This window comes from Anaerostipes butyraticus, assembly GCF_016586355.1.
GTDB classification, from domain to species: Bacteria; Bacillota; Clostridia; order Lachnospirales; family Lachnospiraceae; genus Anaerostipes; species Anaerostipes butyraticus.
The window spans coordinates 1-57,671 of the sequence record NZ_BLYI01000013.1; the positions used below are offsets into that span (position 1 = coordinate 1).

The following is a 57,671-nucleotide window of genomic DNA, read 5'->3' on the forward strand; positions in this document are numbered from 1 at the left end:
AGAAAGACGGAGGAATCCTGAACAAACATGGAGTCGTAGAATATGTAAACGGAATCGCTCCGGGAGTCTTCGTAACAGTTTCCACACCGAATGAAGAGATCGCGTACCAGATGAGCTATCACAGCATGGGACCTGGACCGCTCTGGACTCTGTATCGTCCATTCCATCTGTGCAATCTTGAGACTCCGTTGTCTGTCGCAAAAGCTGTTATTGATGGAGAAGTCACATGTGTACCGATCGATGGACTGGTATCTGAGTGTATCACAAGAGCGAAGATCAACCTGAAAGCAGGACAGACGATCGATGGAATCGGAGGATACACAACATATGGATCCATTGCAGAAGCAAAAGAATCCGATGAAAAAGGATATGTTCCATATGGCCTGGTAACAAACAAAGCGGTTATGAAGAGAGACGTGAAGAAAGGCCAGCTCCTTACATATGATGATATCGAACTGGACAAGAGCACACTGGTTTATAAACTGAGAAAAGAACAGGATGCAATGTACGGAAAGAACGTATTATAAAAAATACAGGAGGAAGAAGGAATGTTAGTTACACTGAAAGAACTGCTGGATCAGGCGAAAGAAGAAAAGAAGGCAGTCGGAGCTTTTAATGGAACCACATTGGAAGCGATCCGCGGCATTATCCAGGCGGCAGAAGAACTGGATACGCCGGTCATCTTACAGCATGCTCAAAGTCACGATGATATGATTGACCTGGAAGAGATCGGCCCGGTGATGCTCTATTACGCAAAACGAGCAAAAGTTCCGGTAGCGCTTCACCTGGATCATGGAAGCACGCTGGAGAGATGTGTACAGGCTCTTCGTCTTGGATTTACATCTGTGATGTATGATGCTTCTGCAAAAAGTTTTGAAGAAAATGTAGAAGAGACAAAGGAGATCGTAAAAATCGCTCATGCTGTGGGAGCCAGTGTAGAGGCGGAACTGGGACACATTTTTACATCTGAAGTCGTGCATGGAGAAGGGGGCGATTCTGATAGCAAAGATGATTATGAGAATCTGGATGATATTTATACGGACCCTCAGGTAGCAAAAGAATTTGTAGAAAAAACTGGTGTTGACTGTCTTGCAGTAGCTTTTGGTACAACCCATGGAGTATATCTGACAGAGCCAAAACTGGATCTGCCGAGGGTTGCCAGAATTCGAGATGCGGCCAATGTTCCGCTGGTTATGCATGGGGGATCCGGAGTATCTGACGAAGACTACAAAGTCGCGATTGAAAATGGAATATGCAAAGTAAATTATTACACATATATGAATACGGCAGGAGGCAGAGCTTCCAAAGAATACTGGGAAGATGAGGAAAAACCGTTGTTCTATGATTCTATGTCTCTGGCAGCCACCGAGGCAATCAAAGAAGATGTAAAAAAAGCGATTAAAGTATTCCAGAAAAAATAATCAAGTGCGGAGGAAAAGAAATGGCAGTATATAAAGAACAAATCAGTGTAAAATCTCACGGAAAAACACCGACTTATGTGGACATCACGCCACAGGTAAAAGAAGCGATTGAAAAGAGCGGAATCCAGAATGGCATCTGTACAGTAATATCTCCACATACAACCTGCTCTGTATTTTTTGAAGAGTTTGTCCATGATTATAATGAAGATGGAGACGAATTCCTGCAGGAAGATTTAAATCATGTATTGGAAAAAATCATTCCGGATCAGACCAGTGCGGATATCTATGTTTATCCGGGCGAAAAGCATTATGAAGCAGTTGAATCATGGCCGAATGCAGAAGAATATCTTCCAGGCGGAGACAGAACGGCGCTGTGGAACTGTGATGCCCATCTAAAGGCTACATTGATCGGCTCCAGCCAGGTGTTTGAAGTGGATAATGGAAAACTTGGTGTGGGAACAACGGGATATGTTTATTTTGCGGATTTTGACCGCACCCGTCCGCGTACAAGAAAATGCAAGATAATCGTTATGGGAGAGTAGGAGGAAGTCGTATGGCAAAAGCAGAATCACCATTCTTAATTGTAAATCCTAAGTCTTATCTTTACGGAAAAGAAAGTCTGGAGCTTGCAAAAGCTTCTGACCAGGTGGCAGCGGATACAGGCCTTCAGATTTATTTTACCTGTCCATATGCAGATATCCGTATGATAAAAGAAAATACCAGCCATTTGATCATATGTGCTCAGTCCATGGACCCGCTGGCGCCGGGAAGAGGAATGGGACATGTTCTTCCGGAATCCTTAAAAGAGGCAGGTGCAGAAGCTGTATTTCTGAATCATGCAGAAAACCAGAAAACGGTAAGCGAATTATATCATACCATTCAGAGGGCAAAAGAATTAGGAATGATCACGGTAGTATGCGCTGATTCCACGGTAGAAGCAAAAGCTGTGGCGTGTATGGATCCGGACATTGTTCTGGCAGAGCCGACTGACCTGATTGGAACCGGACAGGTGGCGGACGATTCTTACACAACGGAAACCGTAAAAGCTTTAAATGAAGTGAATCCAAATGTATTAGTTATGATCGCTTCAGGCGTCAGCACTGCGGAAGACTGTTACAATGTTGTAAAACTCGGCGCAGACGGAACAGGAGCTACTTCAGGAATTTTAAATGCTCCTTCTCCGGCAGAACGAGTGAGAGAAATGGCAGAAGCAATCGTGAAAGCAAAAAGCGAGAAGCAGTAAGCTGCCTGAATTGAAACAGCTGATATAACATACTATTTGTCATCAGGGAACCGTACAATCTGTATGGCTCCCTGATATTTTTTATTTCTGTATTAACATAGGTAAATGACAAAATTTTCTGATTTAGATATAATAAAAAAATATCCAGTGATTTTCCACAAAGTCTTTGACTGTTTGATCAGGAAATGTTTTATGACAGTTTGAACAGCCGGAAGAGGAGATGCAGCAAAAGGGGATCTATAAGGGACGAATCAGATCAATCGAAAATAATCAATATAAAACTGGCTGTTGCTGCTGTTGTTTTGACAGACCGTTCAGAATGTCAGGAAAGCGTTACCGAAATGGGGGATGTGTATAAAAGCATATGATTTTTACAGGGATGTCTGCGGTTTGAAAGATGAAGGACTGATACAGAGAATTTCATCTGCAACAGAACACAGATATCTGAAAAAAGGCGAGTTTGTGGTTCGGATCGGAGAGACTCTGAGTGATGTTTATTTTCTGGAAACCGGGATCGCAAGAGGATATTTACTGGATGCAGGCGGGAAAGATGTAACAGACTGTTTCAGCTTCCAGTGCGGAAACGCAGTCATGCCCTTTTGCCAGATGGAGACGGATATTCCATCTTCTATGGCGATTGAAATGCTGGAAGACGGCAGCTTTTTTTGCGTTCCCATATCAGAAGTGATGGAACTGCAGAAGAGTTATCATGAAGTGACTCTGTTTTACAATCGGCTTCTGATAAAAGCCTTGAATGAACATTGGAGACTGAAGCAGATCTTAAATCAGTACACTGCGATCCAAAGATATCAGTGGTTTTTACAGGAATATCCTGATTTGATCAACCGGGTCAGTAATAAACATATCGCATCGTTTATTGGCATGACTCCCGTTACTTTAAGCCGGCTTCGGAGAACTTTAAGAGAAGACCGGAAAAAGTAAAATGTTTTGCGCTTTTTCTTTTGTAGATTTCATATCACAGGTTTGATATAATGATAACAAAGAAAAAACAAAACACGATGGAGGTGCGATTATGGCAATGATAATAGGAAGTCCGACTCGTTATATTCAGGGAAAGGGAGAGATGAAGAATCTCTGCTCCTATGCGGGAAATTTTGGTAAAAAACTCTACGTCCTGACCAGCGCATCCGGAAGAGGACGGGTAGAGCCGTCCATCAAGGAAGGCCAGGGAGACTGCAGCATTACATATGAAGTATTCCAGGGGGAATGCTGCATGACAGAGATCAATCGTATCAAGGAAGCAGCCGGCAGTATCGGCAGTGATGTGATCGTAGGAATCGGTGGTGGAAAGATACTGGATACGGCCAAAGCCGTGGCGTATTATATGAATAAACCGGTGATGATCGTACCGACCATCGCATCTACAGATGCCCCTTGCAGCGCTCTTTCTGTTATTTATACAGATGAAGGAGTGTTTGAGAAATATCTGTTCCTTCCGACCAGCCCGAACATGGTGATTGTTGATACAGAGATTGTAAGCAAGGCTCCGGCCAGACTGCTGATCTCCGGCATGGGAGATGCGCTGGCAACCTACTTTGAGGCGAGAGCCTGCAAACGTTCTGATGCGGTAAACTGTGTAGGAGGAAAATGCACTCTGGCGGCTATGAGTCTTGCACAGCTGTGCTATGATACTCTGATTGGCAGCGGAATCAAGGCAATGACAGCAGTGAAAGAAGGAATCTGCACTAAGGCAGTGGAAGATATCATTGAGGCAAATACATATCTGTCAGGAATCGGATTTGAGAGTGCGGGCCTGGCCGGCGCTCATGCGATCCACAATGGGCTGACTGCCATAGAAGAGACGCATCAGTTTTACCATGGAGAGAAAGTAGCTTTTGGAACACTGGTTCAGCTGGTGCTTGAGGATGCCGATGAAGATGAGCTTATGGAAGTGCTGGATTTCTGCATTGAAGTGGGACTGCCGGTTACCTTGAAGGAACTGGGAATTACAGAAACCAGTCCAGAGCGTATCATGGAAGCTGCGAAGCTTGCCTGCGCGCCGGAAGACACCATGGGCAATATGCCGTTTGAAGTGACGCCGGATGATGTATATGCGGCAATCATGGGAGCAGATGCTCTTGGAAGATACTACAGCGAATCATAAACAGCCAGAAGAAGAGAGAAGCATGAAACGTGTTTTCTCTCTTCTTTTTCTGACGCAAATAGGTGAAAGAAGGAGTTCGTCTATTGATGATGTGGAAGGGCGGACACACTTTTTAAAACTGTTTTAAAAAGTATTGACAGAATAAAAAAAGAAGAGTACTCTGAAAATGACATCGAAAACAGAAAAAAGATATGGAGGATAATATGGGAATTGAACATGTAGCAATGTATGTAAACGATCTGGAAGGAGCCAGGAAATTTTTTGAGACATATTTTAATGCGGAATCGAATGACCTGTATCATAATAAAACAACGGATTTCAAATCTTACTTTTTGACCTTTGACCAGGGATCCAGACTGGAAATCATGACGAAACCAGGAATGCAGGATGAGGAAAAGACACTGGCCAGAACCGGTCTGATACATATTGCATTCCAGACAGGAAGCAAAGAAAAAGTAGATGAGCTGACAAACCGGCTGAAAGAAGATGGGTATGAAGTGGTCAGCGGACCGAGGACAACAGGAGACGGGTATTATGAAAGCTGCGTTGTTGCTCTGGAAGGAAATCAGATTGAAATTACGGTATAGGAAGAGCGGAGGAATAGGATGTCCTGTACATTTGAAGTAAAAAAACTAAACCGGCAGCTGATCCGGGATGTGATGCGCGGCGGGCACAGTTACACCAAAGCAGATATCGGACGAGAGACCGGACTTTCTCTGGCGACCTGCGGGACAATTTTGAATGAGATGCTGCAGACGAAAGAAGTGCTGGAAGCTGCACGGCAGAAGTCCAGCGGCGGGAGACCGGCAGTCTGCTATCAGTATAATAAGGATTATTACCGTATGATCGGACTCTACGCTGACAATGGCAGCGCGTGCGGTCACCTTGGATATGTGGTATACAACGCCCTGGAAGAAGTAATCGAAGAGGGAAGAGAGAATGTCAGGGAAGTGAATGTAGAGAGCATAATCCAAAAGCTTGATCTTTTGATGGATTCTTATGAGAATGTCAGGGGGATTTCCATAGGAATTCCGGGAATTGTGTCTCAGGGACAGATTAAAAGCTGCGATATTGAAAGCCTGGAACTGGCCGGGCTGGAAGAAATGCTGAGGAAAAGATATCAGATATATGTCAGTGTAGGGAATGATATGAACTATATTACTTATGGGGCATATGACCGCCAGGAAAGTAAAGAAGATCTGAGCGTTTTATATTTTCCGCAGAATCATTATGCAGGATGCGGAAGCATTGTAAATGGGGAGCTGCTTTATGGATCCGGACAGATGGCAGGAGAGATTTCTTATCTGTACCGGGCAGAAGGAATTCCCAGACCGGATTCCGGGAAAGCCGTCGAACCGGCATGGTTTCTGGCAAAACTGCTGATTGATCTGACAGCGTTCTTAAATCCGGCGAAAATCCTTCTGATCAGTCATGATCCGGGAAAGATCCCGTGGGAGGAAGCCGTCAGCATCTGCAGGAAGACTTTAACGGAAGAAGAGATGCCGGTGATCGAAATATCATCGGAGTTTTACCAAAATTATATTCATGGTCTTGCGGCATTGACGCTGCATGAACAGAGATATCGGATATAAGGAGGAACATAATGAATACAATTGATTTGCATATGCACAGCATTTTCAGCATTGACGGTACATATCAGCCGGAGGAACTCTATGCTATGTGCAAAAAGCAGGGAATCCGGTATATGGCCATTGCGGATCATAACAGTGTCAGGGGCAGCAGGAAATTACTGGATGTGAAAAAAGAAGATGATCCTGCTGTGGTGCCGGCCATTGAGCTGGACTGCACTTGTGAAGGAAAGGATTTTCATCTGCTGGGCTATGGTATTGATGTAAAGGATCCGGTTTATGAAAAGATAGAAAATGATTTTTTGTCTCAGGAAATTCAGAATGGGGAAGCAAGGCTTGCATATACAAGAGAAAAAATAGGGTTTCAGTTTGAAGATGCCGTGATAGACCGTTTGAAAATACTGGGAGTGATTACACCGGAAGCGATTATGGAAGCATGTATGATGGACGAGAGAAACCGCAAACATGAAAGAATGCAGCCGTATCTGGAAGGAGGGAGCAGGAGTGATAATCCTATGGTAAACTTCTACTGGGATTATTTTTCTCAGGGGAAAGAGGGCTATGTGCCGACAGTGTTCCCGAAACTCAGAGATATGGTGGATATGATTCATAGTCAGGGCGGCCTGGCGGTTCTGGCTCATCCGGGAAATAATGTAAAAGAAGAGGAAGCCCTTCTGAAAGCTGTTATTTCCTGTGGGATTGACGGAATGGAAGTGTACTCTTCTTACCACAGCGCTGAACAGATTCAATATTACAAGAAGAAGGCGCAGGAAGCCGGCCTGCTGGAAACCTGCGGCAGTGATTTTCACGGCAAAACAAAACCGTCCATTCATCCTGGACAATGCGACTGTCCGGATAAGGAACGGGAGATATTAGAAAAAGCCTTGAAAAAGATTTTATGAAATAAAAAAGGTGCTGGTCTTTTTTTGGACCAACACCTTTTTGGCGTCAATTTATTCAACGGTTACGGATTTTGCAAGGTTTCTTGGCTGATCCACGTCGTATCCGCGGAAGACGGTAACATGATATGCCAGAAGCTGAAGAGCAACAGTCACACCAAAAGTACCGAAACGATCGTCTACATTAGGAACCTGAATCAGGTCATCGTAGATTCCTTCATAGCTGCTCATGTCTTTGTCTGTTACCATGATCACATGAGCGCCGCGGGCTTTTACTTCTTCTACATTTGCCATCAGTTTCGGCAGGACATTTTCCTGTGTTGCGATGGCGATGATCGGAACGCCTTCCGTAACCAGGGAAATCGTACCGTGTTTTAATTCTCCTGCGCTGTAAGCTTCAGAGTTTACATAAGAAATCTCTTTTAATTTTAAAGATCCTTCACAGGCAATCGCATAATCAAGGCTTCTTCCAAGATAGAAAGCGGAGAAAGTATCTTTGATCTTTTCAGCGATGCCTTTAATCTGTTCATCCATTTCAAGAACCGGCGCTACAGTGTCGATGGCTGCCTGGAAAGCATCACAGTATGCGGCCATTTCTTCGGCTGTCATCATGTTGTTGATTTCTGCCAGTTTCAGAGCGATCAGGTACATGCCTGCGCACTGTACAGAGAACGCTTTTGTGCTGGCAACGGCAATTTCAGGACCTGCATGTGTATAGAGTACATAATCGCTTTCACGGGCGATGCTGGATCCTTTTACATTAACAATGGAAATTGTTTTTGCGCCTCTTTCGTTAGCGAGCCGGAGAGCAGCCAGAGAGTCAGCTGTTTCGCCGGACTGAGTCACAACGATTACCAGAGTATGATCGTCCAGGATCGGATTCATGTAACGGAACTCTGAAGACAGTTCAACGGTTACCGGGATTCGAAGCATGGATTCAATCAGATGACGTCCCACTAATCCAGCGTGCATTGCTGTACCGCAGGCTGTCACAACCACACGGTTAATGTCTTTGAAGATATCATCAGAAATGTTATCTGCGCTAAAGTCTGCGCGTCCGTTGTGAAGACGCGGCATAACAGTATTTTTCAAAGCTTCCGGCTGTTCAAAAATTTCTTTCTGCATAAAGAAGTCATATCCGCCTTTCTGAGCGGCTGTAGTGTCCCAGTCAACATGGAGCATCTTCGGAGCAACTTCTTCCTGATCCATGGTATAAAGCTTAATTCCGTCTGGGGTCATGACAACGATGTGTTCTTCCGGAACTACAAAATAATCTTTAGAGTACGGAAGCAGAGCAACCATATCAGAAGCGATGAAAGCTCCGTCATCGGTGGAAACTGCTACCAGAGGACTGGCATTGCGCATGCAGTAAATCTCTCCCGGACGGTCTTCGAACATAATACAGAATCCATAAGCGCCGGCCAGCTGCTGATCAGCTTCTTTCAGAGCTTTAAAAGGATCTCCGTCATATAAGGAATCAATCAGCATTGCCGCAACTTCTGTATCTGTTTCAGAAACAGCAGTGTATCCTTTATCTTTCAAAGCTGCAGAAAGTTCCTTGTAGTTTTCGATGATACCGTTATGGATTAAAGTTACTTTTCCGGCAACATGAGGATGCGCGTTGATGTCTGTAACACCGCCATGAGTTGCCCATCTTGTATGTCCGATTCCGCAGGTTCCTTCGATGTCATCTGTTTCAGACGCTTTTTTGCGGAGTTCTGCAACTTTTCCTGTAGTTTTGATGATCTTGGTTGCATCATTCTGGCGGACCGCGATTCCTGCACTGTCATATCCGCGGTATTCCAAACGCTCAAGACCTCCAATCAAAATATCAGCTACCTGTAATCTGCCGGTAAATCCAATAATTCCACACATAATAAAAATCTCCTTATTCAATTTTCGCAAAGAAAGAAGAGAAAGCTTCTCCTGCTTTCTTTTTAATTTCTGTTCTCATTTTGTCTATATCATATGCGGTTTTGCCCGGATTATACTGCCTTTGTTTCATGGTCACCCATGGGTTTGTACAGTATATCACATAGACCGGGGCTACGGGAAAGCATCCGCCGAATCTTTCGATCACTTTCCACCTCGTTAACCTTCCAAATGGCATAAAGCCGTGTCCGTATCAGGAAGGTGCATGGCGCTTAAATTTATATAAACTCCTTTCTTTCTGAATTCTGCCGGAGGTTCAAAACCCAAAACTCCCGACGCATGAATGTTATCACAGATATTATAAGAAGTCAAACCAGGACAGGAATTTAATATATTTTTAAGAAATTCAAAAAATCAGGATGATATCGCTGTGAAATATGAAAAATAAGAAAAGAACAGGTTATAAAAGAATACAGGTTCGAGGCGGCAGGTAAAGATTTAATAAAGTTTTAAGAAGTTAAAACTGGATACTTTTTACGGGGGATGGTATAATATTACGATGGTTAAGGTCAATTAAGAGGAAAAGGCCAATGCTGCTTTGAAAAATTACGATAGAAGGAGAAAACTATGAAAACCTTTTTGAAAAATATAGGGAGAGCAGGAAAGAAAATAGGTTCAGCGGGGAAAAAAGCAGGACTGATCATAGTGGATAAACTGCGCAGACATCCGATCATGTGCAATGTGGTCCTGTCCATACTGATGACGATCATCCTGGAAACATTAGGAAGACAAAGATCTGACTTCGCAAGTATTTTCCAATTTGCAGACGAGAGAACAAAGATGTTTTTATATAGTATACTCATCATGTTCTTATCATATTCCATTGTGCTGGTCGTAAAAAGACGTTTGTTTACTTATATCGTAGTAACGCTTTTATGGTCAGTGGTGGGAATCGTCAACTGGATGATGCTGAACACGAGAAATACACCATTTACTTATGTGGACATTACGCTTTTGAAGTCCGTGCTTCCGGTCATGTCAAATTATTTCAGTCCGACCGAGATCGTTTCCATGGGAGCGCTGCTGCTGATTGCGCTGGTTCTCCTGGTTGTGGCGTTTATGTATCTGCCGATGGAGAAAAAATTAAAGAGAAAGAAAGGATTTCTGCAGCTGGCAGTGATCTGTGTGATCTTTTCCGGGGTTACGGCCATGGGATTTAAGACCGGAGATCTGACAGATCATATCCATAATATTTTGCTGGCGTTTGATGATTATGGAACATCCTATTGTTTTGCGATCACGGCATTGAAGAATGGAATTGACAAACCATCCAATTATTCTGAGAAGACAATTGACAGAATTGAGGACAGGACAGATAAAGCGGTAGCCAAGATGGAAGAGGATGAAAAGAAAAAGAATGAGACGGTGGAAAAGCCAAACATTATTTTCGTACAGCTTGAGTCACATTTTGATATTACTCAGGTGAAAGGAGTTACATTTAACAAAGATCCTCTGCCGAATTTCCATAAATATATGAAAGAATACTCTTCAGGGCAGCTTTCCATGCCTTCCTACGGAGCAGGAACTGCCAACTCAGAGTTTGAGGTGATCACAGGCATGAATCTGGATCATTTTGGCGCAGCAGAGTATCCGTATAAGACAGTGCTCCAGGATACGACCACAGAGAGCATGGCAACCGTTCTGAAAGAACAGGGATATACGGCTCATGCAATTCATGACAACAGTGCGGCGTTCTACGACAGAGATCTGGTGTTCTCACAGCTGGGATTTGATACTTTTACAACAAAAGAAACCATGAACATCAAGAAGTGGACAGAAAACGGATGGGCGAAGGACAGCGTACTGACAGGATGTATCAATGACAGCCTGAATTCAACGGACGGCGAAGATTATGTTTATTGCATTTCTGTTCAGGGACATGGAGACTATCCGACTACAGAAATTATCGAGAACCCGGAAATCAAAGTAACCGGAGGCATTGATGATGAAGCCATGAAGAATAAATATACCTATTATGCAAATCAGGTATATCAGATGGATCAGTTTGTAGGAGATCTGGTAAAATCTCTGGAGAAACGCAACGAGAAAACAATTCTTGTTATGTATGGAGATCATCTTCCGAGTCTGAACATTGAAAATGAGGATCTGACCTATGGCAACAAATACGAGACCAGTTATTTTATCTGGGACAATATGGGACTCCAGAAAACAGATGGAGAGATCGAAGCCTATGACCTGGGATCTGAAATCCTTAAGAAGTGCCATATTCACAATGGAGTGATGAACAGCTTCCATCAGACAAGAAAGGGCACAGAAAATTACCAGGAAGATATGAAAAATCTTCAGTATGACATGCTGTATGGAAAACAGTATGTATGGAATCAGGAGAATCCGTTTAAGGCAACAGATCTGACATTTGGAATCAGGGATCTGGAAGTGACGAAGGCTTACGAAACGGATGACAGCGTCTTCATTGTCGGCAACAACTTCACAAACTATGCAGAGGTTTATGTGGACGATGTACAGATCAATACGACGTATCATAATGAACATCTTCTGGAAGTGCCAAAAGATTCTCTGGAAGACGGAGATACATTTACAGTCAGCATTGTCAGCAAGGCGCCTAGAGTGCTTCGGACATCAAAACCGTATGTATATAAAGAAAAATAACGGAAATTAAATAAAGAAGCTTGTGCAGTTTGTATGGCGTATGCTATAATAATTGAATGTTTGTGGAATTTACAAAATGATAATAATATTTTAGGAGGATTCATAAAGATGAGTTTGCAAGTGGAAAACTTAGAGCATAATATGGTAAAGGTAACGATTGAGGTTGACGCGGCAAAATTAGATGCGGCGATTACAAAAGCTTATAATAAGAAGAAAAACCAGTTCAACATTCCAGGATTCCGTAAAGGAAAGGTGCCTCAGAAGCTGATCGAAAAAGAATACGGCGTTGAGATCTTCTACGAAGATGCAGCTAATATTCTGATTCCGGATGCTTATGCAGAAGAGATGAAGGACTGCGATTTGGAAATCGTTTCCAGACCGGAAATTGATGTCGTACAGCTTGAAAAAGGAAAACCATTCATCTTTACAGCGGAACTTGCGGTAAAACCAGAAGTAACTTTGGGAGATTACAAAGGATTAGATGTTCCTAAGACAAGAGTTACAGTAAAGAAAGAAGAAGTAGAGGAAGAACTCAAGAGAACTCAGGAGCAGAACGCAAGAGAGATCACAATCGAAGATCGTCCGGTGAAAGACGGAGATATCTTAACAATTGATTACTCCGGTTCTGTGGATGGAGAAAAATTCGAAGGAGGAACTGCACAGGATCAGACTCTGATCATTGGTTCCGGCGCGTTTATTCCGGGATTTGAAGAACAGCTGATCGGAAAAGAACTCAATGAAGAGACAGAGATCAACGTAACATTCCCAGAAGAATATCATGCGGCTGATCTTGCAGGAAAAGAAGCTGTCTTTGAAGTGAAGATCAAAGCAATCAAAGAAAAAGAACTTCCGGAGTTAGATGATGAGTTCGCATCTGAAGTTTCTGAATTCGAGACATTAGATGAGTACAAAGCAGATATCAAAGAAAAGATCCGTGAACGTAAGAAAGAAGAAGCAAAGACAGAGAGAGAAAACAAACTTGTAGATCTCGCAGTTGAAAACGCTCAGATGGATATTCCGGATGCCATGGTAGAAGAACAGGTACAGCAGATGACAGAAGAATTTGCTCAGAGATTAAGCTACCAGGGATTAAGCATGGAGCAGTATCTGCAGTTCTCCGGAATGGACGCTCAGAAATTTGCGGATGATATGAAACCTCAGGCAGTGAAGAGAATTGAAACACGCCTGGTATTAGAAGCAATCGTAAAAGCAGAAAACATTGAAGTGAGCGAGGAAGAGTATAAGGCAGAAGTAGAGAAGATGGCTGCAATGTACCAGATGGAGACAGAACAGCTTGAGAAGCTCATCCAGGATGCTCAGAAAGAGCAGATGATGGATGATATCGCAGTGCAGAAAGCCGTTGATTTCCTCGTCGCTGAAGCAAAATAAGACAGATTTTAGGAGGATGCGGTATGAGTTTAGTACCTTATGTCATTGAACAGACGAGCAGAGGAGAAAGATCTTACGATATTTATTCCCGTCTGTTAAAAGAGAGAATCATCTTTTTAGGAGAAGAAGTAAATGATACAACAGCCAGCCTGATCGTTTCCCAGCTGCTGTTTCTGGAATCCGAAGATCCTGAGAAGGATATCAGTTTGTACATCAACAGTCCGGGAGGATCTGTGACAGCAGGAATGGCAATCTATGACACTATGCAGTATGTAAAATGCGATGTGTCAACCATGTGCATGGGAATGGCGGCAAGTATGGGAGCTTTTCTTCTGGCAGGAGGAGCAAAAGGCAAGAGATTTGCTTTGCCGAATGCAGAAATCATGATTCATCAGCCATCCGGAGGAGCACAGGGACAGGCAACAGAGATTGAGATTGCCGCAGAACATATTCTGAAGACGAAAAAACGTTTGAATACGATTTTAAGTGAAAATACCGGACAGCCGTATGAGACCATTGCCAAAGACACGGATCGTGATAACTGGCTTTCTGCTCAGGAAGCAGTGGATTATGGTCTGATTGACAAAGTTGTCGAAAAGAGACAATAAGGAAAGAGAATTGAGGTGTTCTGGTGCCAAATTATAACGATGAAAAGAAAGTACTAAGATGTTCTTTCTGTAATAAGACTCAGGATCAGGTACGCAAGCTGATTGCAGGTCCGAAAGCAAAAGGCGTTTATATCTGTGATGAGTGTATCGATATCTGTTCCGAGATTATTGCGGAAGAATTTGAACAATATGTGGAAGATGCCGAGATCCATTTAAAGAAGCCAAAAGAGATCAAGGAATTCCTGGATGAGTATGTGATCGGTCAGGATGAGGCAAAGAAAGTCCTGTCTGTAGCCGTATACAACCATTATAAGAGAATCCTGATGGGCGGAGATTCTGATGTTGATCTTCAGAAGAGCAATATTTTAATGCTGGGCCCGACAGGATCAGGAAAGACTCTTCTGGCTCAGACTCTGGCGAAGATGCTGAATGTGCCGTTTGCCATTGCAGATGCCACGGCTCTTACAGAAGCAGGATATGTTGGAGAGGATGTGGAGAACATCCTTTTGAAGATCATCCAGGCGGCGGATTATGACATTGAGCGTGCACAGTGCGGCATCATCTATATTGATGAGATTGATAAGATCACAAGGAAGTCTGAAAATACGTCAATTACCAGGGATGTATCAGGTGAGGGTGTTCAGCAGGCGCTCCTGAAGATTATAGAAGGAACGGTTGCGTCTGTTCCGCCTCAGGGTGGAAGAAAGCATCCGCATCAGGAATTCATTCAGATTGATACGACCAATATTCTGTTTATCTGCGGAGGAGCATTTGATGGTCTGGAGAAGATCATTGAATCCAGAATCGGGAAAAAATCCATTGGATTTGGCGCAGATGTGGTCGGCCAGACAGAAAAAGACCTGGGGGCACTGCTTCACCAGGTGCTGCCGGAGGATTTTGTAAAATACGGACTGATTCCGGAATTTATCGGACGTGTACCGGTTAATGTGTCATTAAATCCTCTGGATCAGAACGCGCTGGTTCGTATTTTGAAGGAGCCAAAAAGCGCGCTTGTGAAACAGTATAAGAAATTATTTGAGATGGACGGCGTTGCGCTTGAGTTTGAAGACGAAGCACTGGAAGCGATTGCCCGCAAAGCTCTGGACCGTAAGACAGGTGCAAGAGGACTTCGCGCAATCGTAGAAGAGGTTATCATGGAACTGATGTATCAGATTCCTTCAGAGCCAAATGTATCCAGGTGCATCATCACAAAAGATGTGGTGGAGAATGGCGCAGAACCGAAGATTGAATATTCCGACCGGAAGGTGAAATCTTCAGCGTCCAAGAAGAGAATGATGAAGAGCAATCCTGAGATTGCGTAAACAAGATGGAATCAGGCGGAAGCCTGAAGCAAAAACTGCTTTCGTACAAGAAATTCTTGTGTCAAAAGCAGTTTTTCTTTTAAGAAGGAGTGTCAAATGAAAAAAACATTACCAATGCTTGCCCTGCGAGGAAAATATGTCTTCCCCAACACGGTGATTCATTTTGATGTATCCAGAAGCAAGTCAATCCGGGCCATTGAGGAGGCGATGGAGCAGGATCAGCTGATCTTCCTGAATAATCAGATGGATCCCACAGTGGAGGATCCGGGAATCATTGATCTGTATCAGGTGGGTACATTGGCAAAGATCAAACAGATGGTAAAACTTCCGCAGAATATTGTAAGAATTTTTGCGGAAGGACTATTCCGGGCGGAAATGACGGGCGTTGTAGATGAAGAACCGCTGTTTCGTGTAGAAGTCGCTTACAATCATGTGGAGCAGGAACCTTTCGCGCCATATGAAAGGGAGGCTATGATCCGTTCGATCAAAGAAAGTTTTGAACACTATGCAGAAACATGGGGCAAGATGGATCAGAATCTTGTCAGCTATATCCTGATGCAGCAGGATCTGGAACTGCTGGTTGATCAGCTGGCGACTCATATACCATTTTCCCTGGAAGACAAGCAGAGAATCCTGGAAGAAATGGATTTAAAAGCCAGATGTGAAGCAATGCTGGCTCTTCTGGGGGAAGAGCTGGAAGTCATGCAGATCCGCGGTGAAATCCAGAAAAAAGTCAGGGCAAATGTAGATAAAAATCAAAAAGAATATATGCTTCGGGAAGAGATGAAGGTGATTCGGGAAGAACTGGGGGAAACCAGTGTCGAAGATGAGGCACAGGAGTTTCTGGACCAGCTGAGGAAACTGAAGGCTTCAAAAGAAGTAAAAGATAAAATAAAAAAGGAGATTGGCAGATTTCAGGCTATCGGAATGAGCACGCCGGAAAGCTCCGTTTTAAGGACTTATATTGAGACGATGCTGGATGTGCCGTGGGAACGCCGCTCCAGGGATTCCCAGGATCTGGACCGGGCGGAAAAGATCTTAAATGAAGACCATTACGGTCTGGAAAAAGTAAAAGAAAGAATTCTGGAATATCTGGCAGCCCGCGCCATGAGCGGGAAAAAGGATGCGGCGATCTTATGTCTGTTTGGCCCTCCGGGCACAGGGAAAACATCCATTGCCAAATCCATTGCCAAGGCAACGGAGAAAGAATATATCCGTCTGTCTCTGGGCGGTGTGAGAGATGAGTCCGAAATCCGCGGGCACAGGAAAACTTATGTGGGTGCCATGCCGGGACGAATCGTGGAAGCGCTGCGCAGAGTCAAAGTCCGAAATCCGCTGATGCTTTTGGATGAGATAGATAAAGCCGGAAAGGATCAGCGAGGAGATACAGCTTCTGCCCTGCTGGAAGTGCTGGATCCGGAACAGAATGAACATTTTCAGGATCATTATCTGGAGGTTCCGCTGAATTTGAGCGATGTACTTTTCATTGCAACGGCAAACGACCTGTCCCTGATCCCAAGACCTCTGCTGGATCGTATGGAGATCATCGAGGTGTCCAGCTATTCAGAAAATGAAAAATATCATATTGCGGAAAAATATCTGGTGAAAAAGCAAAGAGAAGCCAATGGATTGAATGAACAGCAGATCCAGTGGAAAGACGATGCCATAAAATTCCTGATTTCCTCTTATACGAGAGAGGCAGGCGTCCGAGACCTGGAAAGAAAGATCGGGCAGGTATCCAGAAAAGTAACAAAAGATATTTTCCAGAAGAAGCATAGAAAAGTTACGATTACGAAGAAGAAAGTACAGGATTATCTTGGAAATCCGCCGTATGAGTGGGAAAAAGAGTCTCTGCGGGATCAGATCGGAATCGTTCATGGACTGGCATGGACGCCGGTCGGAGGAGCAACGCTGAAAATAGAAGTCAATGTAATGCCGGGAAAAGGCCGAATCCAGGTGACCGGATCTCTGGGAGATGTAATGAAAGAATCTTCTCAGGCGGCCATCAGTTATATCCGCAGCCAGAGCAGAAAATATAAGATCAAGTCAGACTTTTTCGAAAAACACGACATTCATATCCACGTTCCGGAAGGAGCGGTTCCAAAAGACGGGCCGTCTGCGGGTATTACCATGACAACAGCGGTGCTTTCAGCCATTACGAAGAAAAAGGTGCATGGAGATCTGGCGATGACCGGAGAAGTAACGATCCGGGGTGAAGTTCTGCCAATCGGCGGTTTGAAAGAAAAACTTCTGGCAGCGAAACGGCTGGGAATTCGAAAAGTTCTGGTGCCAAAATCCAACAGAAAAGATATCGGAGAATTCCATGAAGAAATCACAGAAGGACTTGAGATTGTGTATGTAAAAGACATGAATCAGGTAATCAAAGAGGCTCTGGCTGCAGAACCTGAGAAAAGATAGAGGAGAACCGGATATGACTTATGACGAAGCGATGAATTTCATACAAAACACCAATAAGTTTGGAACTGTACTTGGACTGGACAGTATCCGGGAACTGCTTAGACGGCTGGGAAATCCTCAGGAGCAGCTGAGGATCGTACACATTGCGGGAACCAACGGCAAGGGATCGATCCTTGCTTTTCTGGCTTCCGTATTTCGGGAAAGCGGATACCGGGCAGGACGATATGTTTCCCCGGCTTCTTTTTCCTATGAGGAACGGTTTCGGATCAATGAAGAAAATATATCCAAAGAAGATCTGTGCTATTATGTGGAACAGGTAAAAAAGGAAGCAGACGGTATGGTAAAGGACGGGATGGATCATCCGACCATGTTTGAGATTGAGACAGCCTTGAGTTTTTTGTATTTCCGTGACAAAAAAGTGGACGCAGTGCTGCTGGAAACAGGAATGGGCGGAAGACTGGATGCTACTAATATTGTTTCACGGCCGGTCTGTACGGTGATTGCTTCGATCGGATATGATCATATGCAGTATCTTGGGAATACGATCACTGAAATTGCGGGAGAAAAGGCGGGAATCATAAAAGAAGGATGTCCTGTCGTCTCTTATGATAATGATCAGGAAGCCAATGAAGTGATCAAGGCCGCGGCAGAAGCAAAACACTGCCGCCTTGACTTTGTGAATACTGCCGGAATCCGTATTTTATCCCAGTCGCTGAAAGGACAAAGTTTTTCTTACCGAAGCAGTCATGGACGGTGGTATGAAAAAATTGAGATCCCGCTTCTGGGGACCCATCAGATATACAATGCAGCGACTGCTTTGGAAGTGCTGGAGATCATTAAAAATTATTACTGCATCAGTGAGTTTCAGACAGAAGAAGGATTCAGGAATACTGTATGGAGAGGACGCCTGGAACTGCTGTCAGAAGATCCGGAGATTTTCTGTGACGGCGCCCATAATCCGGACGGAGCCAGATGTCTGGCAGAATTTCTTCGAAATAATTTTACAAACAAGAGAATAATTTATATAATGGGTGTACTGGCAGATAAGGAATATGAGCAGATGCTGGAGGAGACGGCGGGAATCGCTGACTGTATTTACACAGTGGCGCCGGATAATCCGCGGGCGCTTTCCAGCAGGAAGCTTGGAGAGGCAGCGGAAAAATACTGTGAAACAGTATATATAAGAAAACGGCTGGCTTCCTGTCTGGAAGAAGTAAAGGAGAAAGCCGGGAAAGACGATGTGATCGTAATTTTCGGAACTTTGTCTTTTCAGAAGGAATTACAGGGGAAAGAAATGTGGAACGATACCAGAAAATAATCCAAAACAAAATATTTCAAAGAGAATATCAGAGATTGAAAAAAAAGGAGCGGGACAGACGTTTCTGCTGTCATGATATGGAGCATTTTCTAGCTGTGGCAAGAATCTGTTACATTATCGTTCTGGAAAAGAAACTGGAGATTTCCAAAGATATTATCTATGGAACTGCTTTCCTTCATGATCTCGGAAGGATGGAAGAATATGAGAAAGGAAAATCTCATGAAGAAGCCGGCGCGGATCTTGCAGAAGAGATCCTGCCGGAATGCGGATATGAGCCGTGGGAGATTTCTCTGATCACAGATACGATCAGGGGACATCGAAGAGAAGGACAAAGTGATCCGGAGAGTTTTTCCGATATTTTTTATGACGCGGATAAACTGTCGAGGGACTGCATCCACTGCAGTGCAAAGAAGGAATGCTATTGGCCGGAAGACAAAAAAAACAACAGATACAGATATTAGGAGACCATATATGAGAATAGGGAACAGAGATTTTCAGACAGAACAGCATGGATATATTATGGGGATTCTCAACGTAACGCCGGATTCATTTTCTGACGGAGGAAAATACAACAATCTGGATGCGGCGCTGCGTCATGCCCGGGAGATGATCGAACAGGGAGCGGATATCATTGATGTAGGCGGAGAATCCACAAGACCGGGATATACTTTGATTTCAGATCAGGAAGAAATCGAGAGAACAGCTCCGGTCATTGAGGCAGTAAAGAAGGAATTCGATGTTCCGGTTTCACTGGATACTTACAAATCAGGGGTGGCCAAAGCAGGAATTGCTGCGGGAGCCGATCTGATCAATGATATCTGGGGACTGAAATGGGATGGAACCATGGCAGAAGTGCTGGCTGACGCGGATATTGCAGCGTGTCTGATGCATAACCGAAAAGATACGGAGTACAAGGACTATCTGAAAGATGTGGCGGATGATCTGCAGGAGACAATGGATCTGGCTTTGCAGGCAGGAATGAAAAAAGAGAAGATCATGCTGGATCCGGGCATTGGATTTGCAAAGAGTCTGGAGCAGAATCTGATGCTGATGAATCATCTGGAAATCATGGGACAATGGGGAGTGCCGGTTCTGCTGGGAACTTCCAGAAAATCCATGATCGGTCTGACATTAGACCTTCCGTCAGACCAGAGAGTCGAGGGAACTGTTGCCACAACAGTATGCGGATATATGAAAGGATGCCGTTTTTTCAGAGTCCACGATATAAAAGAAAATAAAAGGGCGCTGGATATGATAGAAGCAATCTGTGCGATGTAAAAGGAGAGTGGTCATATGGCAGATCAGATTATCATTCGAAACTTGGAAATCTACAGCAACCACGGAGTCTACAAAGAAGAGAAGGTGCTGGGACAGAAATTTCTCGTATCCGCGGTTCTTGATACGGACACCAAACGGGCAGGCATCAGTGACTGCATTGATTTTTCAGTGGATTACGGAAAAGTGTGTCACAGAATTGCGGAAATCATGGAAAACAATACGTTCGATTTAATTGAGAGAGTCGCAGAGACACTGGCAAAAACTCTTCTTCTGGAATTCCCTCTTGTGAAAAAACTCGAGATTCAGGTAAAAAAACCGTGGGCGCCGATCGGGATTCCGCTGGATAGCGTGGCAGTCAAAATTTCCAGAGGATGGCACAGGGCATATATTGGTGTTGGCTCCAATATGGGAGACAGGATGGAATATATCAGCAGAGCCATTGACAGGATTGAAGCTCAGGAAGATACCAGGGTGGTTCATGTTTCCAGTCTGATCGAGACAAAACCTTACGGCGGAGTGGAGCAGGAAGATTTTCTGAATGGCTGCATTGCCATTGACACACTGAAAGAACCAATGGAACTTCTGGATTTCCTGATGGATCTGGAGAAACAGGCAGGACGGAAGAGAACCATTCACTGGGGGCCGAGAACCCTGGATCTGGACATCCTTATGTATGATGACCGGATTGTAAATGAGAGAGAACTTACAATTCCGCATAAAGAGATGCACAAGAGGATGTTTGTCCTGGAACCGCTGGAAGAGATTGCGCCTTATCTGATGCATCCACTGCTTCAAAAAACAGTGACCCAGTTAAAAGAGACATTGGAAAAGGAATTGAGGAACAAATGAGAGAGTTAACACAAATACGACAGGAAATTGATGAAATTGATGATAAACTGGTAAAGCTGTTTTCGCAGAGAATGAAATGCTCGGCGGAAGTGGCAGAAAATAAACGAGGAACGGGAAAGGCAATTTACGATCCTGAAAGAGAAAAACAAAAGATCGAAGTGCTGACAAAAGGAGAAGAAAATCCTTTTATGAAAAAAGCTACAGAAGAGATTTTTCTGCAGCTGATGTCTATCAGCAGAAGATACCAGTACAGTATCCTGTCCAGAGAGGATCACTATATTCAGAAAAATTTTGTGGAGGTAGATCATCTGGACATCAACGAAGATACAAAGGTGGTATATCAGGGAATTCCGGGAGCTTATCAGGAAGAGGCTATGGTAAAATATTTCGGAGAAGATGTAAAGAATTTTTCTGTGCCTGAATTTAAAGATGTAGTCAAAACACTGGATGCCGGAGAAGCCGATTATGGAGTCCTTCCAATTGAGAATACATCCGCCGGAACGGTCAGCGGGATCTATGATATGATCCTGGATTATGATATCTGCATTGTAGGAGAGGAAACAGTTGAGTGCCATCATGTTCTTGCAGGGCTTCCGGATTCCAGCTTAGACCAGATCAAAAAGGTTTATTCCCATCATCAGGGACTTCTGCAGTGCAAAAAATTCCTGGATCAGTGGGACTGGGACCAGGTAAAAGTTGCCAATACAGCCATCAGCGCTAAAAAAGTGGCAGATGACAAAGACCCGTCAAAAGCGGCAATCTGCAGCAAAAGAGCCGCGAAGCTTTATGGTCTTAAGATCCTGCAGAGAGAAGTAAACTATGAAGGAAATAATACGACGCGTTTTGTGATCATGTCAAAGAAAAAGCAGTACAGAACAGACGCCCGAAAAGTCAGCATCAGTTTCAGCGCGCCGCATGAAGTCGGATCTTTGTACAATATCCTGATGCATTTTATGTTTAATGACGTCAATATGTGCAACATTGAATCCAGACCTCTTCCGGGACGTCAGTGGGAATATGGATTTTACATTGATGTGATTGGAAACCTGAATGATCCGGCTATTCGAAATGCTCTGGCAGGCATTCGGGAAGAGACAAAAGATTTCAAAATATTAGGCAACTTTTAGGAAAAATAAGGGGCATTTTGGCACACTGCCTTGACAGAGTGCATAAAACAATATAGAATGAAAATGCTGTCATTCTGTCAGAAGGGACAGCATGCAAGCCACAGGAAATTGAATTTAGGAGGATACACATATGGTAAAAGCAATTGTTGGAGCCAATTGGGGAGACGAAGGTAAAGGAAAGATTACAGATATGCTGGGTGAAACATCTGATATCATCGTTCGTTTCCAGGGAGGGGCAAACGCAGGACATACCATCATCAATGATTATGGTAAATTCGCTCTGCATACCCTGCCATCTGGAGTATTCTATAACCATACGACCAGCGTCATTGGAAATGGAGTAGCGTTAAATATTCCCGTATTATTTGAAGAAATTGAAAGCATTGTATCACAGGGAGTTCCGAGACCAAAGATCCTTGTGTCAGACAGAGCGCAGATGGTAATGCCGTATCATGTACTGTTTGATCAGTATGAAGAAGAGCGGCTTGGAAAAGAATCTTTCGGATCCACAAAATCCGGAATCGCGCCGTTTTATTCTGACAAATATGCAAAGATCGGATTTCAGGTCAGTGAATTGTTTGATGAAGAGTCATTAAAACATAAGATCCATAAAGTGTGTGAGACAAAGAATGTGCTTTTGGAACATTTATATCACAAACCGCTTCTGGATGAAGAAGAACTCTTCCAGACGCTGATGGAATACAGAAAAATGGTAGAGCCATATGTGTGTGATGTTTCATTGTTCCTGAATCAGGCTCTGAAAGAAGGAAAAGAGATTCTTCTGGAAGGTCAGCTTGGTTCTCTGAAGGATCCGGATCACGGAATTTATCCGATGGTAACATCCTCATCTACTTTAGCAGGATACGGCGCAATCGGAGCGGGAATCCCTCCATATGAGATCAAAAAGATCGTAACGGTTGTAAAAGCATATTCCAGCGCAGTAGGAGCAGGAGCGTTTGTAAGTGAGATTTTCGGAGATGAAGCAGATGAGCTCAGGAAACGAGGCGGAGACGGCGGAGAATTCGGAGCGACAACAGGACGTCCAAGAAGAATGGGATGGTTTGACGTTGTGGCAACGAAGTATGGATGCCGCCTGCAGGGAACAACTGATGTTGCGTTTACAGTATTGGATGTACTGGGATATCTGGATGAGATTCCGGTATGTGTAGGATATGAAATTGACGGTGAAGTCACAACAGATTTCCCGACAACGAATAAGTTAGAGAAGGCAAAACCGGTCTTGGAAGTTCTGCCAGGATGGAAATGTGATATCCGCGGTATTACAAAATATGAAGATCTTCCGGAGAACTGCCGCAAATATGTTGAGTTTATCGAGGAAAAGATAGGTTATCCGATTACTTTGATTTCCAACGGACCGGGAAGACATGAGATTATTTACCGCGGTTTTGAGGACTAGGAATCATGAGCAAAAAGGCAAAGAAAGAAAGATCCTGGAAGAGAGAGGTATTCAGCTGGATTCTTTGCATTATCATTACCATTGGACTGACGGAAGTGATTACAAACTTTGTGATCATTAACGCAAATATTCCAAGTGGGTCCATGGAGAATACGATTATGACAGGCGATAAACTGATTGCTCTTAGAACCGCTTACTGGTTTAACGATCCGGAACGGGGAGATATTATCATCTTTGAATATCCGGACAACGAAGAGGAATGGTTTATCAAAAGAGTCATTGCGCTTCCGGGAGAGACAGTGGAAGTAAGAGACGGAAAGGTATACATCAACAACAGCACAACCCCGCTGGACGAGCCGTATATCAAGGAAGAGCCGGTAGAGGATTTTGGGCCTTACACAGTGCCGAAAGACGGATATTTCGTTATGGGAGATAACCGGAATAATTCCAATGACGCCAGAGACTGGCAGACGCATTATGTCAGAAGGGATGAAATTCTGGGCAAGGCCTGGTTCCGTTATTACCCATCCATTGGCTGGATCGAGTAAGGCATTTGCCTTAAAAAGGAAAATATCAGACAGAAGGTGAAATCATGGAAAAGAAGATAATCAATGCAGAAAATGCACCTGCAGCAGTAGGGCCGTACTGCCATGCGGTAGAGGCAGGAAATTTTGTATTTACATCAGGTCAGATCGGTCTGGATCCGAATACCCAGGAACTGGCGGAAGGAATCGAAGCACAGACAAAACAGGTGCTTGAGAATCTGAAGGCTGTCTTAAAGGCGGCAGGTCTGACTCTGAGTGACGTGATCAAGACAACGGTATTTTTAGATGACGTCAGCGATTTCGGAGTTGTAAATGAAATCTACGAAACTTATTTTAATGACAGCAAACCAGCGAGATCCTGTGTAGAAGCGGGAGCCCTTCCAAAAGGCGCGCTGATTGAGATTGAAGTTATCGCAGCAAAATAGAAAATCAAAAAAGCTTTCTTTAGCGGAAAGGCCTGGAAGAGCCGGTTTCCAAAAAGAAAGCTTTTTATTTTTTTGTCCCAAATACAGGTAAAATGGAATTCTGTCTGCAGATACAATCTGTTTATTGCTCTGTCAATATTTTCAGGAGACGGTCATTGGCTTCTTTTGTCTGAATACAGAACCGGATGTATTCACCCTGCAGCCCCTCAAAGCTGCTGCAGTCCCGGATCATCAGGTTCTTTCGAATGCATTTTTCAAACATCTCAAAAGATGTTGTGCCGTCCATTAGACGAACCAGAAGAAAATTCGCAAAAGCCGGATACGTTTTATATTGAGGACATTGAGACAGAATATCAAGACAACGCTTCCGCTCTTCTGAGATTAAGGATCTGGTGCGCTGGATATAAGACTCATCCTGAAACATAACGCCGCCGGATACTGCGGCCAGAGTATTGATCGTCCACGGATTTTTGATCCGGCTGAGTTCCTCGAGAAAACGGGAATTGGAACAGAGGCCGTAACCGAGACGAAGGCCGGGAACCGCGAAAAACTTGGATGTTCCACGGAGGATCATAAGGTTGTCATAATCCGGGACAAGGGGAACTGCGGAGATTTTTTGGATGTCCGGCGCAAATTCCACATAGGTCTCATCGATCATAACAAAAATTCCCTGTCTGCGGCAGTGTTCCAGAATCTCACGGATTTCACCGGTATCCAGAGCACTGGAAGTAGGATTATTGGGATTGCAGAAAGCAAACAGATCTACATCTTTGGTAAGATGATTTTTCAGGTCTTCCAGATCCAGATGAAAATCATTCTCTTCTTTCAGAAAGTATTCTTTGTAGGAACCGCCTGCCAGAGAAATTTCCCGTGTATATTCTGAGTAGGTGGGAGCCAGCAGCAGAGCATTTTTCGGGCACAGGACCTGAAATGTGAGGCCGATCAGCTCAGTTGCTCCGTTCCCCGGGATGATATTGGCGGCCGGAATTCCAAGATAATAGCTCAGGGAGTCCCTCAGCTCTTTATAATCTCTGTCCGGATATTCGCAGACAGAGTCCAGGTGTTCGGCCATGCTCTGCTTTAAAAGAGGTGAAATCCCCAGAGGATTTACGTTTCCGCCAAAGGGGATGATGTCTTCTTTTTTGATTCCATAAATTTTTTCTATTTTTTCTAAATCACTTCCGTGAAATGCCTGTTTTTTTTCCATGATAACAAACCTTCTTTTCTATTGTGTCGAAATTTGGTATAATAAAATTTAATTGAGATCTATTATATTATACGAGCAATGTATTTGATTGGCAAGGAGCGAAAGACGGATTATGTCAGAACAGTTACAAACCTTTACAGAAATGCTGAAGGAAGATAAGAACAGAGCCAAGGCCCTCTTTTTTTCAGAATCATTTAAAGAAAAATATCTGGGACAATACCCGGAATATCAAAATGTATATCATCAGCTGCTGATGGGGCGCAACCGGGAACAGATTCTGGAAGAATTTCTGATTACGGCAAAACAGAAAGAGCCGGTGAGACTGACGGCTGCCAAGAGCAAATATCAGATTTTTCAGTGGAATCTGGATGACCCGCTGAAGATCACGGTAAAGCGGGAAGGATGGGGACACATAGAAGGAAGAGTCAGCATCCGGGGCGAGTTTCTTTCGGTGGAAAATGAAACTTTCAGCAGCGGGGATTTCGAGGATGGCTTTTTCCATCTTCCAGTATATCTGGAGGCGATCCCTCAGGATGGAAGTGTCTGTCATGTGATTTTTGAGACCGTGCATGATGTGATTGACATTGAAGTTACCTATGAAGAGAATGTAGAAGAAAAAATAAAGCAGGAACAGTCCAAGCAGAAGAAAATGTTCCAGGCATATGTGGATTTCTGTACAGGCAGAATTGAGCAGGATGAATTTATCAAGAGAGAGTATCAGATTTTAAACCAGATGCCGGCAGGACTGAATCATAGCAAAGCGTATCAGCTGGCAAGACTGCATCTTGGGATTCTTTCCGGTGAGAAAGATATGAAGAGCCGGCTGAATGATGTACGGTCATTTCTTGAAGACGCCGGTGAAAGTCTGAAAGGATACTATGCTTATCTGAACGCGCTCTATGACAGAAAGGAAGAGACAATCCAGCAGGCCGTCAATGAGATCCGTCAGCTGTTTAAGGAACATCCGGATAATGGTTTTCTGCTCTGGTTTTTGATCAATCTGGATAAGGATATCGCTTATGACGCCAGGATTCAGATTGAAAAGATGAAAGAAGTTTATCAGAGAGGGGATCGGTCTCCTCTGCTGCAGTTTGAAGCATGCTGCCTCTTTGGAGAGACGCCGGAACTTCTGCACCGGCTGGAGCCTTTTGAACTGGATGTTCTGGAATTTGCCGCAAAAGAAGAACTTTTAAGCGATAAACTGATTCAGAGAGTCTGTTTTCTGATTTCCAGGGAAAAAACATTTTCAGAAGAACTGTTATGGCTTCTTGTATGTATTTATGAAGAATATCCGATGACAGAGGTGCTGCAGGGAATCTGCGCGCTTTTGATTCAGGGGAATTGTATGGAGGCAGACTGTCATCCATATTATGAAAAGGCACTGGAAGAAGGAATTCAGCTGATCGGACTGCAGGAGGCGTTTCTCCGTACGATTCCGGAGGATCAGTATCCTGTGCTTCCGGAAGAGATTCTGATCTATTTTTCCTACAGCAACACACTGAGCCGGTATGAGCAGAGCTACCTCTATGCAAATGTCATAAGCAACAGGAGAAGATACCAGAGGATTTTTCAGAATTATGAAGAGATTATTTTTCCGTTCCTGGCAGAGGAATTGAAAGAAGGACGCCTCAATCAGCATCTTTCTCTGCTCTATCATTACTATTTTGAGGAGCTGCTGGAGAAAGAGGAGACAGCAGATGATCTTGGAAATGTTTTATTTTATCAGGAACTGGTCTGCGATCAGGCATTTTTGAAAAAAGTGGCGGTATTTCAGAAGCAGAAGCGTCAGCCGGATATCAAATCAATGAAGGGGAGAACAGAATATGTTGAGATTCTGGATTCCAGCGCGCTGCTTGTATTTTTTGATCAGGAGGAGAATCGGTATGTGGGATCAGTGACCTATCAGCTGAACCAGATCTGGACCAGGGAGCAGATCCGGACATACTGTCAAAGATGCAGCGGAACCAACGAACACTATCTGCTTTACAAGAGTAAAGAATTTCTGAGAAAAACAAAGCTTTCCGAACAGGATTTTCCGGAGGTTCTTGCGGCTGTAGAATGTGGTTCTCTGGAAGAAGGATGCAGACAGGAGATTTTTGAAAAAGTTCTGGATTACTACTGGAAAAATGAGAAGAAAGAGGAGCTGAAAAAGGCTCTGCAGTATGTGGACTGGAAGAAACTCCCTCCAAAGAATCGAATCCATATGATCGAATATTTTATCGCAGGAGGTCTGTATGAAGAAGCTTTAAAAGGCATACAGCAGTATGGCTATCATTTCCTGAAACCGGATCTGCTGAAAAAGGTGACAGTCTACGCACTGAATGCACTGAATGCGCAGCGGTCCGATATGCTGATCGGCATGTGCAGCCGTGCCTTCGAACATGGGCAGTACAACAGAGAGATCATAGAATACCTCCAGACATATTTTAAAGGAAAACGGGAACAGATGTTAAAGCTGTGGGAAGCAGGAAAAGAAATGGATATGTATGAGAATTCTTTCGTGGAAGAAGTGCTCAGGACATGCATTCAGGAAGGAATCGATGGAACGGAATTCCCGGTATTTGACCAGTACCTGACAGAGGGTGAGCCAAATCAGGAACTGACGGATTCCGTCCTGGTGGAATATGTAGATTATGCCTGCCGCAGCCACAATGAACTGCCTGAACTTTTCTATGAACAGGTAGGACGAAAGATCGATGCAGGCAAAAAAGACTGGGTATATCAGGGCCTGTATCTTGGATATTACAAAGGAAAAGAATTAGGAGAAAAACAAAGAAGGCGGATCGAGAAGATCAGAGATATGCAGCTCCAGACAGGGGATATTTTTCCGGTACTGTTTGAATTTGTGGATTATCTGGATCTTCCCAAATATTTGTATGGAGAGACGTTCATCGAATATCAGGCTCCGGAAGGTCTGCAGATGGTATTCCATTATGCCTATGCAAGAGGAAAACAATGGAAAGAACTGACGATGAAAGAACTGTTCCCGGGATATTATGTGACATCCGCTGTGATATTTGCGGATGAGCTGAATGACTATTTTATCGCTGCCCCGGGAGAAGAAACACGGAGGAGAAAAGATATCCGGTTTATCCGGCACATTGAACAAAGTAAAGGAAGCCGGTTTTATGAGCTGAACGAGATGACAAGGGAAAAGTACAGAGATGGAATCATAACATCAATGGAACAGTATCAGATTAAAAAAAGCATGGTAAACTTTATCAAACCGATGACAGGGGATTAAAAAATGCAGACAGGATTACACTTCGAAAACGGCAAAGTTTATATCTGCCGGATGGACGGGCAGAGGATTACAGAAGAGGAGCCGGTACAGTACAAGGGTTCATGGGCAGATTACATAACAGAGATTTTGGATCAGGACAAGGAACATAAGGGATCATTCGGCATCGTAATGGACCAGCTGACTCCAATGGAGATAAAAGAAGCAGAGGAACTCAGTGAACGGCTGGAAGGAGAAGGTGTTGTAAAGCTTTATACGAAAGAAGAGGCAGTCCTTGGGCTGGTTAAAATTCAGAACAACGACCTGAAACGCGGAAAAACAGCGGTCTACGATTATGACGGCGCCAGATTTGTCTATTATGAAGTAAAAGAACAGTCCGGAAAGACAGTCGTAGAAAAACAGGATATGACCAGGCAGATGGAAAAAGCCAGGACCAGAGGAGAAAAAGACCAGGCTTTTTCGGAAATCATAAAGAACACCCTGTCCCGGGGGGTGACGGCCTCTGTTTATCTGTGCGGAGAAGGATTTGACGGACAGTGGTTTCAGCAGTCCACAAGAATTTTGTGCCGGGGAAGAAGAGTTTTTATGGGAAAACATCTTTTTGCGCAGGGAGCGGCATATCTGGCAGGAAAAGAGACAGGATCCGAAAAGCAGGATGCCCGTATCATCACAGATCAGATGACCTTATGCCAGATTGGGCTGGTACTTCATCATCATGGAAGAGATGTGTTTTATCCTCTGCTTCCGGAAGGAAAGCCGTGGTTTGAGGCAAAAGGAGAGATTGAAATCTTTGTATCCGGAATTACAAAGATCATATTTGAATTCAGAAGCAAAGAAGGAAGAAAGATGGCTTCCGTCTGCATGCCGCTGACAGGGCTGAAGAAGAGCAGAGATATTGTCTATAAGCTGAAGATGCGGGGAGAATATCTTTCTCCGGGCCGGTGCAAAATTAAAGTAACCGATGAAGGATTCGGAAGCATAAGACCGTCCAGCCATCAGGTATGGCAGCAGGTGATTCGGCTGGAAAGGGGGGAATCTCATGAGTAAGATCGTACTTTGTGAAACGCAGGAAGCGTCATATCCTTACCGGATTGAAAAGATCCACAGATCTTTTTCCAGCTATGAAGAGTTATGCTATCTTCTGGATCAGTATATGATCTTTTTCCTGATGGAAGGAATTGACTTCCGTATGAAATCGTATATGAAAGAAGAACTGGGCATTTCTCTGGAAAACGAAGATGCAGTCCAGCAGATCAAGGAAATCATCAATTTCAGAAATTTTTTTACCGCAGATGAAAAGCAGCAGTTCCAGCAGCGGCTGCGGACGACCTATTTATATTCTATGGCCAAGAAACAGAAAATGCTGGCAGACATGTATCTGGAACATCATCAGTATTTGAGCGCGATGAAAGGATATCAGGCGTTAAAAGATGCTGTGGGACAGTTTCAGGCAAGGGAGAGAATCGAGATTCTGTATCATCTGGGGCTGTGCCAGAGCAGGATGTTTTGTTTCGATGAGGCAAAGGAATCTTTTCGGAAAGCGCTGGCAATCAAGGAAAGAAGAGAGGTACAGGAAGCCTATTTTATGGTATCGTATCTCCAGGGAGATTATAGCTCATTTATAAAAGATGGTGAGAAAATTTCCTTTTCAGAGGAGCGGTGCAGGACAATTTATGATAATATAAAGCAGAGGGAGGAAGAAATAGAAAATCAAGAAGAGTTTGTCAAATTGAAGAAAATAGATTACCATAGGAAGAAAGCGGATGACGTGATAACAAGAAGATTGACAAAAGCAGTACTGGAGAAGTGGAAAGATGAATACAAAAAAGAGATTATCTGAAGATCTTGAGAATACAAAAGAAGTGCTTTTGGAACAACGGTTTGTAACTTTATATGAAGATGAAATCGCAGGCATCCTGGCAAGAGAAGAAGATCTTGAGACAATAGAACATTTGGGAGATGAAGAAGCAAAAGAAGTGGAGGAAGCAGCCCGGCTGTATAACCGGGCATTTGCCAGAAACTTTTATGATATATCCGGCGGACGGGTCAGTGATGAGGAATTCTTTCCTTTGTGGGAGAGAGAAAAAGAACTGATGACAGGGCTGCAGAAGATACAGTCTCTGGAAGGAGAAAAGAAACAGCTGGAAAAGGAACTGGATATTGTTACGAAAGAGGAACAGGAACTGTATGGGAAAATTCAGACAGCTGAGAAAGAACGAAAAAACAAGCAGGTGATTTTCAGATCGTTTATGGTCATGGCCATTGCGGCCCTGATTCTGGCAGCAGCTGCAGTTGTATATTTTGAATTTCCGATCATAAGATTTCTATGGCAGGCAGCTGCAGTTGTGATCGTTGTCCTTCTGTTCCTGATCATTTTGTATCAGATACAGAAGAAAGCATTGGAAACAGAGAGGCTTTATCGCATGATGAGCGGTCACAAGACCAGTTCCCGGATGCGGCTGGAGTCTGATTATCAGGATATTGCCAGTGATCTTAAGCTTTATTATGAAAAATTTGAGGTGTTATTCTGCTATATTTCAGAAGAACAGTGGAATTTATTTGAATTTTGTACTAAAATTTCTTCCAGATTGAAATTCTGTGAAGATCTTACGGAAAATGCAGAAAATCTGGTCCATGTATTGGAAAAATATCATTTAAAGAAGGCCAGAGCATGGCTGTATTACCCGAAAGCATTGTTTGATCTGCCGAAGCGGATTGTATGCCGCGAGAGGCTGGAGCACCGGCTGAATGAATGTCAGCAGGCGCTGACCCGGCATGAAAGAGAAGCGGACAAACAAAAAAATAAAATAGATATTTCAGATAGGAGTTAGCAGCATGAAAAAAGAATTAGAAAAAACTTATAATCCGGGCGAGATTGAAGACCGCCTGTACCAGAAATGGCTGGATAACAAATACTTCCACGCGGAAGTAGATGAAACCAAGAAACCTTATACTATCGTAATCCCGCCTCCAAACATTACGGGAAAACTTCATATGGGACATGCGCTGGATGAGACACTGCAGGATATTCTGATCCGGTTTAAGAAGATGCAGGGTTATAATACTTTGTGGCAGCCAGGAACGGACCACGCCAGCATTGCTACAGAAGTAAAGATCATCGATGCTCTGAAAAAAGAAGGAATTGAGAAAGAAGATCTTGGAAGAGAGAAATTTCTGGAACGTGCATGGAAGTGGAAAGAGGAGTACGGCGGAACGATCGTAAGCCAGTTAAAGAAACTGGGCTCTGCATGTGACTGGGACAGAGAGCGTTTCACCATGGACGAAGGCTGTTCCAAAGCCGTTCAGAAGGTATTTATCGACCTTTACAACAAAGGATACATTTACAGAGGATCCAGAATCATCAACTGGTGTCCGGTCTGCCAGACATCCATTTCCGATGCGGAAGTAGAATATGAAGATCAGGCAGGACATTTCTGGCATATCAAATATCCGGTAGTTGGAAGTGATGAGTATGTGGAAATCGCGACCACACGTCCGGAGACAATGCTGGGTGATACAGCGGTTGCAGTTCACCCTGAAGATGAACGTTATACTCATCTGGTTGGAAAGATGCTGGAACTTCCGCTTTGCGGCCGCCAGATTCCGGTTGTAGCAGATGAATATGTAGACCGTGAATTTGGAACCGGAGCCGTTAAGATTACACCGGCTCACGATCCGAATGACTTTGAAGTTGGAAAACGTCATAATCTGGAAGAAATCAATATCTTAAACGATGATGCAACGATTAATGAAAATGGCGGTAAATACGAGGGAATGGACCGCTATGAGGCAAGAAAGGCCATCGTAAAAGACCTGGAAGAACAGGGATATCTGGTAAAGATCAAAGATCATGAACATAACGTTGGAACTCATGACCGATGCGGAACAACGATCGAGCCAATGATCAAACCGCAGTGGTTTGTTAAGATGGATGAGCTTGCAAAACCTGCAATCGAAGCAGTGAAGAACGGCGATCTGAAATTCGTTCCGGAACGCTATACAAAAACATATCTTCACTGGCTGGAAAATATCCGCGACTGGTGTATTTCCAGACAGCTGTGGTGGGGACACAGAATCCCGGCTTATTACTGTGACGAATGCGGAGAAATCGTCGTAGCGGAAGAGATGCCGGAAGTATGCCCGAAATGCGGATGCAGACATCTGACCCAGGATGAGGATACCCTGGATACATGGTTCAGCTCCGCTCTCTGGCCGTTCTCAACACTTGGATGGCCGGAAAAAACGCCGGAGATGGATTATTTCTATCCGACCAACACACTGGTAACAGGATATGATATTATTTTCTTCTGGGTTGTTCGTATGGTATTCTCAGGATATGAGCATACAGGAAAATGCCCGTTCAATACAGTCCTGATCCATGGGCTGGTAAGAGATGACCAGGGACGCAAGATGAGCAAGTCCCTTGGAAACGGAATTGATCCTCTTGAAGTGATCGATCAGTATGGAGCAGATGCGCTTAGATTTACTCTGGTAACAGGAAATGCACCTGGAAATGACATGCGTTTCTACATGGAGCGTGTAGAGGCAAGCCGTAATTTCGCCAACAAGGTATGGAATGCTTCACGATTCATCATGATGAATATGGAACAGGCAGAATTTGACCATGTGACACTGGATGACCTGACCAGCGCAGATAAATGGATCTTATCCAAAGTCAATACACTGGCGAAAGACGTTACAGACAACATGGAAAAATATGAGCTTGGAATTGCCGTACAGAAGTTAAATGACTTCCTGTGGGAAGAATTCTGTGACTGGTATATCGAGATGGTAAAACCTCGTCTGTACAATGATGATGACACTACCAAAGCAGCAGCTCTGTGGACGCTGAATACGGTTCTTACGGAAGCATTAAAGCTTCTTCATCCGTATATGCCGTTTATCACAGAAGAAATTTACTGCAATCTGACAGATGAAGAGTCCATCATGCTGGCAAAATGGCCGGAATTCAAAGAAGAGTGGAACTTTAAGGAAGATGAAAAAGCAGTAGAGACAATCAAAGAAGCAGTCCGCGGAATCCGAAACATCCGTGCGGAAATGAACGTATCTCCGAAGAAAAAGGCCCAGGTATATGTTGTATCAGAAAGCCGGGAAGTAAGAGATATCTTCGAGCAGGGCAAAGTATTTTTCAGCACACTCGGATATGCAAGCGAAGTTATCATTCAGAGCGATCAGACAGGCATTGAAGAGGATGCAGTATCTGCCGTTATTCCAGATGCAGTTATTTATATGCCGTTTGCGGAACTGGTAGATATCGAGAAGGAAAAAGAGCGTCTGACCAAAGAAGAAAAACGTCTCCATGGAGAAATCAAACGATGCGAGGGAATGCTTGGAAACGAGCGCTTTGTGAGCAAAGCTCCTGCTGCGAAAGTACAGGAAGAAAAAGATAAACTTGCTAAATATCAGCAGATGTTAAGTCAGGTAGAGGAACAGCTGGCACGTTTGAACAAATAATCATGGAACAATAACAGAGAGCAGAACATAAGGATCTGAAAAAATCCGGATGTTCTGCTCTTTTTTTGCTTTTTGCTAAAAATTGTATGATCCGGAAAATTCAAAAGCATCACCATACGAATTGAGGATTATCAACAGCTACTGTCACGCATGAAGCTTTTCAGAATCATTTCCAGATTAATATGGAAGCTAATGTAATTGCATGTTTTACAGGCAGAATGGTATTCTAGAGACAGAAAGAGAACAGTTAATTAACAGGTAGGGGTGATTGATTTGATTCGTCGACAAATCGAATTATTAAAACTTTTGTCAAGGCAAAGGGAATACAAACCCGCTTCTTTCTTTAGTAAGTTACTTAAGGTTTCAACAAAAACTATTTATTCCGATATTACTTACCTTCAGAGTGAAGCAGAAAAATATTCAATTGATCTTATCCGGGTTCCGAGGATAGGGATACGACTGGAGGGAACGAAAGAAAATATCCGACAAATGATTCGGGAAATACGTGAGGAAGAATTCAATTATGAAGTGAAGTATTCACCGGAATACCGCAGATTATGGATTATGCAGAAAGTTTTAGTTGATTGTGAAAAGATTACATTGGAATCAGTATCACAAGAATTTATGGTCAGTAAAACATCACTATATCAGGATATCGCTGAAATCAATAAGCTGATTCAAGATGGAAATGAAGATATGGTGAAATTGGAAGTGGGCGAACAAGGATTTTTTATGAAAGAAAAGGAAATCAGGATCCAGAATGCCCTTAGAAATTTTTTGCTGGCCGGGCAGAAGGAAGGTACTTTTACAGAATTTATTGGACAGCTGAATCAATTGTTTGCACAAAAAATTGTAGAAGCAATATCCAATCTTGTTTTGGATGATTATAGTGAATTGACAGACACATTGTCGGAATATTATCTGGAATCTCTGCTGGTAACTCTGATCATTCAGGCTTCCAGACTGGAATGTGGATTCCATATAGAGAAGGAAGGAACAATTTCCTATAATAACATTCAATATATGGAAACATATGTTGTGGCAAACAGTATGGCGGAATGGCTGAAAAAACAGCTGCATCTTCATTATAACACGGATGATATAGAATACTTGTGCCGTCAGCTTTTTGCTCATAGAGTAACAAGTCATACAAAGAAGACGGACCCGGACTATGGTGAGACTGTTCGGATTGTTATTCAGAAAATGAGTGAAATTCAGGGAATTGACTTAACGCAGGATAGTCGTTTGTATGATGCGCTGCTGCAGCATCTGCCGCCTATGATTCTTCGGCTTAAGAAAAATATTCATGTAGTCAATCCAATACTGGAAACCATCAAGGAAGAGTATCCGGAATTATTTACAACTATATGGTACGCGCTGGCAGAAATTGAGTCCAGATATAATGTGATTTTGACTGAGGATGAAGTTTCATTTATCTTACTGCATTTTCAACTTGCACTTGATAAATTTGAGGATGTAGGAAATATTATCGTAGTCTGCACATACGGAGTCAGTTCTTCTCAGCTGATTTTAAGAAGAGTAAAACAAATTCTTCCGGCAAAAGATAATATTGTTGTAATGAATTTGAAAAGACTGCAGGAGACGGATTTGAAAAATGTAGACTTGATTATTTCTCCTATTGATTTAGAGGAAACAGAGGTTCCTTATGTTAAAGTGAATCCATTGCTGACAAAAGAAGATTATACAAAAATACTGGACGCTTATACGAGACAGGTGCTTTTGCCAGGCAACAATTCAGATAATAAAGAAAAATATGTGATTCATGTGCCGATACTAAAACAGTATTTAGATCCAGATTTTATTTTTTTAAAGCAGGATGTTAGAGACAAGCAGGAATGTCTGGATTGTATGATCGACATCTTGGAAAAAAAGCAACTTGTCTATGATGGATTTAGGGATTCAGTGTATCAACGTGAAAAAATGGGAAGTACCTGTGTCGATACAGGGGCGGCATTGCCTCATGCAGATCCAAAGACGGTAAAAGAAGCGAAAATTATATTTTTTACACTTCAAACACCAATTGATTGGAGCGGAATTAATGTCTCCCTGATTATTATGACAGCCTTTCCTGATAAAGATATGGATCAAATTCGTGGTGTGATCAATGAATTGTATCAGCTGATCAGTAAGAAGGAGTATGTAGATGCATTTGTGCAGTTTGAAACCAAAGAACAGATTTTAGATGTATTTCATCAGTAAATCCAGGAGGTAGAATCAAATGTATTTTGATCAAAGGTTATGTATATTTCATCAAAAGCTGGAAACAAAAGAACAGCTGTTTCGCATAATGGCGGACAAAATGTTAGAAGCAGGCTGTGTGAAGGAAAGTTATTATGATGGGATAACAAACAGAGAAAAAGAATATCCCACTGGTTTGTATGTGAACGGTACAGGGTTTGCACTTCCCCATACAGATTCAGAAAGGGTAAATAAATCTCAGATTTGTTTTATGTCTTTGGAAGAACCCATTGAGTTTGAGGATATGGTAGATAAAAACCATAAGATTCCCGTTGAGCTGATTTTTATGCTTGCGATGAAACAGCCGCATGAACAGGCGGGAACGCTGCAAAATCTTGTAGCATTATTTCAGAATAAGGAAAAAACAGAGCAGCTGAAAAAATGTAGTACAGAAGATGAATTTATGGAGATTTTAAACGCTTCAGGAATCGAATAACAGTACACACAAGAAAGAGAGAATAGAATATGTTAGATGCATTACAATGGTTTATTAATTTAGGTTCAACAGTATTTTTACCGATTATTATATTTATTTTAGGAATTATCTTTGGAGTGAAACCTGCAAAAGCTGCAATTTCCGGATTCACAGTGGGAATTGGAAGCATAGGATTGAATTTGGTAATTGAATTATTATCTGACAATCTGGGGACAGCGATTCAGGTAATGGGAGAACAATATGGATTTTCATTAAATATTATGGACATAGGCTGTGGAGTAGGCGGTCCGCTGGCATTCTCAACAACACTTGGAATCATATTGATTCCTTTGTCTCTGATTGTTAATTTGATTTTTGTTATTCTTGGGTGGACAAAAACCTTAAACGTAGATATTTGGAATTTTTGGTTTCCTTGCTTTTTAGGGCTGATGACACAGGCAGTGACAGGCAGCTATGTAACTGGAATTTTAGGATGTCTGGTAGCCATTATGTTACAGTGGCTGTTAGCAGATTTATTCCAGAAGAAAGTAAGTGAATTTTTTGGATATCCTGGTATTGCGATTACACATATGATGGCTTTATCAGGTGCATTAATTGCAGTTCCTCTGAATTGGATTTTTGATCGTATTCCAGGATTTAATAAAATTGATGCGGATTCAGAAACCATTGCGAAGAAATTTGGGTTTTTCGGAGATACCGTTGTTGTAGGAATTATTATAGGAATTGTTGTGGGAATTTTAGCTAAATATGATTTTGCAAAAGCCGCGCAGCTGGGAATGGCAACAGGGGCAGTTATGAAAATCATGCCGAAAATGGTTGCGATGTTTATGGAGGGCTTAATGCCGATAGCGGAGGCAGCAAAAGAATTTACAAATAAAAAGTTAGGCGGCAGAAGTGTAAATATCGGTATGGACGCAGCATTGACTGTAGGACATCCAACCGTTATGAGTACAAATTTGTTAATGGTGCCGATATCTTTGGCATTGGCTGTGATTTTACCTGGAAATCAGACCCTTCCGTTTGGAGATTTGGCATTTTACGCTTTTGGAATATGTCTTATGATTCCTGTTTTTAAAGGAAATGTTGTCAGATCCATTATTGGATGCAGTATTTACATGGTGTCTTTATTATATTTGTCTACATGGCTTGCACCAATGATCACAAAAGTATTTGAGATTGCTCAGTATGATGTCGGAACAAGTGGACTTGTAACATCAGTACTTTGCGGGCTGTGGCCAACGGCATTATTTACGGCAGCAGCGGATTTGCTGGGAAATATTGGATTAATAATTATCGGAGTTGTTGTAATTGGGCTGTTGATTTATGTAAATAAGGTTAGAAATCAGGAAGCAGCCTAAAATTATTGATTGGAGGTCTATTATGAAAAAATTATTAATTGTATGCGGAGCAGGACATGCGACATCAACCATAGCAGTCGCTAAGGTGACAGAATGGCTTAAGAAAGAGGGATATGAAAACGATGTTAAGATTTATCAATCTAAAATTGCAGATGAATTAAATCGAATCGATGATTATGATGCGGTTATTTCAACAACAATTGTACCGGATTCTATAAAGAATAAGGTGATACAGGGGCTTCCGCTTCTAAACGGAATGGGTATAGACAATGTATATGCAGAGTTAAAAGAAAGACTTGGATTGTAAGGTGGCAGTATGGCAGTTTATTTTAATGAGATTTCAATGCATTCCATAAAAGGGCGTCCTTCATATCACGATATTACAGATGAAATAAAGAAGAAAATAGAAGAATCAAGTATAACAAACGGGTGTATTGTAATTACCAGTGCACATACAACATGTTCTCTTTATTTTGATGAGTGTATGCATGACAGAAATTTTTGGGGCGATGAATATCTGCAGGTGGATATTAACGAAGCAATGGAGAAAATTGCGCCAACGATGAAAACAGAGAATCAATATCATAGTCCGGGGCCTGAACATATAAAATTTGGTCTGAGCCTGGGTACAAAAGAATATCCATCGGAAAAATGGACGATGTTAAATACGGACGCGCATATTCGATCTTCCATTTTTGGGAGTCCTTCATTAACATTCATCGTAAAAGATAAAAAAATCCAGATGGGCTCCCTTGGAAAAGTGTATTTCGTTGACTGGGATCAGCTCAGGGAACGAGACCGAACAATTCAAGTTATGATAATGGGAGAGCAGGTGGTTCTATGATAATCAATCCATCGTTGTTAAATGCTAATACATATCGAATAAAAGAACAATTAGATCAGTTGAAAAAAGGAAATATTACACATCTTCATATTGATATCGCGGATGGACATTTTGTACCGGTGATGTCTTTTGGCGCAAACACCGTAAGAGATTTAAAGAAAGAAACGGACTTGGTTTTGGATTGCCATATGATGGTGGAAAAGCCCGAAGAGAAAATTCCTGCAATTATAGAAGCTGGGGCTGATATTATTACAGTTCATGCAGAAGCAACGGCACATATTTATAAGGTTATGCAAAAAATTCAAGGAGCAGGAAGAAAAGCTGGAGTTGCATTAAATCCTGGTACTCCGATTTCTATGATAGAAGAGATTCTTCCATTTGCAGATTTAATTTTGTGCATGACATCAAATCCGGGAATGGCAGGAGAAACTTTTATAAACAGTGTCACTAAGAAAATAGAGATTCTTAATGAAATCAGAAAAAATAAAGGATATCGCTATCTTATAGAAGCTGACGGAAGTATCAACGAAGAAAATATTAGTTTTTGCAGAAAAGCCGGTGCTGATCTTATTGTATCAGGACGTTTTATCTTTGACGGAAAAATAGAAGAACAGCTGTGGAGATTAAGGATGGCAGGTGAAGCTAAATGAAAATAACAAATCATTTAAGATTGATTTTGAAGGAATTGACAGAACAGGCAGAACAAGTTTCAGAAAAACAAATGGTGGATTTGGCGAATCAAATCTGCAGCAGCAGACAAATCTTTGTGATGGGGAAAGGGAGATCAGGAATAGCGATACAGGGACTGGCGAACAGAATGGTGCATTTGGGATTAGCAGCTTACGTGATTGGGGAAACCAGTACTCCTCATACAGAAGATGGAGATTTGTTGATCATAGGATCCGGATCCGGGGAAACAGAAGCTTTGACGGTGATAGCACAAAAAGCTAAAAAGGCGAATGTCCTTCTTGCAGTAATAACAGGAAATAAAGATTCTGTTTTGGCGAAGATGGCAGATTTTCTTATTCTGCTTCCCGGAGATTCCAAACAAGAGGCTGGTTTAAAAAAATCAATCCAGCCAATGGGGAGTCTGTTTGAACAGCTTTCATTTTTAGTATATGATGCGCTGGTGTTAGAATTAATGGGCAGATTAAATCAAACATCGGAACAGATGTATCTCCGACATGCCAATTTGGAATAATGTTGAAAGGAATCATACGGCGGAAGGCTTAAAGTTGTGTATATACCATTTTCCCATTCCGCCGTTCTGATTTCATCAGAGCCACCTTTTCTACGGTCATGTCTGCTTTGGGCATATGGATCTGATAGGGTTTCTTTGCGTAAACCTTCCGGATTAATGTTATATGAGGAACAAATTTTTTCCGGCCGCAGGGGATTCCACTGGCTGTCAGGGCAGACTGCAGTTCTTTTGCATAAGTTTTCAGCTTCTGATTCCCTTTGATGCCGGCCCATAAAATATTCCCAAAAGTTCCTTTATCTGACAGACTGAGTCTGAATTTTGGCAGAGGAATGCTGTCGATCACGGATTTTACCTTCTGAGGATCATCGTATTCTCCGATAAAAGCAAGTGTCATATGAAGATTTTGCGCCGGGACATAATTTCCTGAAACGCCCTGTTTCTTCAAATCGTGCATACAGTGAATCAATGCTTTTTTCATTTGATCGGAAAGGGGAATCGCAATAAATAATCTCATAGATTTCTCACCTCGTATTTGCTTATTTCATCTCTTATATTATAATATAAGAACAGACGTTTTAACAGGACTATGGAATGAGACAAAGGAGGAAATATGTATAAATTAGATGAAGAAAAGAATATTGTAAAGAAAACCTGTGTACAGGTCAGAAAACATGAAGATAATGCTTGGTATATAAAATTTCCTGAGTCCTGGGCAGAAGGGTTATCAGAAGTTTCCGATGTATGGATTATAGGAAAGGGACTTGAAAAAGGAATTAATCTGTATTCACCACAGCAGTGGGAGAAAATGAAATTATTTTTCTTAAAGGAAAAAGCCGTGGATGAAAAACGTATCAGAGTTTTGCAGAGGCATCTGATGGCGGCTGCGTATGAGACCAGGATACAGAACGGGGAAATCCATATTCCGGAGATGCTGATTGCATATTGTGAGATAAAGAACGAAGAAGCGGTGTTAATAAAATATGAAAGAGATGGAAAGGTTTTTTATTCCGTGCAGAACATGAGTGAGGCAATATAAAAAAGAGATAAAATTTGTTTGACAGGACAGGATTTTGTTTTAAAATAGCAAGATAGTGATATTGACAAAAATACGCAGTTATGATAAAAATATAAACAGAGTGAATCTGAACGTATCAGGTCCATGAAGGGGCACACCACCTCGGGTGTGGGTTTCTTCATGGACCTTTTTTGTATATTATAATAAAGGAAAAAGATACGGGCAGACGAAAGGACGCGGATACACGAAAAACGAAAAGGAGGTTCCCGGATGATTATAAACGGTGAAAAACAGACGCTGCTGGAGCCGGTTTATCTGGATGTTTTTCTGAAAAGAGAGGGCTATCAGAAGAACAGGATCGCAGTGGAAAGAAACGGTGAAATTATTCCGAAAAGTGAATATGAAAAGGTCATCGTTACAGACAGCGATACGCTGGAAATTGTTACTTTTGTAGGAGGAGGCTGATATCTTCCGGCATTACAGAGAAAAACGGACACTAAGTTACAGCAAATCAAAGGAGACAAACTATGAAACAGGACAAATTAGTAATCGGCGGACATGAATTTGATTCCAGATTTATTCTGGGATCCGGAAAATACTCTGTGGATCTGATTAAGGCAGCCATAGAAAATGCGGGAGCACAGATAATCACTCTGGCTCTAAGAAGAACCAACACAAAAGACGCAGCCAATATCATGGATTACATACCAGAGGGCATTACACTGCTCCCAAATACTTCAGGCGCGAGAAATGCAGAAGAAGCAGTCAGAATCGCCCGCCTTGCCAGGGAAGTGGGATGCGGTGATTTTATTAAGATTGAAGTCATCCACGATTCCAAATATCTGCTTCCGGACAATTATGAAACCATTAAAGCAACAGAAATTCTTGCAAAAGAAGGGTTTGTTGTCATGCCGTATATGTATCCGGATCTGAACGCAGCAAGAGATCTGGTCAATGCGGGAGCAGCTTCCATTATGCCGCTGGGATCACCGATTGGTTCCAACAAAGGAATCTGCACCAAAGAGTTTATTCAGATTCTGATCGATGAGATCGATCTTCCGATTATTGTAGATGCAGGAATCGGAAAGCCGTCTCAGGCATGTGAAGCCATGGAAATGGGAGCGGCAGCGGTTATGGCAAATACGGCGATCGCTACAGCAGGAGATATCCCGGCAATGGCTGAGGCCTTCAAGAAAGCCATCGAGGCAGGAAGAAGCGCTTATCTGGCCGGAATGGGAAGAGTCATTGAAAAAGGCGGCAGCGCATCTTCACCACTGACAGGATTTTTACAGGATTAGGAGGACAGCATGAGCGTAAGAATTGACGAACATACAGATCATATGAAATACACAGACGATATGGAAGCAATTGATTCCGATATCATGGATCAGGTGATTGCGGAAATGAACGCCTTTGATCCGGATCAGTACACAGAGGCGGATGTAAGAGCGGCGCTGAATGCGGATACTTGTTCTGTTGAGAATTTCAAAGCGCTTCTTTCACCGGCAGCCATGCCGTTTCTGGAGGAAATCGCAAGGAAAGCCCAGATGGAGACAAGGAAGCATTTCGGCAATTCCGTTATGATCTTTACTCCGCTTTATATTGCTAATTACTGTGAAAACTATTGTATTTACTGCGGATTTAACTGCCACAATAAGATTAAAAGGGCGAAACTCAGCGCAGAAGAAATCGAAAAAGAGATGAAAACCATTGCGGACAGCGGCCTGGAGGAAATTCTGATCCTGACTGGAGAAAGTCCGAATATGTCAGATGTAAAATATATCGGAGAGGCATGCAAAATTGCAAGAAAATATTTTAAAGTAGTAGGCCTGGAGGTCTACCCGATGGATTCCAAAGACTACGCATATCTTCATGAATGCGGAGCGGACTTTGTCACAGTCTTTCAGGAAACCTATAATTCAGAAAAATACAAAACGCTTCACCTGGGAGGAAGAAAAAGAATTTTCCCATATCGTTTCAATGCCCAGGAACGTGCCATTATGGGAGGAATCCGCGGCGTAGGTTTTGCGGCGCTTCTGGGACTGGATGATTTCCGCAAAGACGCTCTTGCAACGGGAATGCACGCATATCTTCTGCAGAGGAAATATCCGCATGCGGAAATCGCATTTTCATGTCCGAGACTTCGTCCGATCATCAACAATGATAAGATCAATCCAAAGGATGTACATGAGCCGCAGCTTCTTCAGATTATCTGCGCCTACAGAATTTTTATGCCATTTGCCAGCATTACTATTTCCAGCAGGGAATGTGCAAGATTCCGTGATAACATCGTTCAAATTGCAGCTACAAAAATTTCAGCAGGCGTGAATGTAGGAATCGGCGGTCATACAGGCGAGGAAAAAGGAGACGAGCAGTTCGAGATTGATGACGGAAGAACCGTGGATGAAATCTATCATATGATCCAGGAAAACGGAATGCAGCCGGTTATGACAGATTATATTTATGTGTAAAAAGATAGAGGATGTTTTTTCAGGAGAGTTCCATAGACGGAACTCTCTTTTTATGATAAGATAAGATGATAAATTCAATTGAAAAAAGCAAAAAGGAGAATTGCCATGATAAATCAGTTAGTAAAGAATATTAAAAAGCTGGATGCTCCGATTGTCGTAGGACTGGATCCAATGCTTTCCTATGTGCCGGAACATATCCAGAAGGCAGCATTTGACGAGTATGGAGAGACTCTGGAAGGTGCGGCAGAAGCAATATGGCAATACAACAAAGGGATTATTGACAGTACATATGATCTGATTCCGGCAGTAAAACCGCAGATTGCCATGTACGAACAGTTTGGAGTTCCGGGTCTTGCCGCATTCCAGAAAACATGTGAATATGCCAAAAGCAAGGGTCTGGTCATCATCGGTGATATCAAGAGAGGCGATATCGGATCCACTTCTAAGGCATATGCTGTCGGACATCTGGGCCAGGTACAGATCGGAGACAAGAAATTCAGCGGATTCTGCGAGGATTTTGTGACGGTCAATCCATATCTGGGCAGCGATGGAGTCCGTCCTTTTATGGAAGTGTGCAAAGAAGAAAAGAAAGGAATCTTTGTTCTTGTAAAGACGTCCAATCCTTCCAGCGGGGAATTCCAGGATCAGGAGATCAACGGAAGACCGCTGTATGAACTGGTTGCAGAAAAAGTCGCATCCTGGGGTGAAGAAGTCATGGGAGACGACTACAGCTATGTTGGAGCGGTTGTAGGAGCGACCTATCCGAAGATGGGAGAGATTTTAAGAAAAGTGATGCCGAAGTCCTATATCCTCGTTCCGGGATACGGAGCTCAGGGAGGACAGGCAAAGGATCTGGCTCCATTCTTCAACGAAGACGGACTGGGAGCCATCGTTAATTCTTCCCGTGGAATCATCTGTGCTTATCAGCAGGAGAAATACAGCAGTTTTGGCGCTGAAAATTACGCAGACGCGTCCAGACAGGCTGTGCTTGACATGAAAGAAGATTTAAAACAGGCATTTGTGCGATAAAACAAAGGAGAATGCAATGGGGAAAAAACAATTAACAGCAAAGATCATAAGTCAGACAAAACTGGCAGATGGAATCTATGATATGAGACTCCAGGCAGAAGAGATAGCAGCCTGTGCGAAGCCGGGACAGTTTATTTCTGTGTATGTCAACGATAAGAGCAAAATCCTTCCAAGGCCAATCAGTATCTGCGGGATTGACGCGGAGGGAGGAAGTCTGCGCATCGTATACCGCATTGCCGGAGAAGGAACAAAACAAATGGCAGGATATAAAGCGGGAGATACCGTGAAGATTTTAGGACCGCTTGGAAATGGATTCACAATGAAACCGGAAAAAGCAGTTCTGATCGGCGGAGGAATTGGAATTCCTCCGATGCTGGAACTGGCAAAACAGCTGGACTGCCCGAAGAGCATCGTACTCGGATACCGGGACAGCCAGATGTTTTTGAAAGATGAATTTGAACCGTACGGAGATGTATTTGTATCAACGGAAGATGGTTCTGCAGGTACAAAAGGAAATGTTATTGACGCTATAAAAGAGCAGGGTGTGGAAGGAAGTGTGATCTATGCCTGCGGGCCGACGCCGATGCTGAAGGGAATCCAGGCGTACGCCCTGGAGAATGGAATCGAAGCGCAGATTTCCCTGGAAGAGCGGATGGCCTGCGGAATCGGCGCATGTCTTGCCTGTGTCTGCCAGTCAAAAGAAGTGGATGAACATTCAAAGGTACATAACAAGCGTGTGTGCAAAGATGGACCTGTTTTTGATGCCAGGGAGGTGGAACTGTAATGAATCTTTCAGTGAATATCGCAGGAGTAACAATGAAAAACCCTGTTACAACAGGTTCCGGAACCTTTGGATCCGGGGAAGAATTCAGTGAATTCGTGGATTTATCCGCTTTGGGAGCCGTGACGACCAAGGGAGTTGCCAATGTGCCGTGGCCGGGAAATCCGACCCCTCGAATTGCGGAAGTATACGGCGGCATGCTCAATGCCATCGGACTGCAGAATCCCGGGATTGATGTGATGATTGAGCGGGACCTGCCGATGCTTCAGAAAGCAGGGGCAGCAGTGATCGTTAATGTATGCGGAAAATCAGAGAAGGACTATGTGGAAGTTGTTGAGCGTTTGTCTGATCAGCCGGTGGATCTGCTGGAGATCAATGTGTCCTGCCCGAATGTTAAAGAAGGCGGAATTGCCTTCGGACAGGATCCAAAAGCGCTGCATCATATCACAAAAGAAGTGAAAGCAAAGGCAAAGCAGCCGATCATTATGAAATTAAGTCCGAACGTAACGGACATTACAGAGATGGCAAGGGCAGCAGTGGACGCTGGAACAGACGGATTGTCTCTGATCAATACCCTCACCGGAATGAAAATCGATATTGAAAAAAGAGATTTCGTTCTGGCAAACAAGACCGGAGGAATGTCAGGACCTGCGATCAAGCCGGTCGCTCTGCGGATGGTCTATCAGGTGGCAAACGCGGTGGATGTGCCGATCATCGGAATGGGAGGGATCTCTACGGCAGAAGATGCCCTGGAATTCATCATGGCGGGAGCCACGGCAGTTTCTGTCGGAACCGCAAACTTCATGAATCCGGCAGCAACGATCGACGTCATTGAGGGCATCAAAGACTATATGAAACGTCATCAGATTGAAGATATACAGGAATTGATCGGCTGTGTGAAATAATCCAAAAGGGGGATGAAAGCATGAATATTTTATTTTTTCTGACTCCCAAAAAAGAAGTTGCGTGCCTTCCGGCAGATGATACGCTCCGACAGGCTATGGAGAGGATGAAGTATCATGGGTATACGGCGGTTCCGCTTCTGACAAAGGAAGGGAAATATGCCGGAACCATTACGGAAGGTGATATTTTAAGGGCAATGGAAACTCTCTGCCACTGGGATATTTTTCAGGCAGAGAAAATAAAGATCAAGGATGTTCCGAAAAAAAGGGACAATAAAGCGATTAATATCAGTACAGATATGGATGATCTGGTGGATGTGATCGCCGATCAGAACTTTGTTCCGGTCATTGATGATCAGGAAAAATTCATTGGTATTATTACAAGAAAAGATGTCATTCGTTTTTACTATGAGGAACATAAGAAGAGCGAAGAGAAAAAGTAGACAGAAAAATTGTGATCAGGATCAGATGTGTGAAAATGCATCTGATCTTTTTTGCTTTTTTGTCTTGCATAGGGAAGTAAGGAATAGAACTACTTTTCTTGAAAGAAGCATCCGGAAAATTGGAAAGTCTGCGCAGGAGGAGACGATTTGGAAAAAAGACCTCCTGTGGATCAAAAAGACTACATGGGAGGGGAGAATCATAAAGAAAGAACCTCCCAGGAGAAATAAATCAATAAGAGGAGGAGACAAGTCGGGAAAGAGTCTCCCATGGGTTAAAAAGCTCATACAGGAGGAGGCTATGAATAAAAAAACTTTACAAATTCGTTATCTCCTGTTTTGATTGTTCGCTTTTTATAAAGGATAAGAACAAAGCTGTGTTTTTAGAAGAATTTTGTCCTTTCTCCATTGCCAGAACCACAGGAAGGGTGACTGCCGGGTGCAGAGGGAGCAGCGCTATATTTTCATAATGAAAGATTTTAAAATTGCTCTTCGGCAGCAGACTGATACCTTCTTTCACCGACACAGCGCTTAAAATAGATTCCGTTCGGGCGGTGCGGACAATATGGGGCCGAATGTTTTCCTTTTTAAAAAGCTGCATGCACAGCTGATAGATCGAGGTATAAGGGTTCATAAGAATCAGGGATTCTTCCGCCAGATCCTGAAGGGTCACAGGACAGCGATTCAAAGCAAGAGGATGGTCTGCAGGCAGAACCACAGAAAGTTCATCTTCTGCGATCAGGAAGGTTTCGTATGGCTGTCCGGAGAGCATATGTCCCCGGGCAGCAACCATATCATACCGCTTGTCAGAAAGTCCCTGCAGGAGATCAGGTTCCTCTACTTCTTCTAAAATTACCGGGATATCAGGATATTTATTTTCAAACCGGCGGAAAAGATGCGTCAGTCCATACTGGGTCAGAATCGGCAGAGTTCCGATGCGCAGAGCGTCTGGTCTGGATTTATAAGGTTTCATGCAGGACAGCATATGCTGATAATTCTGATAAAGAGAGACCGCTTCCGGATAGAAAGCCGTTCCGGCATCTGTCAGGCAGGCTTTCCGTCTGCTGCGGTCAAAAAGTTTAAGATCCAGATCTTTTTCCAGACGCATGATCTGCTTGGAAAGAGCAGACTGGGAAATATGAAGATCCTCTGCTGCATCGAAGAATGTATCATGCTCAACAATCGAAATAAAATATTGTAACTGCTCAAATGTCATAGACGCCTCCTAAAATAACCGGATCAATGATTCCATTCTGGAATCAATTGTAGCATAAATCGAATTGATTCGAAACAGAAAGAAACGATAAAATAGGAATCAGGGAAAAACTGCAGGAGGAGAGAAGATGGAAAAGAAAGTAAATGATTTAAGAAGCGCCCTGGCACTGCTGAAATCCATGCCGGGACAGCTGATCGAGACAGATGTTGAAGTGGAACCGAAGGCTGAACTGTCCGGCGTATACCGGCATGTTGGCGCCGGGGGAACAGTTCAGAGACCGACAAAGGAAGGGCCGGCCATGATTTTTAATAATGTAAAAGGACATCCGGGAGCAAGGGTAGCCATCGGCGTTCTGGCAAGCAGAAAACGAGTGGCAGCTCTGCTGGGAACAAAACCGGAGAATCTTGGTAAGATGCTGTATGAAAGTGTGGATCACCCGGTGGCTCCGATACTGAGCAAAAAGCCTGCGCCATGCCAGGAAATTGTCCACAAAGCGGAGGATCCGGATTTTGATCTGTACCGCCTGGTTCCGGCGCCTGCTAATACGCCGGATGACGCAGGACCGTATATTACTCTGGGAATGTGCTACGCCACCCATCCGGATACGGGACTGAGCGATGTCACCATACACAGACTGTGCATTCAGGGAAAAGATGAACTGTCTATTTTCTTTACGCCGGGAGCAAGACATATCGGAGCTATGGCGGAAAGAGCAGAAGAACTGGGGCAGAAACTGCCGATTTCCATCAGCATCGGCGTGGATCCGGCAATAGAAATCGGATCCTGCTTTGAACCGCCGACCACACCTCTTGGATATGATGAGCTGGCGGTGGCAGGAGCTCTCAGGGGAGAACCAGTGGAATTGTGTGACTGTATTACGGTGAAAGAAAGAGCCATAGCCAATGCGGAATATGTGATCGAAGGGGAGGTTATTCCCAATGTCAGAGTCCAGGAAGACCAGAACAGCCATACAGGATATGCCATGCCGGAATTTCCGGGATATACAGGACCGGCAAGCAGCCAGTGCTGGCTGATCAAGGTAAAGGCAGTGACCCACAGAAAGAATCCGATCATGCAGACCTGCATCGGACCGAGTGAGGAACATGTATCCATGGCAGGAATTCCTACAGAAGCAAGTATATATGGAATGGTGGAAAAAGCCATGCCGGGAAGACTTCAGAATGTGTACTGCGCTTCACCGGGCGGAGGAAAATATATGGCAGTCCTTCAGTTTAAGAAACTGACAGCCAGCGATGAAGGACGTCAGAGACAGGCGGCGCTTCTTGCATTTTCCGCTTTCAGTGAGCTGAAACACGTCTTTCTGGTAGATGAAGATGTGGACTGCTTTGATCTGAACGATGTATTGTGGGCAATGAATACACGATTCCAGGGAGACGCGGATATTATTACGATTCCGGGAGTCAGATGCCATCCGCTGGATCCGTCTAATGATCCTTACTGTTCTCCGGGAATCCGGGATCATGGAATTGCCTGCAAGACGATTTTTGACTGTACGGTGCCATTTGACCAGAAAGAAAGATTTAAGAGAGCGAGATTTATGGATGTGGATCCGGAAAAATGGACGAAAGACGCAAGGTAAGGCAAAAGGGAGAAAGCAATGAAGAAGATCATCATAGGAGCAACAGGAGCCAGCGGAATGCCGATTCTGGCGGAGTGTTTAAAACAGATCCGTTTAGAAAAGGAATATGAATCTGCACTGATCATGAGCCAAAGTGCTGTACTAACGCTGGAACATGAAACAGATTATAAAAAAGAAGAAATTGAACAGCTTGCTGATGAAGTATTTACGCCGGATCAGATCGGGGCAGGACCGGCAAGCGGATCTTATCGAACCCATGGAATGCTGATCGTGCCGTGCAGTATGAAGACTGCGGCCGGCATATGCAGCGGTTATGCGGATAATCTGATTCTCAGAGCAGCAGATGTAACGATCAAAGAGCAGCGCCCTCTGGTGCTGGCGGCAAGGGAAACGCCGTTAAGTCCGATTCATCTCAGAAATCTTGCGGAATTATCCAGGATGCCGGGAGTCCGGATCATTCCGCCGATGATGACTTTTTATCAACGGCCGGAAACGATAGATGATATGGTGCGTCATATGGCAGCGAGACTTTTAGAACCATTTGGAATTGAAACGGAAGGATACCGAAGATGGAAAGGCATATAGAAGAACAGATCATAGAAAAAGAGTTGTCTTATACAAAACTCATCGTGAAGATTTTCAGAATCGGAAAGGATATTCACATGACCCTTCAGGGAGGAGAAAAACCTCATATCGGGTGTGTCGTCCTGGCAGTGCCGCGGCCTTCACTGGATGGGAATGGAACAGGAAGCAGTACGGCTTCTGTCATCAATGTCACAGGGCATAAAGATGAAATCTTATGCCGCTGGATGGCAGAACAGGTGGCAGCCAGAGAAAACGCAGTGACAGTGTGCTGCGGAGGATTTCATATGGATCACATAACAAAAGAGCAGATCCTGGAGGTGAAAAAGGCGGCAGAAGAGATGATAAGGACACTTCTGAAATGAGAATAAGAAAAGAAGCCGTGTCAAACGGCTTCTTTTTAGTTTAATAAAGGATTTCCACAACGTCTTCAATGGAACATTCCAGGATCTGGCATAAGGACGCAAGAGTAGAAATATTAACATTATCACCCCGCTTCAGATGATACAGAGTGCCTTTGTTAAAATGATAGGTATTGATTAGTTTGTAAGTTGAAACATTTTTGCGCTTCATGGTGTTCCAAAGCGGTTCGTAAGAGACAGTTGCTGAATTATCCATTGATTTCCTCCAGATGTATAGTGTTCCCCAAAGGATTTGTGTGCTTACAGAAAATTATATTTTATACCTAATTACTTGAACATTCCTAAGATATTAGGTATAATATGCCTGATATTTCAGAGAGATCTGTGAGAGAAATACATTGCAGATCAGCATGAGCCGGAGGAAGAAATGTACTGCAGAGAATGTGGGAAAAAATTAGAAGAAAATGCGAAATACTGTACAGAATGCGGGAAACGGACTAAATCAGGATGCTGGCGTAAAAGGCGGAAGGAATTTTAAAAAAAGTCACAGGGCAGACGGCGGCTGCTTTTGTGCTGGAAGCGGCCGGCATTCTGATTTTTATATACATATGGATAAAAATGTACTGTGGAGCGGGAAGTCCGGATCAGATTTTGTGGATTGGAAAAAAAGAAGAATTATACTGGATAACCGGTATGTTTCTTTTGGGAATTTCCTGCTTTCTTTTTAGAAATATGGAAAAAGAAAATCAAATGCTTCATGGGATCCGTCTGGCAGGGTATATTATCTGCTGTATTGTTCTGATCATAATGATCTTTTTTGCGGCTCTTATATGGATGCGAAATTCCGGGATTTCAGGGCCGATTTTCAATTTGTAATAAAAGTAAGAAAAAAGTAGTCTTTTTTTCATTTTTCCTTTACATAACTTAATTGAAAATATAAGTAATTTATGTTAGAATTGAGAAGAAAATCTGAGGATGTATACGAAGATAAAAAAGACGATAAGGGCTCAACTGCCCATAACAACAGGAGGTTTTATAGATATGGAACAATACAAGAAAGATTTTATTGAGTTTATGATTGACTGCAATGTCTTAAAATTTGGAGATTTCGTAACCAAGAGCGGAAGAAATACACCGTTTTTTGTAAATACAGGATTTTATCGTACAGGTTCACAGCTTCGCCGGCTGGGAGAATATTACGCAAAGGCGATTGAAGCAAAATTCGGGTTTGATTTTGACGTATTATTCGGACCGGCATATAAAGGAATCCCGCTGAGTGTGGCGGCATCCATTGCCATTTCTGAAAAATATGACAAAGATATTCGTTACTGTGCGAACCGGAAGGAAGTAAAAGATCACGGAGATAAGGGAATCCTTCTTGGAAGCCCGATTGAAGACGGGGATAAAGTTGTGATCATCGAGGATGTGACAACAGCCGGAACTTCAATCCAGGAAACACTTCCGATCGTAAAAGCACAGGGAGATGTGGACGTTCTGGGACTGGTTGTTTCTGTAGACCGGATGGAGCGCGGACAGGGAGAGAAGAGTGCCCTGGATGAGATCCATGAAAAATATGGTCTGGAGACAACTGCGATCGTGACAATGGCGGAAGTAGTGGAACATTTATATAATAAGCCATATAAAGGAAAAGTTATTATTGATGATACATTAAAAGAGGCCATCGATGCATACTATGAAAAGTATGGTGTAAAACATTAAGGATGGGTTTTGGTGACAGTGAAAAAGAAAAAAGCAGTTCGTTTGGGAGCGAGGGTATTTTTTTACCTTTATATTATTATCATGTTCTATTTTGTGCTGCTGAGTGAGAGATATGGGAGGGAGACTGGATATCAGACCTCCCATGTTAATTTGGTTTTATTTAAAGAAATCCAAAGATTCTGGAATTACCGGCATCTTTTGTCTCCGGAGGCAGTGATTACAAATCTTTTTGGCAATATATTTGCGTTCAGCCCGTTTGGTTTTATGATTCCGATTATTTCAAAGAAAGCAAAAGGAGTCATTGCGGCTGTTTTTTCTACCTTTATGTTCAGTCTGCTGATCGAAAGCTGCCAGCTTGTAATGAAAGTCGGAGTTTTTGATGTAGATGACCTTCTCCTGAATACGGTGGGAGGTCTGATCGGATATCTGGCATACTGGGTATCTTTAAAAGGATATCATTTTTCACAAAAAAGAAAACAAAAGAATTATAATAGCAAGAAGGAAGAAGGCAGAAGATGAAGAAAAGCAGGAAAAAGAGTTTTGCGTATCGTCCGTCTGACCGGGTAGTATCCCGAATATCTGCAGTCTCCAGTATTTTGGGGATCTTAGGGATTCTGGGATATATTGTGCTGATTTTCGGTTCTTTCCAGGCATCTGGAAACGGAAGTGTCTGGTACGGACTGGGAGGCTGGGCCATTCTTGTATGTGCCGCTGCAGGCATGTACTGTGCAGTCAGAAGTTTTGAGGATACAGCGGCCATGGCAGTCTGGAAGATTGTCGGATGTGTTACAAATGGAATTGTGCTGCTGTTTTCCCTGATTATTTTTATTCTCGGGCTGATTGCATAGACAGCCTGTGTACAATGTTGGAGGAAAAGATGACAAGATTAGAACAGCAGATGGACTTTATCGTAGAGATCGATCAGTTAAAAGAGATTACCCGCCAGACTTACATTTCCAGCGGAGAGCGGAAAGAGACAGATGCTGAGCATGCATGGCATTTCGCGATCATGGCGGTTCTTCTGGCAGAATATGCCAATGAGCCGGTAGATTTACTAAAAGTGATCAAAATGGCTCTGATTCATGATCTGGTGGAAATCGACGCAGGAGATACATATCTCTATGATGAAGAAGGAGCAAAGACGAAAGCGGAACGGGAAAATAAGGCGGCAGAAAGATTGTTTCATCTGCTTCCGGACGACCAGGGAAAGGAATTTGATTCTATCTGGAGAGAATTTGAAGAACGAAAGACGCCGGAAGCCAGATTTGCGGCATCGCTGGACCGGCTTCAGCCAATTCTTCTCAATGACGCCACTGACGGAAAAGCATGGGAGGAACATGGAATCACAGAAGAACAGGTAAGAAAGCAGAATCAGCATGTGAAAGAAGGTTCTGTCCGGATATGGGAATATTTACAGAAGATTTTTGACAAAAATATAGAAAAAGGAAAAATTCAAAGGAGTTCATCATGAGTGGAATTTTGCAGGAGAGACATGAATTAAACAGAGACGGCCTGGAACAGGTACGGAAAAACTGTGAAAAAACAAATGAGTTTTCCGGATTCTTTCAGGAAACAGCGCAGATGCTGCAGTACCTCAATGGAATTTACGATGTTCCGGTCAAATCTTTTGATCAGCTGAAGCAATGGAATCAGGAATGGTATGGACAGATTCGTCCGGGAATCTATGAAACCGGATACGGGAATCCGGCGTTTAGCGTAGAAAAATTCGGAAAGGAGTATGGCCGGATTTTCAGTTTCCTTTATGCGGAGATGCGAAGCGGATTTATAGATGCCATCGAAGGAAGACTGTTTGATCTGGTAATCCTGAATGAGCTATTCCTGGAAATTTATCAGGTATTTCAGGAAGGCGACGCGTCCCCGGAGAGAATCAAAAAAATTATTTTTGACCATATGAGAGATTACAGCAGTGATATTTTTGAATACCGGATCCGGGAACAGCTAGATCCTTCTTTAGATTTTGCTGTTAAGATCGTTATGGAATCTGATCTTCAAAATCCGGATTTCCTTTATCAGTATGGAGAGTATATTTCCGAAAATGAGATCAGAACTCTGGAATATTTAAACAGCCTTCCGAAGGAAAAACTTCAGGCGATTGCCAGAACCTATGTGGAAGGCTTTCATGAAGGATTTATCGTAAACAATATCGATATGAGCCGGAAACGTACGGTAAACATCCGTTATACGATCGGATTTGAGCCGGTGATCCGGGAAGCGGTGCTTCAGTTTGAGGAAATCGGACTTTCGCCGGTCATTTATCGCAGCGGGCATTCAAGCCTGACGAAAGGCCTGGTAAAAGTAGGATATGTGTCAACGAGCCCGAATCCTCAGTACGAGTATGACCACCGGTACGATCAGGCGCTTTATTTTGACAACCGGTTTATGCAGCATAAATTAGAGTGTTACCGTAATTCTTACGAAAAATGGAAGGAGGAGGCTGCGGTTCTGGCGGGACCGGCATGCATGGAGACTTTTGGGGAGAAACCATTCCTTCCGGAAAATAAAGAAGCAAACCTGCGTCTGTCTGACCGGCAGCAGGAATTATCGGTAGAATTCCAGAAAAAATCATCGGAGATTGTAAATGAGTATATCAAACCGGATGAGAGAAGCTTTACGATCATTGCTTATCCGATTCCGGAAATCGGGGATCAGTTTGAGGAGATCTTTGAAGAAGTCGTAAAAGTCAATACCCTGGATCAAAATAAATACCGTGAGATTCAGCAGCATCTGATTGATGCTCTTGACCGTGCGGTGGAAGTGCACATCAAAGGTACGGGAGAAAACCAGACAGATCTTTATGTGTCAATGCATGAAATGGAAGATCCGGAAAAGCAGACAAATTTCGAGAACTGTCTGGCTGATGTAAATATCCCGGTAGGAGAAGTATTTACGTCACCGAAACTTGCGGGAACCAATGGAATCCTGCATGTTGGGGAAGTGTATTTAAGGGATCTGAAATTTATCGATCTGAAACTTGAATTCAAAGATGGAAAAATCGTATCTTATACCTGCGGCAATTTCCAGGAAGAAGAAGCAAATCAGGCGCTGATCAAAGAGAGTATTCTGTACAACAGAGAGACTCTGCCAATGGGAGAGTTCGCCATTGGAACCAATACTACGGCCTATGCTATGGCAAAGAAATATGACATTTTATATCAGCTGCCGATTCTGATCGTAGAAAAGATGGGGCCGCATTTTGCAGTTGGAGATACCTGTTACAGCCACAGCGAAGATACGAAGGTTTATAATCCGGACGGCAAGGAAATCAGTGCGAAACATAATGAATGTTCCATTGAAGGAGAGTATTTCCAGTGCCATACGGACATTACGATTCCTTACGAAGAACTGGGAGAGATTACAGCAATTGAACTCGGAGGAAAAGAAGTTCCGGTAATCCGGAATGGAAGATTTGTTCTTCCTGGTACGGAAACACTCAATGAACCATTGACGGACATCGGACAAGTTAGTAAAATGAAAAGATAAAGAGAATCTAAAGATTGATGCAATAAGAAAAAAGGAGAAAGAAAAAATGGCAAAAGTAGCAATTGTTATGGGCAGCGACTCTGATATGCCGGTTATGAGAAAGGCGGCAGAATTTTTAGAGGAAATGGGAATCGATTTTGAGATGACAATCATTTCTGCGCACAGAGAGCCGGACATATTTTTTGAGTGGGCAAAAGGTGCAGAAGACCGCGGAGTGAAGGTTATCATTGCCGGTGCAGGAAAAGCAGCTCATCTTCCGGGAATGTGCGCGGCATTATTCCCAATGCCGGTTATTGGAATCCCAATGAAAACATCCGATCTTGGAGGCGTTGATTCCTTATATTCTATCGTTCAGATGCCATCCGGAATCCCGGTTGCTACCGTAGCGATCAATGGAGGACAGAATGCCGGAATTCTTGCGGCTAAGATCCTTGCGGCATCTGATCCGGAACTTCTGGCTAAATTAAAAGATTACAGCGAGACGATGAAAAACTCTGTTGTTGCAAAGGCAGAGAAACTGGATCAGGTAGGATATAAAAATTATGAATAAGAGGATTTCAGAACGAAATCCGGACAGCCAAAGATATTTTAGATCATTTAGGAGGATTACAGCAAATGGATTATAAGAAAGCAGGAGTGGATATTGAGGCAGGATATAAGTCTGTCGAGCTTATGAAAAAGCATGTACAGTCAACGATGAGAGAGGAAGTCCTGACGAATATCGGTGGATTTTCCGGCGCTTTTTCCATGAAAAAGTTTAAAGATATGGAAAACCCGACTCTGGTATCCGGTACAGACGGAGTCGGAACAAAACTGAAACTGGCATTTATAATGGATAAGCATGATACCATCGGAATCGACTGCGTGGCGATGTGTGTTAATGATATTGCGTGTGCAGGGGGAGAACCGCTGTTCTTCCTGGATTATATTGCCTGCGGCAAGAATTTTCCGGAAAAGATCGCAACCATCGTAAGCGGTGTGGCAGACGGATGCCGTCAGTCTGAAGCGGCGCTGATCGGAGGCGAAACAGCAGAGATGCCGGGATTCTATCCGGAGGATGAGTATGACCTGGCAGGGTTTGCCGTAGGTGTTGTGGATGAGAAAGATCTGATCACAGGAAAAGATCTCAGGAAAGGAGATGTGCTGATCGGAATCGCTTCTTCAGGAATCCACAGCAATGGATATTCCCTGGTAAGAAAAGTATTCGAGATGACAGAAGAATCTTTAAATACATATTATGATGAACTTGGAAGCACGCTTGGAGAAGCGCTTCTGACTCCGACTAAAATTTATGTAAAAGCATTAAAAGCAGTAAAGAATGCAGGCGTTGTGATCAAAGGATGCAGCCACATTACAGGCGGCGGATTTTATGAGAATGTTCCTAGGATGCTTCCGGAAGGCGTAAGAGCAGTCGTACATAAAGATTCTTATGAGGTTCCTGCAATCTTTAAGCTTCTGGCAGAAACCGGAGAGATTGATGAAAAAATGATGTACAA

Annotated in this window: 59 protein-coding genes (1 of these 59 running past the window's edge); 54 read left to right on the forward strand and 5 right to left on the reverse strand. The window is 43.2% G+C overall.

The genetic code is table 11. The features are described from left to right. From JMF81_RS03085 to JMF81_RS03125, 9 genes are all read left to right on the forward strand, one after another. Positions 1–527: hypothetical protein (locus JMF81_RS03085; protein ID WP_201310007.1), on the forward strand; the 527-nt coding region annotated here is incomplete at its 5' end. A 21-nt stretch (positions 528–548) separates the two neighbouring features. Then, on the forward strand, positions 549–1,421 hold the full coding sequence (locus tag JMF81_RS03090) for a class II fructose-bisphosphate aldolase (RefSeq protein ID WP_201310008.1): 873 nt from the start codon (positions 549–551) through the stop codon (positions 1,419–1,421). Between the two features lie 20 nt (positions 1,422–1,441). After that, on the forward strand, positions 1,442–1,963 hold the full coding sequence (locus JMF81_RS03095; RefSeq protein ID WP_201310009.1) for a YjbQ family protein: 522 nt from the start codon (positions 1,442–1,444) through the stop codon (positions 1,961–1,963). A gap of 11 nt (positions 1,964–1,974) precedes the next feature. Then, positions 1,975–2,664 (forward strand): triose-phosphate isomerase, encoded by a 690-nt coding sequence (locus JMF81_RS03100; RefSeq protein WP_201310010.1) that lies wholly within the window; start codon positions 1,975–1,977, stop codon positions 2,662–2,664. A 390-nt stretch (positions 2,665–3,054) separates the two neighbouring features. Then, positions 3,055–3,606 (forward strand): Crp/Fnr family transcriptional regulator, encoded by a 552-nt coding sequence (locus JMF81_RS03105; RefSeq protein ID WP_201310011.1) that lies wholly within the window; start codon positions 3,055–3,057, stop codon positions 3,604–3,606. A gap of 91 nt (positions 3,607–3,697) precedes the next feature. Continuing rightward, positions 3,698–4,789 (forward strand): glycerol dehydrogenase, encoded by a 1,092-nt coding sequence (locus JMF81_RS03110; RefSeq protein WP_201310012.1) that lies wholly within the window; start codon positions 3,698–3,700, stop codon positions 4,787–4,789. A gap of 203 nt (positions 4,790–4,992) precedes the next feature. Then, positions 4,993–5,376 carry a VOC family protein gene (locus JMF81_RS03115; protein WP_201310013.1) on the forward strand — a complete coding sequence of 128 codons (384 nt, stop codon included), beginning with the start codon at positions 4,993–4,995 and terminating at the stop codon, positions 5,374–5,376. Between the two features lie 18 nt (positions 5,377–5,394). Next, positions 5,395–6,381, forward strand: a complete 987-nt coding sequence (locus JMF81_RS03120; RefSeq protein WP_201310014.1) for an ROK family protein — start codon at positions 5,395–5,397, stop codon at positions 6,379–6,381. A gap of 11 nt (positions 6,382–6,392) precedes the next feature. Continuing rightward, entirely contained in the window at positions 6,393–7,280 is an 888-nt protein-coding gene (locus JMF81_RS03125; protein ID WP_201310015.1) for a PHP domain-containing protein, read from the forward strand. A 51-nt stretch (positions 7,281–7,331) separates the two neighbouring features. On the opposite strand, the gene glmS is transcribed toward JMF81_RS03125, so the two are convergent. Further along, entirely contained in the window at positions 7,332–9,152 is a 1,821-nt protein-coding gene (gene glmS / locus JMF81_RS03130) for a glutamine--fructose-6-phosphate transaminase (isomerizing) (RefSeq protein WP_201310016.1), read from the reverse strand. Positions 9,153–9,776: 624 nt separating this feature from the next. Between glmS and JMF81_RS03135 the strand changes: the two genes are divergently transcribed. From JMF81_RS03135 to JMF81_RS03195, 13 genes are all read left to right on the forward strand, one after another. Continuing rightward, entirely contained in the window at positions 9,777–11,840 is a 2,064-nt protein-coding gene (locus JMF81_RS03135) for an LTA synthase family protein (protein ID WP_201310017.1), read from the forward strand. A 108-nt stretch (positions 11,841–11,948) separates the two neighbouring features. Then, on the forward strand, positions 11,949–13,229 hold the full coding sequence (tig, locus tag JMF81_RS03140) for a trigger factor (RefSeq protein WP_201310018.1): 1,281 nt from the start codon (positions 11,949–11,951) through the stop codon (positions 13,227–13,229). 23 nt (positions 13,230–13,252) lie between these two features. Continuing rightward, complete coding sequence (gene clpP, locus JMF81_RS03145; protein ID WP_201310019.1) at positions 13,253–13,837, forward strand: ATP-dependent Clp endopeptidase proteolytic subunit ClpP; 585 nt, start codon at positions 13,253–13,255, stop codon at positions 13,835–13,837. 23 nt (positions 13,838–13,860) lie between these two features. Further along, positions 13,861–15,159 (forward strand): ATP-dependent Clp protease ATP-binding subunit ClpX, encoded by a 1,299-nt coding sequence (gene clpX, locus JMF81_RS03150; protein ID WP_201310020.1) that lies wholly within the window; start codon positions 13,861–13,863, stop codon positions 15,157–15,159. Between the two features lie 96 nt (positions 15,160–15,255). Next, on the forward strand, positions 15,256–17,577 hold the full coding sequence (gene lon, locus JMF81_RS03155; RefSeq protein WP_201310021.1) for an endopeptidase La: 2,322 nt from the start codon (positions 15,256–15,258) through the stop codon (positions 17,575–17,577). 13 nt (positions 17,578–17,590) lie between these two features. Further along, a complete protein-coding gene (locus JMF81_RS03160) occupies positions 17,591–18,895 on the forward strand; it encodes a bifunctional folylpolyglutamate synthase/dihydrofolate synthase (RefSeq protein WP_201310022.1) in 1,305 nt (434 codons plus the stop codon). A gap of 35 nt (positions 18,896–18,930) precedes the next feature. Next, positions 18,931–19,356, forward strand: a complete 426-nt coding sequence (locus tag JMF81_RS03165; protein ID WP_243282524.1) for an HD domain-containing protein — start codon at positions 18,931–18,933, stop codon at positions 19,354–19,356. A 10-nt stretch (positions 19,357–19,366) separates the two neighbouring features. Continuing rightward, positions 19,367–20,173: a dihydropteroate synthase gene (gene folP, locus JMF81_RS03170; protein ID WP_201310024.1), complete on the forward strand. Its 807-nt coding sequence runs from the start codon at positions 19,367–19,369 to the stop codon at positions 20,171–20,173. A 15-nt stretch (positions 20,174–20,188) separates the two neighbouring features. Further along, complete coding sequence (gene folK, locus JMF81_RS03175) at positions 20,189–21,022, forward strand: 2-amino-4-hydroxy-6-hydroxymethyldihydropteridine diphosphokinase (RefSeq protein WP_201310025.1); 834 nt, start codon at positions 20,189–20,191, stop codon at positions 21,020–21,022. Further along, the gene (locus tag JMF81_RS03180) at positions 21,019–22,149 is read left to right on the forward strand and encodes a chorismate mutase (RefSeq protein ID WP_201310026.1); all 1,131 of its coding nucleotides are present in this window, start codon (positions 21,019–21,021) and stop codon (positions 22,147–22,149) included. Before folK ends, JMF81_RS03180 begins: the two co-directional genes overlap by 4 nt. Before the next feature lie 130 nt (positions 22,150–22,279). Next, positions 22,280–23,566, forward strand: coding sequence for an adenylosuccinate synthase (locus JMF81_RS03185; protein ID WP_201310027.1), 1,287 nt, complete (start codon positions 22,280–22,282; stop codon positions 23,564–23,566). Positions 23,567–23,571: 5 nt separating this feature from the next. Further along, the gene (gene lepB / locus JMF81_RS03190) at positions 23,572–24,114 is read left to right on the forward strand and encodes a signal peptidase I (RefSeq protein WP_201310028.1); all 543 of its coding nucleotides are present in this window, start codon (positions 23,572–23,574) and stop codon (positions 24,112–24,114) included. Positions 24,115–24,158: 44 nt separating this feature from the next. Next, entirely contained in the window at positions 24,159–24,536 is a 378-nt protein-coding gene (locus JMF81_RS03195) for a RidA family protein (RefSeq protein WP_201310029.1), read from the forward strand. Between the two features lie 121 nt (positions 24,537–24,657). On the opposite strand, the gene JMF81_RS03200 is transcribed toward JMF81_RS03195, so the two are convergent. Then, positions 24,658–25,746, reverse strand: a complete 1,089-nt coding sequence (locus tag JMF81_RS03200) for a pyridoxal phosphate-dependent aminotransferase (protein WP_201310066.1) — start codon at positions 25,744–25,746, stop codon at positions 24,658–24,660. Positions 25,747–25,855: 109 nt separating this feature from the next. Here JMF81_RS03200 and JMF81_RS03205 point away from each other — a divergent pair, with 109 nt between their 5' ends. The 12 genes from JMF81_RS03205 (at position 25,856) to hxlB (ending at position 40,557) form a co-directional block, all read left to right on the forward strand. Then, a complete protein-coding gene (locus JMF81_RS03205) occupies positions 25,856–28,987 on the forward strand; it encodes a DUF5717 family protein (protein WP_201310030.1) in 3,132 nt (1,043 codons plus the stop codon). A gap of 3 nt (positions 28,988–28,990) precedes the next feature. Then, the gene (locus JMF81_RS03210; RefSeq protein WP_201310031.1) at positions 28,991–30,031 is read left to right on the forward strand and encodes a DUF5716 family protein; all 1,041 of its coding nucleotides are present in this window, start codon (positions 28,991–28,993) and stop codon (positions 30,029–30,031) included. Continuing rightward, entirely contained in the window at positions 30,024–30,824 is an 801-nt protein-coding gene (locus JMF81_RS03215; protein WP_201310032.1) for a hypothetical protein, read from the forward strand. The genes JMF81_RS03210 and JMF81_RS03215 overlap by 8 nt, the downstream gene beginning before the upstream one ends. Further along, complete coding sequence (locus JMF81_RS03220; RefSeq protein WP_201310033.1) at positions 30,799–31,815, forward strand: hypothetical protein; 1,017 nt, start codon at positions 30,799–30,801, stop codon at positions 31,813–31,815. The genes JMF81_RS03215 and JMF81_RS03220 overlap by 26 nt, the downstream gene beginning before the upstream one ends. A 4-nt stretch (positions 31,816–31,819) precedes the next feature. Beyond that, positions 31,820–34,459, forward strand: coding sequence for a valine--tRNA ligase (locus JMF81_RS03225; protein ID WP_201310034.1), 2,640 nt, complete (start codon positions 31,820–31,822; stop codon positions 34,457–34,459). 264 nt (positions 34,460–34,723) lie between these two features. Beyond that, positions 34,724–36,679: a BglG family transcription antiterminator gene (locus tag JMF81_RS03230; RefSeq protein ID WP_201310035.1), complete on the forward strand. Its 1,956-nt coding sequence runs from the start codon at positions 34,724–34,726 to the stop codon at positions 36,677–36,679. 19 nt (positions 36,680–36,698) lie between these two features. Next, a complete protein-coding gene (locus JMF81_RS03235; RefSeq protein ID WP_201310036.1) occupies positions 36,699–37,154 on the forward strand; it encodes a PTS sugar transporter subunit IIA in 456 nt (151 codons plus the stop codon). A 29-nt stretch (positions 37,155–37,183) separates the two neighbouring features. Then, complete coding sequence (locus JMF81_RS03240) at positions 37,184–38,512, forward strand: PTS galactitol transporter subunit IIC (protein ID WP_201310037.1); 1,329 nt, start codon at positions 37,184–37,186, stop codon at positions 38,510–38,512. A gap of 22 nt (positions 38,513–38,534) precedes the next feature. Further along, complete coding sequence (locus JMF81_RS03245) at positions 38,535–38,819, forward strand: PTS sugar transporter subunit IIB (RefSeq protein WP_201310038.1); 285 nt, start codon at positions 38,535–38,537, stop codon at positions 38,817–38,819. A 9-nt stretch (positions 38,820–38,828) separates the two neighbouring features. Beyond that, positions 38,829–39,356 (forward strand): YjbQ family protein, encoded by a 528-nt coding sequence (locus JMF81_RS03250; protein ID WP_201310039.1) that lies wholly within the window; start codon positions 38,829–38,831, stop codon positions 39,354–39,356. Next, entirely contained in the window at positions 39,353–40,006 is a 654-nt protein-coding gene (locus JMF81_RS03255) for a ribulose-phosphate 3-epimerase (RefSeq protein ID WP_201310040.1), read from the forward strand. The genes JMF81_RS03250 and JMF81_RS03255 overlap by 4 nt, the downstream gene beginning before the upstream one ends. Further along, complete coding sequence (gene hxlB / locus JMF81_RS03260; RefSeq protein WP_201310041.1) at positions 40,003–40,557, forward strand: 6-phospho-3-hexuloisomerase; 555 nt, start codon at positions 40,003–40,005, stop codon at positions 40,555–40,557. Before JMF81_RS03255 ends, hxlB begins: the two co-directional genes overlap by 4 nt. Positions 40,558–40,585: 28 nt before the next feature. Here the strand turns inward: hxlB and thpR are convergent, their stop codons facing one another. Further along, entirely contained in the window at positions 40,586–41,071 is a 486-nt protein-coding gene (thpR, locus tag JMF81_RS03265; RefSeq protein WP_201310042.1) for an RNA 2',3'-cyclic phosphodiesterase, read from the reverse strand. Between the two features lie 96 nt (positions 41,072–41,167). Between thpR and JMF81_RS03270 the strand changes: the two genes are divergently transcribed. The 8 genes from JMF81_RS03270 (at position 41,168) to JMF81_RS03305 (ending at position 47,198) form a co-directional block, all read left to right on the forward strand. Beyond that, a complete protein-coding gene (locus JMF81_RS03270) occupies positions 41,168–41,593 on the forward strand; it encodes a hypothetical protein (RefSeq protein WP_201310043.1) in 426 nt (141 codons plus the stop codon). Between the two features lie 249 nt (positions 41,594–41,842). Next, positions 41,843–42,037: a sulfur carrier protein ThiS gene (thiS, locus tag JMF81_RS03275; protein ID WP_201310044.1), complete on the forward strand. Its 195-nt coding sequence runs from the start codon at positions 41,843–41,845 to the stop codon at positions 42,035–42,037. 62 nt (positions 42,038–42,099) lie between these two features. Next, the gene (locus tag JMF81_RS03280) at positions 42,100–42,870 is read left to right on the forward strand and encodes a thiazole synthase (protein WP_201310045.1); all 771 of its coding nucleotides are present in this window, start codon (positions 42,100–42,102) and stop codon (positions 42,868–42,870) included. A gap of 9 nt (positions 42,871–42,879) precedes the next feature. Continuing rightward, positions 42,880–44,043, forward strand: coding sequence for a 2-iminoacetate synthase ThiH (thiH, locus tag JMF81_RS03285; protein ID WP_201310046.1), 1,164 nt, complete (start codon positions 42,880–42,882; stop codon positions 44,041–44,043). Between the two features lie 105 nt (positions 44,044–44,148). Beyond that, on the forward strand, positions 44,149–45,072 hold the full coding sequence (gene pyrF / locus JMF81_RS03290; protein ID WP_201310047.1) for an orotidine-5'-phosphate decarboxylase: 924 nt from the start codon (positions 44,149–44,151) through the stop codon (positions 45,070–45,072). 16 nt (positions 45,073–45,088) lie between these two features. After that, positions 45,089–45,856: a dihydroorotate dehydrogenase electron transfer subunit gene (locus JMF81_RS03295; RefSeq protein ID WP_201310048.1), complete on the forward strand. Its 768-nt coding sequence runs from the start codon at positions 45,089–45,091 to the stop codon at positions 45,854–45,856. Next, positions 45,856–46,758, forward strand: a complete 903-nt coding sequence (locus tag JMF81_RS03300; protein WP_201310049.1) for a dihydroorotate dehydrogenase — start codon at positions 45,856–45,858, stop codon at positions 46,756–46,758. Before JMF81_RS03295 ends, JMF81_RS03300 begins: the two co-directional genes overlap by 1 nt. Positions 46,759–46,778: 20 nt before the next feature. Continuing rightward, on the forward strand, positions 46,779–47,198 hold the full coding sequence (locus tag JMF81_RS03305) for a CBS domain-containing protein (RefSeq protein ID WP_201310050.1): 420 nt from the start codon (positions 46,779–46,781) through the stop codon (positions 47,196–47,198). Positions 47,199–47,511: 313 nt separating this feature from the next. Here JMF81_RS03305 and JMF81_RS03310 read toward each other — a convergent pair whose 3' ends face one another. Continuing rightward, positions 47,512–48,411, reverse strand: coding sequence for a LysR family transcriptional regulator (locus tag JMF81_RS03310; protein WP_201310051.1), 900 nt, complete (start codon positions 48,409–48,411; stop codon positions 47,512–47,514). Between the two features lie 127 nt (positions 48,412–48,538). Here JMF81_RS03310 and JMF81_RS03315 point away from each other — a divergent pair, with 127 nt between their 5' ends. Genes JMF81_RS03315 through lpdD form a run of 3 tightly spaced genes read left to right on the forward strand, consistent with a single transcriptional unit; the run spans position 48,539 to position 50,958 of the window. Continuing rightward, on the forward strand, positions 48,539–50,011 hold the full coding sequence (locus JMF81_RS03315) for a UbiD family decarboxylase (protein WP_201310052.1): 1,473 nt from the start codon (positions 48,539–48,541) through the stop codon (positions 50,009–50,011). Positions 50,012–50,029: 18 nt separating this feature from the next. After that, positions 50,030–50,596, forward strand: a complete 567-nt coding sequence (locus JMF81_RS03320; RefSeq protein WP_201310053.1) for a UbiX family flavin prenyltransferase — start codon at positions 50,030–50,032, stop codon at positions 50,594–50,596. Continuing rightward, positions 50,581–50,958: a prenylated flavin chaperone LpdD gene (gene lpdD, locus JMF81_RS03325; protein WP_201310054.1), complete on the forward strand. Its 378-nt coding sequence runs from the start codon at positions 50,581–50,583 to the stop codon at positions 50,956–50,958. The genes JMF81_RS03320 and lpdD overlap by 16 nt, the downstream gene beginning before the upstream one ends. A 40-nt stretch (positions 50,959–50,998) precedes the next feature. Here the strand turns inward: lpdD and JMF81_RS03330 are convergent, their stop codons facing one another. Beyond that, a complete protein-coding gene (locus JMF81_RS03330; protein WP_201310055.1) occupies positions 50,999–51,211 on the reverse strand; it encodes a helix-turn-helix domain-containing protein in 213 nt (70 codons plus the stop codon). A gap of 171 nt (positions 51,212–51,382) precedes the next feature. Here JMF81_RS03330 and JMF81_RS16880 point away from each other — a divergent pair, with 171 nt between their 5' ends. The 9 genes from JMF81_RS16880 to purM form a co-directional block, all read left to right on the forward strand. Then, entirely contained in the window at positions 51,383–51,493 is a 111-nt protein-coding gene (locus JMF81_RS16880) for a zinc-ribbon domain-containing protein (RefSeq protein WP_201310056.1), read from the forward strand. Positions 51,494–51,525: 32 nt separating this feature from the next. Beyond that, a complete protein-coding gene (locus tag JMF81_RS03340; protein ID WP_201310057.1) occupies positions 51,526–51,831 on the forward strand; it encodes a hypothetical protein in 306 nt (101 codons plus the stop codon). Between the two features lie 165 nt (positions 51,832–51,996). After that, a complete protein-coding gene (pyrE, locus tag JMF81_RS03345; protein ID WP_201310058.1) occupies positions 51,997–52,674 on the forward strand; it encodes an orotate phosphoribosyltransferase in 678 nt (225 codons plus the stop codon). A gap of 12 nt (positions 52,675–52,686) precedes the next feature. After that, positions 52,687–53,193: a VanZ family protein gene (locus tag JMF81_RS03350; protein ID WP_243282525.1), complete on the forward strand. Its 507-nt coding sequence runs from the start codon at positions 52,687–52,689 to the stop codon at positions 53,191–53,193. After that, positions 53,190–53,522, forward strand: a complete 333-nt coding sequence (locus JMF81_RS03355) for a hypothetical protein (protein WP_201310059.1) — start codon at positions 53,190–53,192, stop codon at positions 53,520–53,522. Before JMF81_RS03350 ends, JMF81_RS03355 begins: the two co-directional genes overlap by 4 nt. A gap of 29 nt (positions 53,523–53,551) precedes the next feature. Continuing rightward, complete coding sequence (locus JMF81_RS03360) at positions 53,552–54,145, forward strand: HD domain-containing protein (RefSeq protein WP_201310060.1); 594 nt, start codon at positions 53,552–53,554, stop codon at positions 54,143–54,145. Next, a complete protein-coding gene (locus tag JMF81_RS03365) occupies positions 54,142–56,175 on the forward strand; it encodes an aminopeptidase (RefSeq protein ID WP_243282526.1) in 2,034 nt (677 codons plus the stop codon). Before JMF81_RS03360 ends, JMF81_RS03365 begins: the two co-directional genes overlap by 4 nt. 46 nt (positions 56,176–56,221) lie before the next feature. Continuing rightward, the gene (gene purE / locus JMF81_RS03370; protein ID WP_201310061.1) at positions 56,222–56,725 is read left to right on the forward strand and encodes a 5-(carboxyamino)imidazole ribonucleotide mutase; all 504 of its coding nucleotides are present in this window, start codon (positions 56,222–56,224) and stop codon (positions 56,723–56,725) included. 65 nt (positions 56,726–56,790) lie between these two features. Beyond that, positions 56,791–57,671: the 5' portion of a phosphoribosylformylglycinamidine cyclo-ligase gene (purM, locus tag JMF81_RS03375; RefSeq protein WP_201310062.1), read on the forward strand. Its footprint extends 145 nt past the window's final position; only the first 881 of its 1,026 coding nucleotides appear in the window; its start codon is at positions 56,791–56,793; its stop codon lies off the right edge, out of view.

Excerpts from the sequence above, each read along its gene's own strand:
- JMF81_RS03090 (WP_201310008.1), top strand. The coding sequence starts at position 549 with ATGTTAGTTACACTGAAAGAACTGCTGGATCAGGCGAAAGAAGAAAAG.
- JMF81_RS03095 (WP_201310009.1), top strand. The coding sequence starts at position 1,442 with ATGGCAGTATATAAAGAACAAATCAGTGTAAAATCTCACGGAAAAACA.
- JMF81_RS03100 (WP_201310010.1), top strand. The coding sequence starts at position 1,975 with ATGGCAAAAGCAGAATCACCATTCTTAATTGTAAATCCTAAGTCTTAT.
- JMF81_RS03110 (WP_201310012.1), top strand. The coding sequence starts at position 3,698 with ATGGCAATGATAATAGGAAGTCCGACTCGTTATATTCAGGGAAAGGGA.
- JMF81_RS03115 (WP_201310013.1), top strand. The coding sequence starts at position 4,993 with ATGGGAATTGAACATGTAGCAATGTATGTAAACGATCTGGAAGGAGCC.
- JMF81_RS03120 (WP_201310014.1), top strand. The coding sequence starts at position 5,395 with ATGTCCTGTACATTTGAAGTAAAAAAACTAAACCGGCAGCTGATCCGG.
- JMF81_RS03125 (WP_201310015.1), top strand. The coding sequence starts at position 6,393 with ATGAATACAATTGATTTGCATATGCACAGCATTTTCAGCATTGACGGT.
- glmS (WP_201310016.1), bottom strand. The coding sequence starts at position 9,152 with ATGTGTGGAATTATTGGATTTACCGGCAGATTACAGGTAGCTGATATT.
- JMF81_RS03135 (WP_201310017.1), top strand. The coding sequence starts at position 9,777 with ATGAAAACCTTTTTGAAAAATATAGGGAGAGCAGGAAAGAAAATAGGT.
- tig (WP_201310018.1), top strand. The coding sequence starts at position 11,949 with ATGAGTTTGCAAGTGGAAAACTTAGAGCATAATATGGTAAAGGTAACG.
- clpP (WP_201310019.1), top strand. The coding sequence starts at position 13,253 with ATGAGTTTAGTACCTTATGTCATTGAACAGACGAGCAGAGGAGAAAGA.
- lon (WP_201310021.1), top strand. The coding sequence starts at position 15,256 with ATGAAAAAAACATTACCAATGCTTGCCCTGCGAGGAAAATATGTCTTC.
- JMF81_RS03160 (WP_201310022.1), top strand. The coding sequence starts at position 17,591 with ATGACTTATGACGAAGCGATGAATTTCATACAAAACACCAATAAGTTT.
- folP (WP_201310024.1), top strand. The coding sequence starts at position 19,367 with ATGAGAATAGGGAACAGAGATTTTCAGACAGAACAGCATGGATATATT.
- folK (WP_201310025.1), top strand. The coding sequence starts at position 20,189 with ATGGCAGATCAGATTATCATTCGAAACTTGGAAATCTACAGCAACCAC.
- JMF81_RS03180 (WP_201310026.1), top strand. The coding sequence starts at position 21,019 with ATGAGAGAGTTAACACAAATACGACAGGAAATTGATGAAATTGATGAT.
- JMF81_RS03185 (WP_201310027.1), top strand. The coding sequence starts at position 22,280 with ATGGTAAAAGCAATTGTTGGAGCCAATTGGGGAGACGAAGGTAAAGGA.
- lepB (WP_201310028.1), top strand. The coding sequence starts at position 23,572 with ATGAGCAAAAAGGCAAAGAAAGAAAGATCCTGGAAGAGAGAGGTATTC.
- JMF81_RS03195 (WP_201310029.1), top strand. The coding sequence starts at position 24,159 with ATGGAAAAGAAGATAATCAATGCAGAAAATGCACCTGCAGCAGTAGGG.
- JMF81_RS03205 (WP_201310030.1), top strand. The coding sequence starts at position 25,856 with ATGTCAGAACAGTTACAAACCTTTACAGAAATGCTGAAGGAAGATAAG.
- JMF81_RS03210 (WP_201310031.1), top strand. The coding sequence starts at position 28,991 with ATGCAGACAGGATTACACTTCGAAAACGGCAAAGTTTATATCTGCCGG.
- JMF81_RS03215 (WP_201310032.1), top strand. The coding sequence starts at position 30,024 with ATGAGTAAGATCGTACTTTGTGAAACGCAGGAAGCGTCATATCCTTAC.
- JMF81_RS03220 (WP_201310033.1), top strand. The coding sequence starts at position 30,799 with ATGAATACAAAAAAGAGATTATCTGAAGATCTTGAGAATACAAAAGAA.
- JMF81_RS03225 (WP_201310034.1), top strand. The coding sequence starts at position 31,820 with ATGAAAAAAGAATTAGAAAAAACTTATAATCCGGGCGAGATTGAAGAC.
- JMF81_RS03235 (WP_201310036.1), top strand. The coding sequence starts at position 36,699 with ATGTATTTTGATCAAAGGTTATGTATATTTCATCAAAAGCTGGAAACA.
- JMF81_RS03240 (WP_201310037.1), top strand. The coding sequence starts at position 37,184 with ATGTTAGATGCATTACAATGGTTTATTAATTTAGGTTCAACAGTATTT.
- JMF81_RS03245 (WP_201310038.1), top strand. The coding sequence starts at position 38,535 with ATGAAAAAATTATTAATTGTATGCGGAGCAGGACATGCGACATCAACC.
- JMF81_RS03250 (WP_201310039.1), top strand. The coding sequence starts at position 38,829 with ATGGCAGTTTATTTTAATGAGATTTCAATGCATTCCATAAAAGGGCGT.
- JMF81_RS03255 (WP_201310040.1), top strand. The coding sequence starts at position 39,353 with ATGATAATCAATCCATCGTTGTTAAATGCTAATACATATCGAATAAAA.
- hxlB (WP_201310041.1), top strand. The coding sequence starts at position 40,003 with ATGAAAATAACAAATCATTTAAGATTGATTTTGAAGGAATTGACAGAA.
- thpR (WP_201310042.1), bottom strand. The coding sequence starts at position 41,071 with ATGAGATTATTTATTGCGATTCCCCTTTCCGATCAAATGAAAAAAGCA.
- JMF81_RS03270 (WP_201310043.1), top strand. The coding sequence starts at position 41,168 with ATGTATAAATTAGATGAAGAAAAGAATATTGTAAAGAAAACCTGTGTA.
- thiS (WP_201310044.1), top strand. The coding sequence starts at position 41,843 with ATGATTATAAACGGTGAAAAACAGACGCTGCTGGAGCCGGTTTATCTG.
- JMF81_RS03280 (WP_201310045.1), top strand. The coding sequence starts at position 42,100 with ATGAAACAGGACAAATTAGTAATCGGCGGACATGAATTTGATTCCAGA.
- thiH (WP_201310046.1), top strand. The coding sequence starts at position 42,880 with ATGAGCGTAAGAATTGACGAACATACAGATCATATGAAATACACAGAC.
- pyrF (WP_201310047.1), top strand. The coding sequence starts at position 44,149 with ATGATAAATCAGTTAGTAAAGAATATTAAAAAGCTGGATGCTCCGATT.
- JMF81_RS03295 (WP_201310048.1), top strand. The coding sequence starts at position 45,089 with ATGGGGAAAAAACAATTAACAGCAAAGATCATAAGTCAGACAAAACTG.
- JMF81_RS03300 (WP_201310049.1), top strand. The coding sequence starts at position 45,856 with ATGAATCTTTCAGTGAATATCGCAGGAGTAACAATGAAAAACCCTGTT.
- JMF81_RS03305 (WP_201310050.1), top strand. The coding sequence starts at position 46,779 with ATGAATATTTTATTTTTTCTGACTCCCAAAAAAGAAGTTGCGTGCCTT.
- JMF81_RS03310 (WP_201310051.1), bottom strand. The coding sequence starts at position 48,411 with ATGACATTTGAGCAGTTACAATATTTTATTTCGATTGTTGAGCATGAT.
- JMF81_RS03315 (WP_201310052.1), top strand. The coding sequence starts at position 48,539 with ATGGAAAAGAAAGTAAATGATTTAAGAAGCGCCCTGGCACTGCTGAAA.
- JMF81_RS03320 (WP_201310053.1), top strand. The coding sequence starts at position 50,030 with ATGAAGAAGATCATCATAGGAGCAACAGGAGCCAGCGGAATGCCGATT.
- lpdD (WP_201310054.1), top strand. The coding sequence starts at position 50,581 with ATGGAAAGGCATATAGAAGAACAGATCATAGAAAAAGAGTTGTCTTAT.
- JMF81_RS03330 (WP_201310055.1), bottom strand. The coding sequence starts at position 51,211 with ATGGATAATTCAGCAACTGTCTCTTACGAACCGCTTTGGAACACCATG.
- JMF81_RS16880 (WP_201310056.1), top strand. The coding sequence starts at position 51,383 with ATGTACTGCAGAGAATGTGGGAAAAAATTAGAAGAAAATGCGAAATAC.
- pyrE (WP_201310058.1), top strand. The coding sequence starts at position 51,997 with ATGGAACAATACAAGAAAGATTTTATTGAGTTTATGATTGACTGCAAT.
- JMF81_RS03355 (WP_201310059.1), top strand. The coding sequence starts at position 53,190 with ATGAAGAAAAGCAGGAAAAAGAGTTTTGCGTATCGTCCGTCTGACCGG.
- JMF81_RS03360 (WP_201310060.1), top strand. The coding sequence starts at position 53,552 with ATGACAAGATTAGAACAGCAGATGGACTTTATCGTAGAGATCGATCAG.
- JMF81_RS03365 (WP_243282526.1), top strand. The coding sequence starts at position 54,142 with ATGAGTGGAATTTTGCAGGAGAGACATGAATTAAACAGAGACGGCCTG.
- purE (WP_201310061.1), top strand. The coding sequence starts at position 56,222 with ATGGCAAAAGTAGCAATTGTTATGGGCAGCGACTCTGATATGCCGGTT.